Here is a 57,671-nt window from a genome sequence, read left to right on the forward strand (position 1 = left end):
CCTGTGGCATGCGGACGCCGCCGCCGATGGCAGTCGCCCCGAAGATTACGGAGCGGCATTTTCCGCCGCGTGGTTCATCAACAACCAATGGATGCCTTTCATACGTGCCGGCAAGGCCAAAGGCACCGCCGCTCTGTATGAAAAATCCGTGTCCGCCGGTATCGGGTATTTTGCACGCAACACGGATCTTGTTGGGCTGGGCCTGAACTGGGCCGAAGCCCGAGGCATTGCGGGTAGCCAGGCCACCGCCGAGTTGTTCTACCGGTTCTCGATCTCGCCGGGATTACAGATCACCCCATCTATCCAATTCATCAACAACCCCCTTATGAGCCCAGGTCAAAGCAGCATCACAATCGCAGGGCTCCGCGCCAGGATCGTGTTCTGAACTGACACCAATCAATTGACGAGTTCATTTTGACAAAACAGGCGAACCAACTCACCGCTCTGCGCACGCCCCACCAAAGACCACCAGGGGTTAAGGCCGGGCTGTGGGCCCCTCACACATGAACGATAGGAGCGGGCCGAATTGGAACTGCGCCGGTCGCGGTCTGGTCGCCTCCATGACGTGCCTGCTGATCATTGCGGACCAAAGCTGTGGGCAAGAGACGACGTTATGGCGTGCGCTTATGGTTTGCACACGTCTCTTACGTCCCATGAACTCTTTCGTTCCATGAAAATGAGCCGATCAGACTCAGCGAGGATAACCACTCAGGCACCTCTTCCATGTGGGCAATCGGTTGATGTGAACCTGGCGGCTCAAGTCTTAAAAATGATGGTATGACACTTTGGGCAGTGTATCGCGGGATCAGTCCCGCTTTGGCCACACGCCTGGTTGAGTGTGACAACATCCACTCCGTCCAAACCCAAGTCAGTGCGCAGCGGAGTACCCGAATGAAGCCCATAAACCTGAAAACGAGGAAATACCCAGACTCTTCTATGATTTATGACATTCAACGTCATCTAGGCCAATCAGAGAAGAAGTGGTGGGTGGCGGAGGGAACGGGACTGGCGTCGAACCTTCTCTGCTACGTAAGCCATTGAATTTATTATACCGACTTGTGGGTTAAAATCCCACTTGCTGCAAACGCGACTGAAATCCAACTCGTACATTCAGCCACCCCCTGGCCATCGTTATCCTTTGCCCACCAACGGTAGTCGCCTCGCCCCTGATCTTCACAAAACCTCGTCCCAGTGCCACTGCCAATTCGAGTATGCACGGATACGGCTGACCCGGCTTCGTCGGAATTCAGCGGCGAACATCGGGCCAAATCTGTTCCACCAGTACCGCTCCGTTTCGTGGCTGATTTCGAGACCGCGTTCGTTCAAAAGATATTCGATCTTCCGAAGCGAAAGAGGAAAGTGGACATACACCATTACCGCCAGGCGGATGATTTCCGGACTTGTCTTGAAATAGAGAAATGGACTGCATTTTGTCATCCGGCGAGGATACGAAACCGCCTGGCGCGGCCCAAGCCAATTTTGTCTGACAAGCCGCGGAAAGGGACCCAAAGGGGCGGCCCCCGCCGATCCGCAAGGCCGAGCTTATTGCTTCAGTGCAAAAAGCAACTGGCCAAACTTTTCGTCCTGTACCGCAAAGACGAGGAGCGTCCCGTCCTCAGCAATTGATGCCCCGCCTGCGGCAAAGAGCCATTGGATAAAGGTCTCCGATAACGACTCTGGCGGACATGCGGCAAGCGTTGTCGGCCCGGCCTCGATCGTCAATTTTTGGTTCTCCAGGCTCCAATCGCCCAAGACGCGGTTACAGTCAGCTTGGGCCGCGAAACTGCCGGCCGCATCGAATGCAATCGTGTAGTCTTCAGGATTGGCAGGTTGGAGAGGATCTCCGTCACCTGACTGGATAGAGACAAGCTGCCATTCCGAGCCTGTCATTTTGCCTATCAATTCCGCCTCCAGAGCGGCTGACGGGTCGGGAAGAACGCCCGTATTCATAAGAGCTTTGGATACAGCACTCACCCCGATCACCATGATATTGTTTGCGCTTGACGCCCACCCGACCATCGAAAGGCTGGGCTCTTCAAAGAATGCAATGTCGCTTTCAAAGCCAAGGGTCTGTCCGCCGTGACCCCACACTCCCTCTGCCTTTTGCGCAAGGCCGATGCCGTAGTTCGGAATTGTCCCGCTGCTGGTCGTTACCGTTTCCTGCATCTCAGCTAAGCTCGTCTCTAACGCGAAGAGATTACCGGCGAGCAAAGCTTCAATGAATACATGCATGTCATCGGCCGTCGAGACAACCGCACCCGCTGCGGCACCTTGGGACATGTTCCAATCTGTCGTTTCAATATCGAAGGGTGCACCGAAATAGGCGCGAGGAAGTCCAAGCTCTGGGCCGGGAACTCCGTCCACATAGCTGGTGTCCTTCAGCCCAAGCGGTTCGAAGATGCGCGCGTCAAAGCTCTGCCCTAGCGGACGTCCTTCAATCTTTTCAATAACGAGCCCAAGCAAGATGTACCCAGTGTTGCTATAGGCCCATTGCCCCTCAGCACCGGGAAAAAACGTCGGTTGGCCGTGTTCTGCTGCGAATGCGACGAGTTCCTCCATGGTATATCCGCGACGCAGCGCATCGGGATCTGCCAGATCACCCTCCATGATACCAGGAGTACCGTCGGGTGCATTGTCGGTATAGCTGAAGACGCCAGCCGTATGGTTTGCAAGTTGCCGAAGAGTAAGGAGATCACCGTTTGGGAGCGCTTCCGCGAACCCGGGTAAATGTCGAGATAACAGGTCATCGAGTGTGAGGACCCCCTCTTCCTTCAACTGCATCAGCACGGTAGCGGTAATCATTTTGGTATTGCTGCCGATCTGGAACGGCGTGTCGCAAGACATCGGTGAGACGTGGTCAGGATCAGCCGTCCCAGCGGAGCGGGCATAACGCCAATCCGCACTTCTGACGGACAGGACACCGCCCGGTGCGTATCCTACGATCGAAGCAAGCCCTGATGCGGGGTCCACCATTTTTGTGAGTACCGCATCGAGTTCAGCTCCAACGTTGCTCGGAACGTTGTGCTCCGCATCACACGAAACAATTACCTGAGCTCCAGCCTGCCCGGTAAACAAAACCAGACCGGCGATTATCAGACCAGACTTAAGCATTATCGTTATCCCACCTTGTCTTATTGAACTCTTAGTAGAGAATTGACCAGATTCACTTTAGGTATCTCGCATTAACCCAGCCGCGTTCGCGCATGTCAGTCATCATCTCAATCTCACACCAGCGAGAATTGCCTTGCATCTGGCATCTCAGTCGGCGCACCCGGTCGCCGTTGCCCAGTCTACCGACAACCCGGTAATTCGTGCTTGGCCCGCTGCGCACGTTCAGCAAATCGCCCGCAGACACGCCGTTAACGCGCATCACGTCGGCTCCGGAGTTACTTTGTCTGGTGTGGCCTGGCAGATAGGCGTTCTGTACGCGGCCTTCTACGAAAAATCTGATCATTCGGTTTCCGTCGGGCGCGTAAGAACAGGCAAAGCTTTCCATCCGGGTTTCAAGATAGATGTTGCCGTTGATCGCATAGGAGCCATCAACACGTCGGCCGTTATACTTCATCTCAGTCTGGGCCCCGTAGTTGCGGAAATAGCCCTGCGCAGCGTGTGCGCATTCACCAAGCATCAAACCTTGGGATTGCGCCTGTGCGGGGGATCCAGCGGCACCTGCAACCGCAAGGCAGGCCACAAGTATCACGTGGGAAATGTGACGAAAGGATAAGAAAGTTTGAAACATGATCAGTGTCTCCTGAATGTTAGTGCCACCGCGATGGTGAGGCGCGGCGCAATAGATTGGTGACGACACGCAAGAAAATCGCACCCAGTACGGCCACGATGAAGATGCCAACCGCACAGGGTCTCTGTTTTCTGTATAGTGTCACCCTCACCCACGAAAATCCATATGAGCGGATTTGCGGCGCGTATGAAGGGCGGAATTATGCGTTTTGAAGAAAAGGGAGTGTCAACGTAGACCCGTCGAGGTGACCCACTCTGAGTTTTGTCTATTTAGGGAATGATATCCGCATTAGCACCGCGCAGCAAAATAACTGGCTTTGTGTTTCAGACACCCGGACCTCGGCGCAACTCGCCCAAGAGGGTTGATATGAGCGTTAAGGACCCTCTGAAAAACCTCGGCATGTTGGCGTGATCTGATAGGCTCGGATTGAACGATCTAGGAGCCCCCGATGCCCAAGCAGATGACATTCGCTTCACTGGCCCATTCAACCAAGAAGTAAGGTGACGCGGCGGGAGAAGTTTCTGGCGGAGATGGAAGCCGTGGTGCCGTGGTCACGCTTGGTGGTGCTGATCGAACCTCACTATCCCAAGATGGGCAGCAAGGGCGGTCGACCGGCGATACCCTTGACGGTGATGCTGCGCATCTACTGCCTGCAACAGTGGTATGCGCTCAGCGATCCGATGGCCGAGGAAAGCCTCTATGACAGTGACGCGATGCGCCGTTTTGCAGGGCTGGAACTGGGTGATGACCGCATCCCCGACGAGACCACCATCCTGAACTTCCGCCACCTTCTGGAACGCCATGACCTGAGCGAGGCAATCTTTGCCGAGGTGAACGCGTATTTGGTCGAGAACGGCATGTTGCTGCGCTCGGGGACGCTGGTTGATGCAACGATCATCGACGCCCCGCCCTCGACCAAGAACAAGGCTGGCAAGCGCGACCCCGAGATGAGCAGCACCAAGAAAGGCAATGATTGGTATTTTGGCATGAAAGCGCATGTCGGCGTGGATGCCGAAAGTGGCATCGTGCACAGCCTTGAGACGAGTACGGCCAAGGTACACGACAGTCGGGTCTGGGAGGATTTGTTACACGGCGATGAGACATCGGTCTGGGCGGACAAGGCCTATGTAAGTGCAGAACGCGCAGACGCCTTTGCCGGGCCCGGAAAGTTCTGGGGCGTCATGCGCAAGGCCCCCAAAGGCGACGAATTGCATCCCGATGACGAATATATCAACCGCCTGATCGCCAAAGTCAGGGCACGGGTCGAGCATCCGTTCCGGGTGCTTAAACGTCAGTTCGGCTACATCAAGACTCGGTATCGTGGTCTGGCAAAGAACCGGGCACAATTGTTCAGCCTGTTCGCCCTCGGCAATCTGTATCTGGTCCGGCGGAAACTGATGGCGTGACGGATGGAGTCCGCCAAAAAACACCGCCGCGCCATCAAAAGAACCGTAAAACCGCCGAAACCGAAGGAAAGCCCTCCACTCAAGGTCAAAATCAAATCAAAACAGCTAAGCCGGGTCGTTGTTCAGACGTTCCTTAATAAGCGGCAGTGTGATACGAATTCCATTCTACTAAGGAAATGTCGGTGACAGAGAGCCATGTTATTGGAGATTTCCGCAAGGAAACCTTTTCATTGTGAGCCATGCCGACAGCCTAGTGAAGAAAACTCTAATACTCCTCATCACGGCGTAGTGCTGATAGCGGCGGGGGCCGGTATATTTAGCTTGGTTAAGGCTGAAGGACTGCCGCCATATCCACTGGCAGAACCAGACTACAGCAGCAAGCGGCAGCTAGATTTCAGCGCCTTTGAAGCCGCATTGTCTGGCCTTGATCCTAATCGAATTGCCGTGATGGATACTCTCGTGGCTGAAGTCACTTTGCTCGAATTGCAGGTTCTGATGAATAACGGCCAATTCAGTGCCGAAGAGTTGGTGACCTACTATGTGCAGCGAATCAGAGCTTATGACATGGACAAGCTTAACTCAGTTTTGGAACTCAATCCCGAAGCCCTGGCTTTTGCTCGCGATCTCGACGTCGAACGCGCAGCCGGCACTGTTCGAAGCCCCATGCACGGCATCCCTGTGCTTTTTAAGGATAACATCGCCACTGGCGAGGGCATGCATACAACTGCCGGAGCATGGGCTATGCGGGATTGGCAGCCCAGCCGCGACGCTTTCCTAGTCTCGCAATTGCGTGAGGCAGGGGCCATTGTCCTGGGTAAGACCAATCTCTCTGAGTGGGCCAACTATATGGATGTCGACATGCCCAACGGCTTCAGTGTGCTCGGTGGGCAGACACGCAACCCCTATGGCCCCTACGGTACCCTTGGATCCAGCAGTGGTTCGGCCGTGGCGGCTGCAGCCAATTTTGCAGCCGTGACCGTGGGAACTGAAACACAGGGGTCGATCATTCTGCCAGCAAAAATCAACGGCGTTGTCGGGCTTAAAACCAGCCGGGGCCTGGTCAGCCGGGATCATATCCTGCCGTTGGTCGATTGGATGGATGTGCCCGGCCCGATTGGGCGCACTGTCAGCGATGTGGCCGTGATGCTCAGCGCCATGACCGACGAGGATGAGAAAGATCTGGTAACATTCGACGCAGTCGAAGTCGCCGGTACGGACTACACCCAATTTCTGGTGGCTGAAAATGCAGTCGGCAAGAAGCTGGGCATTGTTGTCCAGGATAACGCCTTCATCGATCAGATGATTGCTGACTTTGAGCTGGGTGAAGACAGCGCCTCCCAATTCCGTCAGGCCATGATCCAGAGCAATGACAAAGTGCGCATGCAGGCAACACCATTTGTCGACATAGGCATTGAGTTGGTCGAGGTGTCGGCCGCTGCAATGCCAAGCACGCCTGACTTAAGCGCCTTCATAGACTACGGTTTCCGCTCCGCGCTGGACGCCTTCCTCACCGATTTATCTGATGAAGCGCCGGTTAGATCATTGGCAGAGATTGTCGACATCAACAGCGCAGACTCCGACAACCGTGCGCCCTACGGGCAGGGCTATCTTGAGAGCGCTATGAAAAGCCCGCTCACACCCGATGAGTACGCAGCCCAAGTGGCTGAGAGCATGTCAGTGGCCGACGACCTCGGCAGTCTCTTTGAGGCCTATGCGCTGGATGTATTGCTCAGCGATTCGCAAATCTATGCGGCGACCGGCTTCCCTGCGCTGACTGTGCCTGCCGGTTATGGTGAAGACGGTCAGCCGGAGGGTATTATTTTGATCGGTGACTTTCTGGGCGAGGACAACCTAATAATTATTGGCTATGCTTACGAGCAAGCAACACAAGCGCGCCAGATGCCTGATCTGGACAAGACCATAAGCGAGATCGATTCCATGGTGAACAGGTAGAGAGGTGACGTCAGACAGATACGAACCAGTCATTCAAAGGCTGTACGAAGATGTAAGAACCTGAGCGTGACGCGGAACAGGAGGACGATTTATTATGTTTACCGGTTCCGAAATCAGGGAAAATAGGTTGCTTTTTCTGGATGTCGCGCGAACAATCGCCCTGTTCGGGATGATTGTTTTTCATTTCTTCAGGGATTTGGAAGTCTTCGGGATGATCGCGCAGGGAACAACCCTGAACAGTGGATGGGCCATTTTCGCGCGCGCTGTTGCTGGAAGTTTTCTGTTTCTGTCCGGTGTGAGCCTTGTACTGGCCCATGCCCGCGGCTTTTGCGGCAAGGCCTGGTTGCGGCGGGTCGTCCTGATTTCTGGCGCCGCCTGCCTTGTCACCTTGGCCACTTACGCAGCCTTTCCATCGCAATACGTTTTTTTTGGCATCCTGCATGCACTCGCGGTCGCCAGCCTTTTGGGCGTGCCGTTTCTTTTCGCTCCAGGATGGGTATCGTTGAGCGGTGCTGCGTTGATCCTGATTGCCTTCGAAACGATAGGGCGCGCCGTGTTCGCGTCTCCGTGGATGGCCTGGACAGGGCTTGGGATGGAGGTGCGCGCGTCGTTGGATTTCATTCCTATTGTTCCTTGGATCGCACCGTTTCTTTTGGGAATCGCCGCAGCAAAGATTGCCGACCCCAAGGGGCTCGAGCCGAAGTGGCCGGGCCGTTTTCCAGCGCAGGCTTTGGCGTGGCCCGGCAGACACAGCTTGGCGGTGTATTTGCTTCATCAACCCATATTGCTAGCTATAATCGGAGCCGCCGCGAAGGCAGTGAAATGATCACCGGTCCGGCGAAATGCGTGCGCCGCAACAGGGTTCCGCGGGGTCGGTGCAGGTGTTCCGGTTTGACAAATTTCCCCGCCGGACGTGTAATGTTTACAAGAGACCTCATAATCAAGGACTTCAACAGCGTGGCAGAGAATTTTCGTACCTCGCAGGGCTGGCTGACCGTCCTGGCGATTGGCTGTTTCTGCATTGCGGTCGGTCCCGTCCACGCGCAGGTCATGGATGCAGCCGGATCCATTCTCCCTGAAATCGACGTCCGGGGTCGCGGATGGGATCAGATATTCTATCCCACTGAGCTATTGGATTTCGCGATCGCGCTGCTTGGAACAACAGTGATGATCGCTGCGATCGCCTATCATCCCGTCATGCTGGCGACTCGCCGCACACGTTCGGATTTCGATGCCCCAAAAGAACTGTTCGTCTATGCCCTGATCGGGATGGTTGTCGGGTTCCTGATCATGCATCACGGATATCTCATTGGCTTCGTGCTCTTTGGTCTCGGCGGTCTGTTGCGCTTCAAGTCCGACGATGGGTCAGCTGATACAATGCGCCTGATTCTGGCAACTCTGATCGGGCTATGCGCCGGTCTGGATTTACCGGTTGTGGCCCTGATCACCACGGCCAGTGCATGGGCTGTGATTTATGTATTTGGCGGACCCATAACTTTCGAACTGGAGGTCCGGTTTTCAGAAAAGGACACAAGCTCCGACGCAATGTTCGCCTTGCGTCACCAGTTAACCGAACGTGGATTCAAAACGGTGTCGATGAGCAAGACCAAGTTCAAACCTATCGTGAGTTACGTGGTATCGGGACCGCGCGGGTTTAGAAGATCTGCGCTTGAGCGCGAAATGATGCAGTTGGTTTCAGCCCCTGAAAGCGGGATTGACGACTGGCATGTTGACTGAGGCGTGAACAAGTTGGCCCCGCTGTCCAGGTCATGTCTCCACAAATTCGTTTTAGCGGCGTTGGCGATGCTTTTCCTGTCTGGGGGATATGGGTTTCCAGCCCCGGCCAAATCCGAGAAACTGGTTCTACGTTTTGTCAGTTCTGATAAGGTCGCGGATCGCAGCCAGGATTTTACCGAAGTTTCAGGGCTCAGCCTGTCAGAAAATGGCGGGTTCTGGGCCGTCAGCGATGATACCGCACGGCTTTTTCGCCTGGACGAAGCGGGAAAGGTTCAGAAGAAGGAAACTCTGCACGCTTTACCGGGCTTGGAAGGCGTTACCTTTGATCTGGCTGGAGGGCGCATACTCACCGTTCGTGAAGACACGTCCGAGATACTTGATGTGGCACCAGACGGACGCATAACGCGGCATCCGATACTGGCAATGGAGGGAGCAGGCAGCCTGGCGGCGCATTTTGCGGCAAGCGACTCCAATGATGGTCTGGAAGGGATCACCATCGACCCCGAAACCGGAACGGTGTTCGTGGTGAAAGAGCGCGGTCCAAGGCTGTTGATCGAAGTAGCACCAGACCTAAGCCAAGTGCGTAGGATCGTGCCTTTGACCGGTTCTGCCGGATTCGTGTCCGACCGGGCACAAGATGATCGTCTGGATGTTTCGGGCCTGGCCTGGGACGGGCAGCGGCAGGGTCTATGGATAACCAGCGACACAGGACAGGCGCTTTACTTTTTCTGCTTTGCCACAATGCAAGCGAGAGGCTGGGCATTGATGAGAGAAGCCGGGGGAAAGTCTCGTCGTGTTGAAAATGCAGAGGGCGTGGCTCTGAGTTTGGACGGACAGACCATCTTCATCGTTACCGACGACGGCAAAGATTCCCGGCTTCTTACCTATCGAATTGACTAGGTTTACAGGCACATGTTGTGCTTCCAGACACTGAGAATGGAGATCGACCAATGACTAAATCATTTAATCTTGCAGCCAGCCTCGCGGTGGGTGTCTCTCTCGCGGGGGTGGCTGGTCCAGCAGCGGCAGTGGATTTCACTTCCAGATCGGGCGGGGCGTCCCAAACCGAGATTCTGGCCCGATCCAACCCGTCACCGGCCGACGGCCTCGCTTTCGTACGTCCCGTTCTAACCGGGGTCATGTATCGTTCCGGGTTTAAAGGAGGCGACAAGTCGCGCACCGGGCTGTCCAAAGCACAGCGCGGTCAGCTTTGTGAGGCAGGGTTTTCGGGGGCATTTTACGCAGATTTTGGAAAGAATACCGACTATGGCCAGACGTCTTGCGGATCGGGCGCATTCAGCTATGAGTCGGCCCGCTCATCGCGCCCCGCTGCCGTGATGAAAGCAGTGCATGACAAAATCACGAGCAATGGCGGGCCGATTATGGTGCATTGCATGTGGGGCGTTCATGCTTCTGGCGCCCTCTCGGCAATGGCGCTTGTTCAATTCTGCGACTGGTCCGAGGCGCGAGCCAAAGCCTATTGGGACGAAGCGCGCAACGGGGCGCCCTGTTCCGGAGGTTGCGACGCCTGGATTGACGCAAAGTTCGATAAATTCAAGATCGACCCAACGCTGAAGATCTCGGCTGATCAACAAGCAGCGATTTGCCCGAAATGAACACCATGAAAAAGCCCCTTGTTCTGGCCCTGATCACCGCCGCGACGCCTGCATTTGCCTCTGATGCCGTGCAGGGCATTGAAACTTTTCACCAAAGCCCAAACGGGATTGTCGAACGCTGTGTGCGCATCGCGCAAGCACCCGGAGGGACCTACGGCAAGAACGACCTCGAACAGGAGGCCGCCTACTGCGCCATCGATCTCTATGCCCCAGATGTCGCCATGTGTCCCAAGACCTGGAGTACCAGTCCGGGAACAATGATCCATGACATAAGCCAAGGACCCTATGCCAGGGACAAAGTAGAATTTGAACGCAATGCCTGCAAGGAAGGAAAATCAGCGGGCGATCTGGCCAAGGACACGCTAGCCAAGTTCAAGCCGACCATGAACGCCAAGGGCACGAGCGGCACGTTTTCTCCTTCTCCGCTGCTCTACTATCACTTCTCGCGATATTTCGACATGTCAGTCAAGGTCCCGGTCACGGTCTGGCGGTCCATTGACGCGGGCGCGCATCTGGGCGAGGTCGCGCGTGCGGGGCTTTCGCTGTCGAGCGGCAGGCATGGCGGGCGGATGAACCATGCCGGTTGGGAGGCGTTGGTCAATGCCGAAAAAAACCCTGCTGGCTATCAGCCGACGGATGATCTGTTCACGGCCAATCGCAGCCAGATCTATGGCGCACTGACCAGCAGTCCTGGGCACCGCTATGGCTCGGAGATCAATGGCACGCGCGTCTCGGGCTGGGGCAAGGGTCAGAATCAGGATTTCCAGAAAACACCTGCTTTCCTGGCGCTGCGGTCAGACAAGCCGCTGATCCAAGCAATCGAATTCGGTCTGATCGAGGGCAGCAAGGACCGGCAGATCGCTAAGGACCTAGGGCAGTCCGTGACGCCGCAGCAGATGGTCTTCTGGATGACCGAACTGACCGAGATTGTGCTGCTGGACTTCATCTTCAGCCAGCAGGACAGGGTCGGAAATATCGATTTCACACCGTATTACTATTGGCTTGAAGATGGGAAGCTGACGCACAAACGGACAAAGCACCACGAAGCCGGTGACGGGTCGGTTCCGGCGGACGCTATTCTGTTGCGGCGAACCAACCTCAACGACAACGATGCTGGTGGCCGGGTGCAATATGCCAATTTCGCCAAAAGCACGCAAATGCTAGAAAAGTTCCGGCATATAAACGCAAACACCTACGTTAAACTTGTGGCGCTGAATGCGGATCTGCAAAGCAGCGGCCCGATATTTCAATGGCTTGAAACATCCTTCGGTCTAAGCGACCGCGAGGTGGCGCAGGTCGTGAAAAACACCACATTGGCCAGCGATATCCTGCGGCAAAGCTGTGAACAGGGCCAATTGATCTTCGATCTCGAACCTAAGAAATTTTTCGAAACCGGCAGTGTCGTTGCACAGGAGTTCCCCTGTGATGGTAGCTAGAGCAGTCCTAAGCACACTCTTTCTGCTAATATTTTGCGGCTCCACATTTGCTCAAAACTTGCGGGTTGCAGTCATTTCCGACCTTAACGGATCATACGGGTCGACGCGCTATAGCCCCCACGTAGCTGCGGCGGTCGATCGCATCATAGCGCTTGCCCCAGATCTGGTCATTTCCACGGGCGACATGGTAGCGGGGCAGCGCCGCCCGGTTCTGAGCGAACCAGAAGTGCGCGCGATGTGGGAGGCCTTCCATGCCGAGGTCACCGAACCGCTGAACCGCGCGGGCATTCCCTTGGTCGTTACTCCGGGAAACCACGATGCATCCGCCTATGGTGGGTTCGAAGCGGAACGCGCAATCTTCGCAGAGCAATGGCGGGCGATGAAGCCCATGCTCGACTACATCGACGACAGTGACTATCCATTTTTCTACGCCTTCGAAATGGGCGGCATACGTTTTGCTTCACTCGACGCAACCACGCTCGGCCCCCTTCGGGGCGATCAAATGAACCGTATGTCCAAGGCAATGAAGGGCTCAGGACCAGCTGTTACCTTCAGCCACCTGCCACTTTGGCCCTTCGCCCAGAGCCGTGAGCGTGAAATTATCGGCGATCCAGCACTAGAGGCACTCTATCACAAGCTGGATGTCGATCTGCATCTGTCGGGCCACCACCACGCCTTTTATCCTGGCTGGAAGGATGGCGTAGCCTATGTCTCGCAGGCATGTCTGGGGGGCGGCACGCGGGCTCTGATCGGGGACACAGTTCGAAGTGAGCGTAGCTTTACGATACTGGAGTTCGGCACCGAAGGTTTACGCTCAGTGCAAGCTTATAAAGGCCCTGACTTTCGAGAGCTGCTCGACCAAACCAGCTTGCCACCGCAAGTGATATCCCCCAAGGCCACGCTGCAACGGCTCGACCTTGTGAAGTAACCCGCTGTTCAAATACTGCTGACGCCACTCGGCGGGAGCATCGGCTCGATTGGTCTTGAAATTGTCTCTGCTGTAGAGTGCGCGCTCTTGGTTAACCCGCGCCGAGTTCACCGGAGGCTGAGGTTGTTTTCGCGACTCCAGCGTGGATCGAGAGTGAGCAGGTTTTCAATGTTCCCGCACCTTAGGCCGCGCCGAAAAGAACAATGGCACTGCCCTGTGCTTCGTTGATTGGCATGCCGACATCCAAGTCTTGATAGCACTCAGTCGGCGAGCGAATACCAAAGAAGATTTCACTTACGCCGCTTAACCAAAAGCGAAACAAGCATCAAAATTACGCCCAGTGCAGCCAGAATGAAAGTCAGTGGCAGGAAAAAGCTCTCCTGCAGAACACCGTTCGGATCTATGCCACCGTAAAAAGTTTTCTCAGCCAACCAAGACAGGCCAGCGAGAACCAAAGCAATAATACCTGCAATTCGAAGTCTAGAGTTGGTCATACTCTTTCCAATCTGTAGTAAATTTTGATATTAGACAGCTAACCTATAGGAATACCTCTGGGTCAGTTGGTGTTTCGAGTGAGTAGTAGTTTTAGTTCTTCGGCCTGTGCATCAGAAAGTGCCAAGATAAAGCTCGCGCCCTGAATCGCACCGGCGATTTGCACAGAGTTGACCAATTGGTCGCCAATACGAATATCTAGTTTTTGACCAATAGATTGCTCCGTGAAAGCAGCCAGAGGGCTTGCGATCTCAGGTGTCAACTCAAGGCGGATCTGCGGCTGCCCATTCTCCCCGCGTTGGAGATCTAGTTCAACAACATCATTTTGTGTGACCCTGATCGGTCCCAGCCAAAGCGCTGCGTTTTGATGCTCAACGACACAAATAGGGTATTGCCCCGGATTTCGTCCCCCGCCAAGATCAAGGCACACGTCATCATATTGCGCCTTCCGAAATTCTGACCCGGCCCAGAACGACATGGCTGCGGCCAATGTGACTGCCGCAATGACAGTCATGTTGTTTCTTGTCATTCGCAATCCTTCAAAGAGTGCTCAATTACAATATCACGGGGCCATTTAGCCACCGCAGCATCACTGTTCAATACTGCTCAGATGTAGGGCAAGGTCATTGACGTCGCACATTATAGTCACGCAGGCTTGTTTGTGGGCCGGAGGCCTCAATCGCATTTTCCGCGATCAGATGCTGAAGTCTTCCCGATAAGAATACATCACCCAACAGGTTGTGTTGGTCGCAACGACCCATAGCCGTACCGACCACGCGTGAAGCAGAAACCCAGTCTTTCTGGCAACACGCCAAAAGCAGACCATCATAGTAATCCTCGGAAACATCCACGATCTTGCCTGCTTCCCATTTACGCAGTGTAGCACCACTGTCTTGCAGGCGCAGAAAATCAGAAGAAAGCGCTGCTCTTGTGATCGGGTCTATGGCTTCTCGCTGATCAAAAAGGCTCGCCAGTAAAGCCGGAGTTTGCGGGCCTATATACGGCAGTGACTTTAAGCCAGTCGTTCCAACTCGGGTCACCGAACCTTCGAAAAGGCGTAGGCCATGACACGCCATCTCCAGAAACGTCCGTTCCGACGCATTCTCGCCAGCCCATATGCAGACTTCTGGCGTGATGTCCTGCGACAGATGGGCTGAGAGGCTATCGAAATCGGCCAACGAAGGGACCGGATCGTCAGGCAACTGACCATAGTTTTGGAACAATACCTCGAAATATGCGGCCCGCGCTTGTTTGTCGTTCAACGGACCGTGGCTCAGATCATCATCGAACACATGCACGCGGCCTGTCAGGCCGCAAGTCGCAACCGCCGCGCGCAAACACCCGCCGGCACTTCCTCCCAAAACCAGATGCAAGTATGCGGGCTGTGACATTGGTAACCTTTGGCTTAAGAGCGCGATTTGGGTTGTCAGGGGACACGCTGCTTGCAGTAAATCACTTTCCGCGCGGTTTCCCAGTCTGAATTTTCCCATTTGCATAAAATTCTTGCAACGCCTCTGTTTTTCGTAAACATTTCAGAGCGTAAAATATGACGGAGAGAGCAAAACGAGGGGTTTTACAATGGGTTTCACGCAATCGGTCAAGACCTGTCTGTCCAAGTACGTCGTGTTTTCGGGCCGCGCGCAGAGATCAGAGTATTGGTGGTTTGTTCTGTTCGTCGTCCTGGTCAGCGTCGGGTTGGCGGTACTCAGTTCGGTCCTTTTTGACACTGATCCGGAAACAGGACAGGGATCGAACTTGCTGAATTCGGTTTTCCAGTTGGCGATCTTGCTACCCTTGCTTGCTGCGGGATGGCGTCGTTTACATGATACAGGCCGTCCTGGATGGTATCTTCTCCTTCCAATGGCCTTCAGTATCGCAACGATGTTCATGCTGCTGACCGGGGTTGCAGTTTTTTCAGCGCTCGAAACTGGCGTTGAAGACCCTGAGACTTTGAGAGGACCAGCAGCCTTTCTTGGTGCAACCGGTTTGATGGTCATGTACGCGATTCAACTTGGCCTTTCGGTCTTGATGATTTGGTGGCTTTCTCGACCTTCGCAAGAGGGCACGAATGCTTATGGAGCACAGTCGTAAGCGGGTGATCAATCGCCTTTACCTCTACACCGCATGACGGTTATCACCCCAGAAATCGGGGATTTTTAGGAGTTAAGAATGAAGAACACTTTCCTTTCTGGGTGTCTACTGTTTTGCATATCCGCTGCACCTGCATTTGCTGAATGGGGATTTAGCGGTGGCCAGACCCCAAATGCGTTTATTCAGACCGGCGACATGACGCTGGAATTGCAATGTGACCGATTGCGCTTTGCACCTGCCGGGTATCCCGACAGCGAAGATATCGTCGGGAAGCAAAGCCTTTCAATTCGGTTTATGAAAAATGGCTCGACAGAAGTCGGATCTTTCCAAGCGGGTCAAGAGAACGCCACCCTGCGGATTGTCGATAACTATCCTGTTGAAGTTGTGTTCCAAGACTCAGCTGACTACCAGTTCATTCTGGATCAGATTGCAGCCAACGCCATCCTCAATCTATCCATGGCGGATCAAGATGTGAGCTATGGGCTTTTTGACCTTAAAGGGTCGGGCAAGGCCATTAGATCACTGCGATCCTCTTGCGGTTCTACACCGCAAGCAGGCAACAGCACCATGGAGGCCCCAGAGGGGGTGGTGTACTGCGGCGGTGGTCAGGTTAAACGTCAGATCGAATACCTGATCCTTGATAAAGCACAGGGCGAATGGGACGCTATCGTGACAGTCAACGGCGAGACCATGCGTGCAATGACTGCCTATAGCTACTTTGGTAATGCTCAGCCGCCACAAGGTTTTGTGGTCGCGTTGTTGGGAGAGGACCAGTCTGAATTTCTCGTCTTCAAAGATGGCAATAACAACTGGATCGAATACGGAGACTACCAATACAACCAATGCAATTGACTTAGATGTCTCGGCGGCGTGCTGTTTCAAATTTGGCAAGTCGCATCGCTTTCGTCGCCGATCTAACACGTTCTACCAAAATGACTTCGTAAAACACAGAAAAGGAATAAACATGAACACAACACTTAAACTGGCGTCTTGTGTGATCTTTGGCACTTGATTGTCAGCGTGCGTGGAAGATACTGGCTCCGCGTCCTCGTCTCCCAATCGTGCGAACCAGGATTGTCTAGCGGCGGTCGCCGAAACGACAGGCAATAGTCAAGTCAGGGTTCTGTCATCGGAGGCTCGCGAGGCCAATATTCTGGTAATTGTCGGCGTCGGGCCAGATGCAGCCCCTTGGCAATGCATCACCTACGGCGATGGAACGACCGAAGGGATCATGTCTTTAACAAACGAGGGCAGCGCTTAAGGAAAAGGGTCACGTCGGTGGGCCTGACCCGGACGGCCAGAGGAACCCAAGTTTCTACAAGTGACGGCCCAAGTTCGTCGGCATGGCGTAATTGCAAAGCTGATAGGTTTTTGACATTTTCACAATTTGAACTGGAAGAGAGAGCAGGATGGAAGAAGTAGTAAGCAACGGTCCAGGCCTGTTCGCGGGCTTTATTCTCATTGCAGTCGTGGGGGCGATCATTGGTTGGCTGGCAAGCGTCATTGTAAAGGGTTCACGCTTTGGCCTTTGGGGCAATATGCTAATTGGCTTTGGTGGTTCCGCAATCGGCAGCAACCTTCTTCCCGCTCTCGGTCTTTCTATGGGCGGCGGTATCTTCGGCGTCTTGGTGACATCTGTCATTGGGGCCGTAGTTTTGCTAGTGCTGTATCTCTGGCGCTGGAAGTGACTCCCAACTGTAATCGGCACCGAGATGCGTTACTTTAAGCATATCTACAAATTTTAGCAGTTGAGAGGAGTGCGAACGATGTTGCCAGCCGCTCAGAAAATCAAAGCCTCCAAGTCGGATAAAGGTAAGACCAGAAAAACCGGGAGGCTAAGACCTTCAGTTTTCACGATTTTGACGGTCGGCCTGCTTGTTGTGGGCTGCGCCGAAACAGGGCCAGCTCTGGCGGAAAGCGAACCTGATCCCGACCTTGTTTTCGTCCGCGGCTATCGTGGGCCAGCAGATGGCTGCAAGCTTGTCGGCGAAAGTGCATTCTCAGCGGACTTCCTAGATGATGCGGCCGATCTCGTGGCGTGCCCCACTGGCAGCGCCGCGATGGAAAGCCTCATGGCCGAAACGGGCGCACAGATGGTCACACAGACAAACAGCTTCACACTTTTCAGCCTTCCCTACCGCTAAGCCTCTGCAGTTCGCGATGCCGCCATTACGGAACAGTTGACAACGGTAGGATGGCGGGTCGCAACGGTTTGGGACTGTTCACTGCGCAAGACCGACCGATTGGCCGCAACGGTTGAACTTTTTGCGGAATGGCTGCTCTCAGACAGCAATCAGCTTGAAGTTGGCAAAAAGGATATCAAGCATTGTGAATGATCGATACTCTGCAGATTGCACTGAAGAACAAGTGAAACTTACTCTATCTGCAGAGTATGCGTCCGGTCTGACTGGTGTTGACTTATTCCGGCGTCCAGTTCCATGGCATGAGGTCGTCGAGTTGGGTCATTTTGTGGTCTGCGACACGGGCGAGGACCCAAGTTAGCCACGCTTCAGGATCGACCTTGTTCATGCGACAGGTTTCAATGAGCGTGTAGGCGATTGCTGCTGCTTCACCGCCGCCTTTTGAGCCCATGAACAGGTAGATGAGATGACCGTTCTCAGCGCGATCCCGCGAGTTCCGGGGCCGCTGATATGTTGGAGATGTTCAGGTTTCAGCAAAAGGAGAACGGATAATGTCAGACCCAGATGTTTATGTCGGAATGGACGTCCACAAGGCGTCGATCACAGTCGCATTCGCCGACGCGGGACGCAATGGGGAGATACGCCGGTTTGGCGAGATCGCCAACACGCCGGACGCCGTTGCAAAACTGATGAAGAAGATCAGCACGCGGCATCGAATTACGGAATATTGCTACGAAGCGGGACCCTGCGGTTGCGTACTATTCCGTCAACTGACCGCACTCGGAATGACCTGTCGTGTCGTGGCTCCTGGCCGGACGCCACAAGCACCTACCGATCGGATCAAGAACGATACGCGCGATGCCGAGAAACTGGCACGCTTGGCGCGCGCCGGCGAGCTGACATATGTGAACCAGACCGGGTTTACCGGAGACGTTAGAGTTCCTATTCTGCGGCTATCTTAACCGCGAAGTCTGTATTGTAGAAGTTCCTTTCCACTGTTGCTGGTGAGATGTAACCGAGTGGACCGTAGAGGCGCGTTTCGTTGTACCAATGCACCCAATTGAGGGTCGCCATTTCAACGGTTTTCTTTCCGCTCCATGGACCTTCATGTTCGATGACCTCAGGTTTGTAGAGACCGTTTATGGTCTCGGCCAGTGCATTGTCATACGAGTCTCCGATGCTTCCAACCGAGGCTCCAATTTTTGCCTCTTCAAGGCGTTCAGAATACTTGATCGATAGATATTGGACGCCCCTGTCGCTATGGTGGGTGAGACTGTCTCGGTCAGGATTTCGGGCGGCCAGCGCCTGATCCAGCGCATCGAGAACCAACTTGGTATTGGGCGACGACGACACCTGCCAGCCAACGATGTACCGGGCGAAGACGTCAATGATAAATGCCACATAGACAAAGCCAACGACCGTGCGCACATAGGTAAAATCTGCCACCCACAATATGTTCGGCGCGGGGGCCTTGAAGACCCGGTTCACCTTATCCTCAGGGCATGGAAGGGCGGGGTTACTCTGTGTCGTCTTCTTGCCCTTTCCACGCGTAACACCCTGAAGCCCCATCGCTTTCATCAGGCGAACGACCGTGCATCGGGAGACATCCTCACCTGCTGCAATGAGATCATACCAAACCTTCACCGCACCATAACGCTTACTGCTGGCCTCCCATCGCTCTGTAATCTTGGGACATAAAACAGCATCTCGCTGCGCCCGCAGAGAAGCTTTCTCTGGATCACGTTGAACGGCTTGATGATGGTAGTAAGTAGAAGGCGCGATCGGCAAAACTTTGCAAATCGCCTCGACGCCGTGCTCCTTGCGATGACCGGCAATGAACATGATCATCTCTTCCGTAGGCGGTCGAGGTCCGCCGCCGCGAAAAAAGCCGACGCCTTGCGCAGAATGTCGTTTGCTTGCTTCAGCTCTCGGTTCTCGCGTTGAAGTGCTTTCAATTCCTCGCGTTCTGACCGCGTAATGCCGTCTCGATCACCGCTTTCAACAGCCTGCTTCTTGACCCAGTCCCGCAACGTCTCGGGACTGCATCCTATCTTCCCCGAGATCGAAACAACCGCTTTCGATCGTGAGGGATAATCCGCTTCATTCTCTAGAACCAAACGCACCGCACGGGCGCGAACCTCTGTCGAAAACCGGTTTCCTGAATTGCCTTTGATCATACCATACCTTCCAAGCTTTATGCTCTCCGGTAAACCCGGTCTGGTTCAAACCGCTGTCAGCGTAGAGTTTCAGCAATGAAGCATACGGCTGACTTCGAAACACCTTCCAGTTCCACAAACAACGTCTCGCCAAGCTGCCGGGTCGAAGATCATGGTGGCAATTCCTCGGCACCTGCCACCCTGCCGCTTGGTCTGGCAAAATGTTGCGACACATCCGCCCCAGTTCGCGATACGAGCATTACAATCTGGCCGCAATCTAACCTGAATTGGTTGAAGGGTCGTCGTCTTCCGGCAATGGAACAAGCGGCTCATCCACCGGCAGGTCGACTTCTTCACGGCCGGTTGCGGTTTGCGAATTCCAATCCTCTGAATGCGTCGTATCATCCATCGTCGTTGGATCCACCATGGGATCATCGACCGGCACAACCGCATCTACTCCGAGTGCCACGGTGTATGGATTGGCCAGTTCGGCCCCCTCTTGCTCGACCAGAACGTCGGAATCTATGTTTGCCCCAACTGCGTTAAGATAAACGTTCATCGGATCGCTGTGATGGGGAGGAGCTACTTCTTGGCCAGAGTGCTCCTCGGAGGCCTCAAATCCTTTGCTGTGATGCACATCGAAATCGTCAGCGCTGCCTGCTCCTGCGGCGAAGGACGCATCAATGACGTCGGTTGATCCCGGCGCGTCGGCTGATAGGTCTTGAGGATCTGCGTCAAGCGTGATTTCGACAACTGGCCCCTCATCGCTCGGGGCATCGTGTCGCGGCGGCTGGACCGGAACGATATTGATCCCGAGCAGGGTGGTTGAATCCACGTGGTGACCACTGTTGCCATGAGTGCTTTGAACATCAATGTTGACCTCCACATCTGCATCCGAGGTATGCGTTCCATGCTGAAGGATATGGAAGGTATCTGTGTGATGACCGGATGTCGCTGCGCTGCCCCCTTGTTTGATGACACCGGATTGCGATCGGTAATGGTATTCGAAATGGCCGGTCGTTGGGTCGATAGTCAACGTGCCGTACTGACCTTGCAAGGACAGAACACCCTGACCGCCACCGTTGTCGATCGTCCAACCGCCCGCGCTTCCTGTCAGGATTCCGGACAGATGTGTCGTTCCCGCTCCATGAACCTGTGTTGCCGTCGGAGGGACAAACGCCAACGCAGTCACGTCAAGTGTCGCGGTCGCTGAACTGTTCGCATGTCCGTCAGTTACCGAAATGGTCACCGGAACGTCGGTATGTCCAGCGCCAGCCGCTGGCGTGAAAATCCAGTTACTGCCAGATTGATGGAAGCTCCCGTATTGGGGATCAACCTGCACGTTCGAGATCGAAAGTTGATCGCTCGTATCCACATCGGTTGCATGGACTGCCGCCAGCAAATCGCTGGCTGACAGCGACCTACCAGCCCCGGGCTGCGTTGCACCAAGGTCACCAGCATGCACGACGGGGCCATCATTGCTACCTGTGACCGTAATCACCAGGTTCTCGGTGTCCGTCGCCCCCGCGCTGTCCGTCACAGTGACAGGAACCGTCACCTGCTGCGTCGCTCCTGCCGCGAGATGCTGATAGGCCGCGTCGGTCGGATCAAAGGTCCAGCTGCCATCCGCGTTCAGAGCAAAGCCCGCAGGAGCGGCCTGACCCAGAGAGTACTGCTGGCTGTCGCCCGTATCCACATCGGTGGCCGACATCTTACCCGACACAGCCGAGCCGTCCTCCGTCGCAGACGCCGTCGCCGCACTCAGAACCGGCGCGTCGTTTGTCCCGTGAATGGTGATCTGGATCTGGTGCGTCGTGCCATCTTTGGTGGAAACAGTGACCGTATCAACCAGCGTGTCTCCATCTTTCAACGCTTGAATGCGCGGATTGTTGTTGTCGCCATCATAGAACCAGTGGCCCTGTGGGTCGATCGTCAGGAAAGAATTGCCTCCAAGGCTGGTCGGATAACTCCCACGCATTGGCGCGCCTACAAAAACAGCTTCGCCGGAGTCGGGGTCGGTGACAGTCAATTGCCCCTGCGTTTGCAACCATTGCATGCCGCTCTTGTGGTCCTCCGTCACAGACCCTGTGTCGACGCCACCAATCACAGCGGCGTCCCCAACAGCGGCCAGCGTGAGCGATGCAGTTTGTGCTACGCTACCGCCATGACCGTCTGTAACGGAGTAGCTGAGCTGTACCGGACCATTATAATTTGCATCCGGCGTAAAGGTGTATCCGGTCGTCGCATCGCCGGTGATCGTGCCGTGACTGGCCGATAGGCCTGTCACCGCAAGCTGATCCCCTGTGTCGATATCCGTGGCCTGTGCCAGAAGCTGTGCCGCTGTGATCTGAACCGAATGGTCCTCAGTACCGCCGGGAAGGCTGACCGGACCACTCACAACCGGACCATCATTGCTGCCGGTGACCGTAATCACCAGGTTCTCGGTGTCCGTCGCCCCCGCGCTGTCCGTCACAGTGACAGGAACCGTCACCTGTTGCGTCGCGCCCGCGGCGAGGTGCTGGTAGGCCGCATCCGTGGGATCGAAGCTCCAGGAGCCGTCGGTGCCCAGGGTGAAGCCGGGTACGGGGTTGGCCGGGGCAAAGCTGAGCGTATCGCCGGTATCCACATCCGTGGCCGACATCTGACCCGTCACGGACTGGCCGTCTTCCGTCGCCGAGGCCGTCGCTGCGCTCAGAACAGGCGCGTCATTCGTGCCATGAATCGTGATCTGGATCTGATGCGACGTCCCGTCGGCGGAGCGCACCGTAACCGTGTCGACCAGAGTTTGACCGGCACCAAGCGCCTGAACGCGCGGGTCGTCATTATCGCCATCGTAGATCCACCCTCCTTTTGGTCCGATCACCAGAGAGGCATTGCCCCCAAGACTGGTCGGGTAGCTCCCGCGCATGGGGAACATCACGAAGCGGGCCTCCCCCGTGTCCGGGTCGGCGATTGTCAGCTGGCCCCGGGTCTGTAACCACTGCATGCCCATAACATTGACATCCTCGGTGACATCGCCGGTATCGACTCCCCCGATCACCGCGGCATCGCCGGTTGCGGCAAGCGTCAAGGCGGCCGTTTGAGAGACTGTTCCGCCATGGCCGTCGGTGACCTGGTAGCTCAGGCTGACCGGGCCGTTGTAGTTCGGGTCCGGCGTGAAGGTGAAACCGTGTGCGGCGTCGCCGGATATGCTGCCATGGCTTGCGCTCAGGCCGGCCACCGAGAGCGTGTCGCCGGTGTCGATGTCGGTGGCATGTTCCAGGAGCTGCGCCGCGGTGATCTGCACCGAATGGTCCTCAGTACCGCCGGGAAGGCTGACCGGACCACTCACAACCGGACCATCATTGCTGCCGGTGACCGTAATCACCAGGTTCTCGGTGTCCGTCGCCCCCGCGCTGTCCGTCACAGTGACAGGAACCGTCACCTGTTGCGTCGCGCCCGCGGCGAGGTGCTGGTAGGCCGCATCCGTGGGATCGAAGCTCCAGGAGCCGTCGGTGCCCAGGGTGAAGCCGGGTACGGGGTTGGCCGGGGCAAAGCTGAGCGTATCGCCGGTATCCACATCCGTGGCCGACATCTGACCCGTCACGGACTGGCCGTCTTCCGTCGCCGAGGCCGTCGCTGCGCTCAGAACAGGCGCGTCATTCGTGCCATGAATCGTGATCTGGATCTGATGCGACGTCCCGTCGGCGGAGCGCACCGTAACCGTGTCGACCAGAGTTTGACCGGCACCAAGCGCCTGAACGCGCGGGTCGTCATTATCGCCATCGTAGATCCACCCTCCTTTTGGTCCGATCACCAGAGAGGCATTGCCCCCAAGACTGGTCGGGTAGCTCCCGCGCATGGGGAACATCACGAAGCGGGCCTCCCCCGTGTCCGGGTCGGCGATTGTCAGCTGGCCCCGGGTCTGTAACCACTGCATGCCCATAACATTGACATCCTCGGTGACATCGCCGGTATCGACTCCCCCGATCACCGCGGCATCGCCGGTTGCGGCAAGCGTCAAGGCGGCCGTTTGAGAGACTGTTCCGCCATGGCCGTCGGTGACCTGGTAGCTCAGGCTGACCGGGCCGTTGTAGTTCGGGTCCGGCGTGAAGGTGAAACCGTGTGCGGCGTCGCCGGATATGCTGCCATGGCTTGCGCTCAGGCCGGCCACCGAGAGCGTGTCGCCGGTGTCGATGTCGGTGGCATGTTCCAGGAGCTGCGCCGCGGTGATCTGCACCGAATGGTCCTCAGTACCGCCGGGAAGGCTGACCGGACCACTCACAACCGGACCATCATTGCTGCCGGTGACCGTAATCACCAGGTTCTCGGTGTCCGTCGCCCCCGCGCTGTCCGTCACAGTGACAGGAACCGTCACCTGTTGCGTCGCGCCCGCGGCGAGGTGCTGGTAGGCCGCATCCGTGGGATCGAAGCTCCAGGAGCCGTCGGTGCCCAGGGTGAAGCCGGGTACGGGGTTGGCCGGGGCAAAGCTGAGCGTATCGCCGGTATCCACATCCGTGGCCGACATCTGACCCGTCACGGACTGGCCGTCTTCCGTCGCCGAGGCCGTCGCTGCGCTCAGAACAGGCGCGTCATTCGTGCCATGAATCGTGATCTGGATCTGATGCGACGTCCCGTCGGCGGAGCGCACCGTAACCGTGTCGACCAGAGTTTGACCGGCACCAAGCGCCTGAACGCGCGGGTCGTCATTATCGCCATCGTAGATCCACCCTCCTTTTGGTCCGATCACCAGAGAGGCATTGCCCCCAAGACTGGTCGGGTAGCTCCCGCGCATGGGGAACATCACGAAGCGGGCCTCCCCCGTGTCCGGGTCGGCGATTGTCAGCTGGCCCCGGGTCTGTAACCACTGCATGCCCATAACATTGACATCCTCGGTGACATCGCCGGTATCGACTCCCCCGATCACCGCGGCATCGCCGGTTGCGGCAAGCGTCAAGGCGGCCGTTTGAGAGACTGTTCCGCCATGGCCGTCGGTGACCTGGTAGCTCAGGCTGACCGGGCCGTTGTAGTTCGGGTCCGGCGTGAAGGTGAAACCGTGTGCGGCGTCGCCGGATATGCTGCCATGGCTTGCGCTCAGGCCGGCCACCGAGAGCGTGTCGCCGGTGTCGATGTCGGTGGCATGTTCCAAGAGCTGCGCCGCGGTGATCTGCACCGCCTTGTCCTCGGTGCCGCCCGGAAGCGTGACCGGGCCGCTGACGGCCGGGCCGTCATTGGTGCCTGTCACCGTGATGACGAGGTTCTCGGTATCTGTGGCCCCGGTCTTGTCGGTGACTGTGACCGGGATGGTGAGCTGCTGCGTCGCGCCTGCCGCCAGATGTTGATAGGCCCCATCTGTCGGATCGAAGCTCCAGGAGCCGTCTGCGTTCAGCGTAAATCCGGCAGGGGCGGTCTGCCCGAGAGAATAGGCCAGCGTGTCACCCGTATCCACATCCGTGGCCGACATCTGGCCGGTGACCGAGGACCCGTCCTCGGTTGCTGAGGCCGTCGCAGTACTCAGAACCGGCGCGTCATTCGTCCCGTGGATCGTGATCTGGATCTGGTGCGTCGTGCCGTCTGCGGTGCTCACACGATACGTGGCATGCCCTTCTTCACCGGCGGCGAGACGTTGAACGGCAGCATGAGAGTTGTCCACCGCATAGTGCCAGTTTCCATAGCGGTCCATGTGAAGGCTTCCGCCAAAAGGATCAGAGACCGCATGTTCTCCCCAGATGGAGTAACTGAAGTGGTTCGATGCCGCTCCGTCAGGATCCGAAACGCTCAAGGTGCCACCAACGCTAATCGGATGTGCCGACGACGGTCCTACATTTTTGTCTTCGGTCAAGTCGCCGGTATCCGTGCCGGAAACAACCGCCGGGTCATCCCGGGCGGCCAGCGCGATTGTCGCCTTCTGCGCGACACTTCCACCGTGACCGTCGGTGACGGTGTAGCTCAGGCTGACAGGGCCGTTGTAGTTGGGGTCCGGTGTAAAGGTAAAGCCGTTGGCCGCGTCGCCACTGATCGTGCCGTGGCTGGCCGTCAGGCCGGTGACTGAGAGCTGATCGCCCGTGTCCACATCTGTCGCATGCTCGAGAAGTTGTGCCGCGGTGATCTGCACCGCCTTGTCCTCAGTGCCGCCTGGAAGCGTAACCGGGCCGCTGACGGCCGGGCCGTCGTTTGTTCCGCTCACCGTGACAACAACGGTCTTCTGGCTCTGGGCACCGTGCTCATCAATCACTGCGACGCGGAAGCTTTCGGTGGGTTGATCGGTAGCCGAAAGCTGCTGCGTGGCAGGCAGGCTGTTGTCGAGCGTGTAAGTCCACTGACCTGTGTGGGCATCGATGGCAAATGACCCGTAGTGTCCCTGGGTCGATCCCACCGCGGCCCAATGGAGCCGCGAGCCTGCATCGACATCACTCGCGGACATCGTTCCCGTCGCCCTCGTCGAACTGGCGTCCTCGGTGACGGTGCCCGTTGTCACGGAACTTCCGTCGATCGACGGCACATCATTGGTGCCTTCCACCTTGATCGTCAGATGGCCTGTCGATGTATGTCCATCCGGATCGGTCACCGAGAAGGGGATCGATACTGTGTGCTTCTGCCCCTCCGACAAATACTGATAGGCGCTGTTGGATGCGTCGAAAGTGTAGCTACCGTCCGGCTTCAGAGAAAATCCTGGCACCTGCGCTATGGGCTTGAACACCAGCTGTGCAGTGTCGCCTTTGTCTGCATCATCGGCGCTGATCCTGTCGGTCAGCGGTTTGCCAACCTGACCCGCCAGCGGATGATTGTCCTCGAACACATAGTGTCGGTTGGAATAGATGACGGGTGCATCGCTGGTACCGTGGATCGTGAACACAACCTCCTGGGTCGTGCCGTCGACGCTATCGACGGTGAAACGATCCTGTACCGACTCCCCGTCCTTGAGGTAATCGACGCTGATATTCGGAAGATGATAGTAGTACTTGCCATCTGCGTAGATCTGGAGCGTGCCGCCAAAAGACCCCTGCAACAGCCCGTTCACATCATGCGGCACGAACTGCGACTGCGCCGGGCCATCGGGATCCGTGACATGGAAATGCCCCGTTGCCCCTAGCTCCGCGCCGCTGCCGAAACCAGTTAGGTCCCTGTCCTCTTTGAGTTGAGGAACATTCGCCGTAATCACCGCCGCATCGCTGACGGAGCCGAGCGTCAGGTTGGCGGTTTGCGCGGTGTTTCCACCATGCCCGTCGGTGACGGTGTAGCTGAGGGCGACCGGCCCGTTGTAGTTGGGATCCGGCGTGAAGGTGAAGCCATTGGCCGCGTCGCCCGAGATCACTCCGTGGCTGGCTGTCAGGCCGGTGACCGAGAGCTGATCGCCCGTGTCCACATCTGTGGCATGTTCCAGCAGCTGCGTCGCCGTGATCTGAACCGCTTTGTCCTCCGTGCCGCCGGGCAGCGTGACCGGACCGCTGACGGCAGGCCCGTCATTGGTGCCTGTGACGGTAATCACGAGGTTCTGCGTGTCGGTGTCGGTGCCATCTGTGACGGTGACCGGGATGGTGACCTGTTCGGTCGCGCCTGCCGCGAGGTGCTGATAGGCCGCGTCGGTCGGGTCAAAGCTCCAGGAGCCATCTGCGTTCAGCGCAAATCCCGCAGGGGCCGCCTGGCCGAGTGAATAGGCCAGCGTGTCGCCCGTATCCACATCCGTCGCCGACATCTGTCCCGAGACCGCGCTGCCGTCCTCGGTCGCCGAGGCCGTTGCAGCACTCAGAACAGGCGCGTCATTCGTTCCGTGGATCGTAATCTGGATCTGTTTGGTGGTGCCGTCGACGGTTGAGACGGTGAGGGTGTCGGTGATCTGGTCGCCGGTCTTGAGCGCCTGAACCGCCGGCTGGCCATTGTCGAGCGCATAGCTCCAGGTGCCGTCGGGCTGAACGGTGAAGCTGCCATGGGCACCCGCCGCGCCACTCTGCGGCACGAAGCTCGCCTGGCCCGCATCCGGGTCGGTCACGTCCAGCTTGCCGCCGGTGCTCTGAACCTTGTCCTCGGTCACCGCGCCAACCGCGGTGCCGGAGATCGCCGCCTTGTCATCGGTGCCGTTGATGGTGACGGTGATCTGTTTCGTCGTGCCGTCGAGGCTGGAGACGGTCAGCGTGTCGGTCAGCTGCTCGCCGGATTTCAGCGCCTGAACCGCCGGCTGGCCATTGTCGAGCGCATAGCTCCAGGTGCCGTCGGGCTGAACGGTGAAGCTGCCATGGGCACCCGCCGCGCCACTCTGCGGCACGAAGCTCGCCTGGCCCGCATCCGGGTCGGTCACGTCCAGCTTGCCGCCGGTGCTCTGAACCTTGTCCTCGGTCACCGCGCCAACCGCGGTGCCGGAGATCGCCGCCTTGTCATCGGTGCCGTTGATGGTGACGGTGATCTGTTTCGTCGTGCCGTCGAGGCTGGAGACGGTCAGCGTGTCGGTCAGCTGCTCGCCGGATTTCAGCGCCTGAACCGCCGGCTGGCCATTGTCGAGCGCATAGCTCCAGGTGCCGTCGGGCTGAACGGTGAAGCTGCCATGGGCACCCGCCGCGCCACTCTGCGGCACGAAGCTCGCCTGGCCCGCATCCGGGTCGGTCACGTCCAGCTTGCCGCCGGTGCTCTGAACCTTGTCCTCGGTCACCGCGCCAACCGCGGTGCCGGAGATCGCCGCCTTGTCATCGGTGCCGTTGATGGTGACGGTGATCTGTTTCGTCGTGCCGTCGAGGCTGGAGACGGTCAGCGTGTCGGTCAGCTGCTCGCCGGATTTCAGCGCCTGAACCGCCGGCTGGCCATTGTCGAGCGCATAGCTCCAGGTGCCGTCGGGCTGAACGGTGAAGCTGCCATGGGCACCCGCCGCGCCACTCTGCGGCACGAAGCTCGCCTGGCCCGCATCCGGGTCGGTCACGTCCAGCTTGCCGCCGGTGCTCTGAACCTTGTCCTCGGTCACCGCGCCAACCGCGGTGCCGGAGATCGCCGCCTTGTCATCGGTGCCGTTGATGGTGACGGTGATCTGTTTCGTCGTGCCGTCGAGGCTGGAGACGGTCAGCGTGTCGGTCAGCTGCTCGCCGGATTTCAGCGCCTGAACCGCCGGCTGGCCATTGTCGAGCGCATAGCTCCAGGTGCCGTCGGGCTGAACGGTGAAGCTGCCATGGGCACCCGCCGCGCCACTCTGCGGCACGAAGCTCGCCTGGCCCGCATCCGGGTCGGTCACGTCCAGCTTGCCGCCGGTGCTCTGAACCTTGTCCTCGGTCACCGCGCCAACCGCGGTGCCGGAGATCGCCGCCTTGTCATCGGTGCCGTTGATGGTGACGGTGATCTGTTTCGTCGTGCCGTCGAGGCTGGAGACGGTCAGCGTGTCGGTCAGCTGCTCGCCGGATTTCAGCGCCTGAACCGCGGGCTGGCCATTGTCGAGCGCGTAGCTCCAGGTGCCATCGGGCTGGACAGTGAAGCTGCCATGGGCCCCCGCCGCGCCGGTCTGCGGCACGAACTGCGCCTGGCCCGCATCCGGGTCGGTCACATCCAGCTTGCCGCCGGTGCTCTGAACCTTGTCCTCGGTCACCGCGCCAACCGCGGTGCCGGAGATCGCCGCCTTGTCATCGGTGCCGTTGATGGTGACGGTGATCTGTTTCGTCGTGCCGTCGAGGCTGGAGACGGTCAGCGTGTCGGTCAGCTGCTCGCCGGATTTCAGCGCCTGAACCGCCGGCTGGCCATTGTCGAGCGCATAGCTCCAGGTGCCGTCGGGCTGAACGGTGAAGCTGCCATGGGCACCCGCCGCGCCACTCTGCGGCACGAAGCTCGCCTGGCCCGCATCCGGGTCGGTCACATCCAGCTTGCCGCCGGTGCTCTGAACCTTGTCCTCGGTCACCGCGCCAACCGCGGTGCCGGAGATCGCCGCCTTGTCATCGGTGCCGTTGATGGTGACGGTGATCTGTTTCGTCGTGCCGTCGAGGCTGGAGACGGTCAGCGTGTCGGTCAGCTGCTCGCCGGATTTCAGCGCCTGAACCGCCGGCTGGCCATTGTCGAGCGCATAGCTCCAGGTGCCGTCGGGCTGAACGGTGAAGCTGCCATGGGCACCCGCCGCGCCACTCTGCGGCACGAAGCTCGCCTGGCCCGCATCCGGGTCGGTCACGTCCAGCTTGCCGCCGGTGCTCTGAACCTTGTCCTCGGTCACCGCGCCAACCGCGGTGCCGGAGATCGCCGCCTTGTCATCGGTGCCGTTGATGGTGACGGTGATCTGTTTCGTCGTGCCGTCGAGGCTGGAGACGGTCAGCGTGTCGGTCAGCTGCTCGCCGGATTTCAGCGCCTGAACCGCCGGCTGGCCATTGTCGAGCGCATAGCTCCAGGTGCCGTCGGGCTGAACGGTGAAGCTGCCATGGGCACCCGCCGCGCCACTCTGCGGCACGAAGCTCGCCTGGCCCGCATCCGGGTCGGTCACGTCCAGCTTGCCGCCGGTGCTCTGAACCTTGTCCTCGGTCACCGCGCCAACCGCGGTGCCGGAGATCGCCGCCTTGTCATCGGTGCCGTTGATGGTGACGGTGATCTGTTTCGTCGTGCCGTCGAGGCTGGAGACGGTCAGCGTGTCGGTCAGCTGCTCGCCGGATTTCAGCGCCTGAACCGCCGGCTGGCCATTGTCGAGCGCATAGCTCCAGGTGCCGTCGGGCTGAACGGTGAAGCTGCCATGGGCACCCGCCGCGCCACTCTGCGGCACGAAGCTCGCCTGGCCCGCATCCGGGTCGGTCACGTCCAGCTTGCCGCCGGTGCTCTGAACCTTGTCCTCGGTCACCGCGCCAACCGCGGTGCCGGAGATCGCCGCCTTGTCATCGGTGCCGTTGATGGTGACGGTGATCTGTTTCGTCGTGCCGTCGAGGCTGGAGACGGTCAGCGTGTCGGTCAGCTGCTCGCCGGATTTCAGCGCCTGAACCGCCGGCTGGCCATTGTCGAGCGCATAGCTCCAGGTGCCGTCGGGCTGAACGGTGAAGCTGCCATGGGCACCCGCCGCGCCACTCTGCGGCACGAAGCTCGCCTGGCCCGCATCCGGGTCGGTCACGTCCAGCTTGCCGCCGGTGCTCTGAACCTTGTCCTCGGTCACCGCGCCAACCGCGGTGCCGGAGATCGCCGCCTTGTCATCGGTGCCGTTGATGGTGACGGTGATCTGTTTCGTCGTGCCGTCGAGGCTGGAGACGGTCAGCGTGTCGGTCAGCTGCTCGCCGGATTTCAGCGCCTGAACCGCCGGCTGGCCATTGTCGAGCGCATAGCTCCAGGTGCCGTCGGGCTGAACGGTGAAGCTGCCATGGGCACCCGCCGCGCCACTCTGCGGCACGAAGCTCGCCTGGCCCGCATCCGGGTCGGTCACGTCCAGCTTGCCGCCGGTGCTCTGAACCTTGTCCTCGGTCACCGCGCCAACCGCGGTGCCGGAGATCGCCGCCTTGTCATCGGTGCCGTTGATGGTGACGGTGATCTGTTTCGTCGTGCCGTCGAGGCTGGAGACGGTCAGCGTGTCGGTCAGCTGCTCGCCGGATTTCAGCGCCTGAACCGCCGGCTGGCCATTGTCGAGCGCATAGCTCCAGGTGCCGTCGGGCTGAACGGTGAAGCTGCCATGGGCACCCGCCGCGCCACTCTGCGGCACGAAGCTCGCCTGGCCCGCATCCGGGTCGGTCACGTCCAGCTTGCCGCCGGTGCTCTGAACCTTGTCCTCGGTCACCGCGCCAACCGCGGTGCCGGAGATCGCCGCCTTGTCATCGGTGCCGTTGATGGTGACGGTGATCTGTTTCGTCGTGCCGTCGAGGCTGGAGACGGTCAGCGTGTCGGTCAGCTGCTCGCCGGATTTCAGCGCCTGAACCGCGGGCTGGCCATTGTCGAGCGCATAGCTCCAGGTGCCATCGGGCTGAACGGTGAAGCTGCCATGGGCCCCCGCCGCGCCGGTCTGCGGCACGAACTGCGCCTGGCCCGCATCCGGGTCGGTCACATCCAGCTTGCCGCCGGTGCTCTGAACCTTGTCCTCGGTCACCGCGCCAACCGCGGTGCCGGAGATCGCCGCCTTGTCATCGGTGCCGTTGATGGTGACGGTGATCTGTTTCGTCGTGCCGTCGAGGCTGGAGACGGTCAGCGTGTCGGTCAGCTGCTCGCCGGATTTCAGCGCCTGAACCGCCGGCTGGCCATTGTCGAGCGCATAGCTCCAGGTGCCGTCGGGCTGAACGGTGAAGCTGCCATGGGCACCCGCCGCGCCACTCTGCGGCACGAAGCTCGCCTGGCCCGCATCCGGGTCGGTCACGTCCAGCTTGCCGCCGGTGCTCTGAACCTTGTCCTCGGTCACCGCGCCAACCGCGGTGCCGGAGATCGCCGCCTTGTCATCGGTGCCGTTGATGGTGACGGTGATCTGTTTCGTCGTGCCGTCGAGGCTGGAGACGGTCAGCGTGTCGGTCAGCTGCTCGCCGGATTTCAGCGCCTGAACCGCCGGCTGGCCATTGTCGAGCGCATAGCTCCAGGTGCCGTCGGGCTGAACGGTGAAGCTGCCATGGGCACCCGCCGCGCCACTCTGCGGCACGAAGCTCGCCTGGCCCGCATCCGGGTCGGTCACGTCCAGCTTGCCGCCGGTGCTCTGAACCTTGTCCTCGGTCACCGCGCCAACCGCGGTGCCGGAGATCGCCGCCTTGTCATCGGTGCCGTTGATGGTGACGGTGATCTGTTTCGTCGTGCCGTCGAGGCTGGAGACGGTCAGCGTGTCGGTCAGCTGCTCGCCGGATTTCAGCGCCTGAACCGCGGGCTGGCCATTGTCGAGCGCGTAGCTCCAGGTGCCATCGGGCTGGACAGTGAAGCTGCCATGGGCCCCCGCCGCGCCGGTCTGCGGCACGAACTGCGCCTGGCCCGCATCCGGGTCGGTCACATCCAGCTTGCCGCCGGTGCTCTGAACCTTGTCCTCGGTCACCGCGCCAACCGCGGTGCCGGAGATCGCCGCCTTGTCATCGGTGCCGTTGATGGTGACGGTGATCTGTTTCGTCGTGCCGTCGAGGCTGGAGACGGTCAGCGTGTCGGTCAGCTGCTCGCCGGATTTCAGCGCCTGAACCGCCGGCTGGCCATTGTCGAGCGCATAGCTCCAGGTGCCGTCGGGCTGAACGGTGAAGCTGCCATGGGCACCCGCCGCGCCACTCTGCGGCACGAAGCTCGCCTGGCCCGCATCCGGGTCGGTCACATCCAGCTTGCCGCCGGTGCTCTGAACCTTGTCCTCGGTCACCGCGCCAACCGCGGTGCCGGAGATCGCCGCCTTGTCATCGGTGCCGTTGATGGTGACGGTGATCTGTTTCGTCGTGCCGTCGAGGCTGGAGACGGTCAGCGTGTCGGTCAGCTGCTCGCCGGATTTCAGCGCCTGAACCGCCGGCTGGCCATTGTCGAGCGCATAGCTCCAGGTGCCGTCGGGCTGAACGGTGAAGCTGCCATGGGCACCCGCCGCGCCACTCTGCGGCACGAAGCTCGCCTGGCCCGCATCCGGGTCGGTCACGTCCAGCTTGCCGCCGGTGCTCTGAACCTTGTCCTCGGTCACCGCGCCAACCGCGGTGCCGGAGATCGCCGCCTTGTCATCGGTGCCGTTGATGGTGACGGTGATCTGTTTCGTCGTGCCGTCGAGGCTGGAGACGGTCAGCGTGTCGGTCAGCTGCTCGCCGGATTTCAGCGCCTGAACCGCCGGCTGGCCATTGTCGAGCGCATAGCTCCAGGTGCCGTCGGGCTGAACGGTGAAGCTGCCATGGGCACCCGCCGCGCCACTCTGCGGCACGAAGCTCGCCTGGCCCGCATCCGGGTCGGTCACGTCCAGCTTGCCGCCGGTGCTCTGAACCTTGTCCTCGGTCACCGCGCCAACCGCGGTGCCGGAGATCGCCGCCTTGTCATCGGTGCCGTTGATGGTGACGGTGATCTGTTTCGTCGTGCCGTCGAGGCTGGAGACGGTCAGCGTGTCGGTCAGCTGCTCGCCGGATTTCAGCGCCTGAACCGCCGGCTGGCCATTGTCGAGCGCATAGCTCCAGGTGCCGTCGGGCTGAACGGTGAAGCTGCCATGGGCACCCGCCGCGCCACTCTGCGGCACGAAGCTCGCCTGGCCCGCATCCGGGTCGGTCACGTCCAGCTTGCCGCCGGTGCTCTGAACCTTGTCCTCGGTCACCGCGCCAACCGCGGTGCCGGAGATCGCCGCCTTGTCATCGGTGCCGTTGATGGTGACGGTGATCTGTTTCGTCGTGCCGTCGAGGCTGGAGACGGTCAGCGTGTCGGTCAGCTGCTCGCCGGATTTCAGCGCCTGAACCGCCGGCTGGCCATTGTCGAGCGCATAGCTCCAGGTGCCGTCGGGCTGAACGGTGAAGCTGCCATGGGCACCCGCCGCGCCACTCTGCGGCACGAAGCTCGCCTGGCCCGCATCCGGGTCGGTCACGTCCAGCTTGCCGCCGGTGCTCTGAACCTTGTCCTCGGTCACCGCGCCAACCGCGGTGCCGGAGATCGCCGCCTTGTCATCGGTGCCGTTGATGGTGACGGTGATCTGTTTCGTCGTGCCGTCGAGGCTGGAGACGGTCAGCGTGTCGGTCAGCTGCTCGCCGGATTTCAGCGCCTGAACCGCCGGCTGGCCATTGTCGAGCGCATAGCTCCAGGTGCCGTCGGGCTGAACGGTGAAGCTGCCATGGGCACCCGCCGCGCCACTCTGCGGCACGAAGCTCGCCTGGCCCGCATCCGGGTCGGTCACGTCCAGCTTGCCGCCGGTGCTCTGAACCTTGTCCTCGGTCACCGCGCCAACCGCGGTGCCGGAGATCGCCGCCTTGTCATCGGTGCCGTTGATGGTGACGGTGATCTGTTTCGTCGTGCCGTCGAGGCTGGAGACGGTCAGCGTGTCGGTCAGCTGCTCGCCGGATTTCAGCGCCTGAACCGCCGGCTGGCCATTGTCGAGCGCATAGCTCCAGGTGCCGTCGGGCTGAACGGTGAAGCTGCCATGGGCACCCGCCGCGCCACTCTGCGGCACGAAGCTCGCCTGGCCCGCATCCGGGTCGGTCACGTCCAGCTTGCCGCCGGTGCTCTGAACCTTGTCCTCGGTCACCGCGCCAACCGCGGTGCCGGAGATCGCCGCCTTGTCATCGGTGCCGTTGATGGTGACGGTGATCTGTTTCGTCGTGCCGTCGAGGCTGGAGACGGTCAGCGTGTCGGTCAGCTGCTCGCCGGATTTCAGCGCCTGAACCGCGGGCTGGCCATTGTCGAGCGCGTAGCTCCAGGTGCCATCGGGCTGGACAGTGAAGCTGCCATGGGCCCCCGCCGCGCCGGTCTGCGGCACGAACTGCGCCTGGCCCGCATCCGGGTCGGTCACGTCCAGCTTGCCGCCGGTGCTCTGAACCTTGTCCTCGGTCACCGCGCCAACCGCGGTGCCGGAGATCGCCGCCTTGTCATCGGTGCCGTTGATGGTGACGGTGATCTGTTTCGTCGTGCCGTCGAGGCTGGAGACGGTCAGCGTGTCGGTCAGCTGCTCGCCGGATTTCAGCGCCTGAACCGCCGGCTGGCCATTGTCGAGCGCATAGCTCCAGGTGCCGTCGGGCTGAACGGTGAAGCTGCCATGGGCACCCGCCGCGCCACTCTGCGGCACGAAGCTCGCCTGGCCCGCATCCGGGTCGGTCACGTCCAGCTTGCCGCCGGTGCTCTGAACCTTGTCCTCGGTCACCGCGCCAACCGCGGTGCCGGAGATCGCCGCCTTGTCATCGGTGCCGTTGATGGTGACGGTGATCTGTTTCGTCGTGCCGTCGAGGCTGGAGACGGTCAGCGTGTCGGTCAGCTGCTCGCCGGATTTCAGCGCCTGAACCGCCGGCTGGCCATTGTCGAGCGCATAGCTCCAGGTGCCGTCGGGCTGAACGGTGAAGCTGCCATGGGCACCCGCCGCGCCACTCTGCGGCACGAAGCTCGCCTGGCCCGCATCCGGGTCGGTCACGTCCAGCTTGCCGCCGGTGCTCTGAACCTTGTCCTCGGTCACCGCGCCAACCGCGGTGCCGGAGATCGCCGCCTTGTCATCGGTGCCGTTGATGGTGACGGTGATCTGTTTCGTCGTGCCGTCGAGGCTGGAGACGGTCAGCGTGTCGGTCAGCTGCTCGCCGGATTTCAGCGCCTGAACCGCCGGCTGGCCATTGTCGAGCGCATAGCTCCAGGTGCCGTCGGGCTGAACGGTGAAGCTGCCATGGGCACCCGCCGCGCCACTCTGCGGCACGAAGCTCGCCTGGCCCGCATCCGGGTCGGTCACGTCCAGCTTGCCGCCGGTGCTCTGAACCTTGTCCTCGGTCACCGCGCCAACCGCGGTGCCGGAGATCGCCGCCTTGTCATCGGTGCCGTTGATGGTGACGGTGATCTGTTTCGTCGTGCCGTCGAGGCTGGAGACGGTCAGCGTGTCGGTCAGCTGCTCGCCGGATTTCAGCGCCTGAACCGCCGGCTGGCCATTGTCGAGCGCATAGCTCCAGGTGCCGTCGGGCTGAACGGTGAAGCTGCCATGGGCACCCGCCGCGCCACTCTGCGGCACGAAGCTCGCCTGGCCCGCATCCGGGTCGGTCACGTCCAGCTTGCCGCCGGTGCTCTGCAGCTTGTCCTCGGTCACAGTGCCCTGTGAAGCCCCGGCAATGGTCGCCCGGTCATCTGTTCCAAATATATTCACAACCAGTTGATGGGACGTTCCATCGACACTGTGCACGGTGAAGGTTTCCTTCGCCACTTGTCCCGAAACGAGCGCCTGAACTGACGGAGCGTTGTTGTCGAGACCGTATTTCCAGTGCCCGGATGCATCGATTTGCAGACGGCCGAAGTTTCCTGTGAGCGAGGTTGCCTGAAAATTTGCTTCACCGGGATCCGGGTCGGTGATCGTCAATGCCCCGGACACTGTCAGGATCCGGTCTTCTGTTGTCGTTCCGGTATCTGTTCCGGCAATCCTGGCGGCGTCGGGCTGCGGCAGCACGTTGAACGGAATCTGCGCTTGTGACGAATGCCCATCGGGTTGAACAACGGTCGCTGTCAGATGTCCCGACCCGAACCAATCGGTGGGTGGAGTCATAGTCAGGTTGATCAGATCGGTGCCGGGAGAGAGAACCCACGTTCCGCCGGGCCCTTGATGGCCGTGGTTCATGCTCGTTCCGGGCGGCAAGCCACCAATTGTCAACGACAGACCATCCGGCTTGTTATTGCCGTTCACCACCGAAATCATTACCGGTAACGGTTCGCCTTCCTTGCCGCCGGGAATGAGGCCTGCAATGGCAGGCCCATTAGGCTGACCGCCTGTAACGATGTGGTTTGGCGCATGTCCCGACGTCGGGCTACCTGTAACCGGTGTAACAGGCGGGATGACTGCATGGCCAACGTTGTGACCGCTGCCCGTGCTGGGCAGAGCATGCGTAAAGGCTGGTTGGCCAGAGCCCAATAGTCCAGAATTAACCGGGGATAAAGGCAACAACCCAGAAGATTGCAGCCAATCCGACCCGGCCTCAGCGCCCGGGCGACCTGGTTCGGAATGCAAATCGGAAACATCTGTGCCCATGTGACGCGCCAAAGCCGGCGCAGAAACCATCAACTGGCGATTGTTAGTGCTTCCGTCACCGTCCGGAACGTCGTCGGGGGAGGCATGAGAGCCTTCTGCAGGAACTTCCGGAAGCTCACTTGTATCCGTTACGACCCAGGCAAAGACCTCTTCGGACATCTCGTCTCGAGGGTCCGAGGTGGACCGGGACGATTGGAGTTTGCTCGGGTTTTGATCGGGCATCGTGTCGCTCCTCACCTTTCGGTTAACGCAAGATCTAGATTGGTGTAGATGGGCTTCCAGACATATTGAAACACGGTCTTGGCGCCCGTTTTGATGTCAGCCTCGCCTGTCATTCCAGCGATCAATGTGAGTCCGTCTTCCGCGTCACGAAAATGGTCGCTGTCCAATTGCACCAGGACTTCATAGAATGCTGTCCCGCGCTCATCGACTTCTGTCGTCGGGGACACTTCCTCCACCGTGCCGGGGAGCGCGCCAAAACGACTGTAGTCGAAGCTGTCAATCTTCAGCCGAACGGGCTGTCCGACGGTAACGAATCCAACATCGCGCGGTGACAGACGACCGATGAAGCGATAGCCGCCATCGGCAGGAACGATGGTGACGACCATTCCGCCGGGATCAATCACGTCACCGATGGTGTCGTCCGGAATGGATTGAATCACGCCGGAAATGGGCGAGCGGATTTCTGTCTCGGCAAGCCGGTTTTCCAATGCGGCGACTTCTGCTTGCAAAGCGTTCTTCTGGGAAGCCGCCTCAGAGATCCGGCTTCTGGCCTTGGCAAATTCATCCAGCTCTAGCTGTGTCAGGGTTGCCTGAAGTTCATCAACTTCAGCCTCTGCAATGGTGCGGCGTCCGGCGAGTTGGGCAAGGTCAAAACGGTACTGCGCTTCCAGCTCGCGAAGTTCTGCAAGCTTAGCCCGCGTGCTTAGGCCGCGATCCACCAGATCCTGTTGAACCCCGCGTTCTTCTTCCGCGACGGCAATCTGTTGGATGAGTTGAGGACGTTGTTCGTCGATGGCGACAATCTCGGCCTGTCTTTCCTGAATCTGCGTTCTTACCACTGAATTTTCGGCACGAATGAATGCCCGCGTTGCCGCAAGCGCGGCCCTCTCACGTTCCACAAGATCATTGAAATCCTTAACGTAGGGCGAAAAGTCGGGTTCGCGTCCTTCTGCGAGTGCAAGGAGCCGTTCAATTTCAAGTGACAACCCTGCGATGCGCGCCTCGACTACTTCAAGCGCAGATAGGGCCTCGGTCTGGTCCAGAAGCGCCACGATTTCACCCGCTTCAACTACCTGACCGCGCGAAACGCGCAGTTCTGCCAACTGTCCGCCGTGCCTGCTTTCGACACGTTTGACCTGTTCGATAGGTTCGATTTCTCCGCGGGCCTTGGAAATTTCATCCACCGGTGTATAGACCATCCAGAGCACTAGGGTGCCCATTCCGAGCAGGATGACAAATGCCGCCCGACGCATCCACACGAAAGTTGACGTGTCGGTTAGCTCGAGTGGTTGATCGCTACGAAGTTTACTCATCGCTTTTCTCCGTGGGGGAAGCTTTCGCCTCTGTCTTTTCAGTTTGAACCGGCCCGCAATACACGACATTGCCTGCGTCCAGTACGATGGCGATATCGGCACGAGCTGCGAGTTCCGTGTCGTGGGTTGCCAGGAAGACTGTCGCCTTGCCGCGCACATTGTCGATGAATTCCCCAACGTCTTCCGCGGCTCGAAAGCCCGTCGCTGCGAGTGGATCGTCAAGCACGAAGAAAGTGCTGTCACTTCCTGTCGCCGCAGCCCAAGCCGCGTTTTCCATGTCTATTTCCGGAGAAAAATCAGTGACGGGTTCGATGCCGCTTTGCTCGAGCCAAACGCTCTTGTCCCCGCCCAGAAAGGCACAGCGGGCGTCGATCTCGTCAGTATCGTACTGGGACATCAGGCACCCATTCAGCATCAGATGTCCGGATTGTGGTCTGAGATGTCCGGCAATCAGTTGCAGCAATGTGGACTTGCCGGACCCGTTTGGCCCCAACACCACGACAACGCTCCCGGCAGCGACATCGAAAGACACACCTGTAACGGCAGGAGGTTGTCCGGCCTCATGACGATAGAACAAGCCCTGAGCGGTCACAGTTGGCGCCTTTGCCTCAAGCGCAATCTGCAAATGAGACTCCTTACCGACAGTGGGCGCCTGAAGTTGCAGTTCGAGAGAACTCCAGCCGCTTCGTATCGCCTTGAGACGCGGAATTGCCAAGAAAAGGGACTGGGCCGGGCCGGTTATTCGCCAAGTCAACAACATGGTGCCAATCAGGGTTCCCGGCGACAAATGCCCCTTCAAGGCCAGATCGATCCCCACGATCAACGTAACAAGCGCAGTCCCGGATCCGAGCGTCGTTGCGACGGCAGATTGAGACCCGGTTTTCGTCATGAAACGGTGGGTGTCGCGCGCGCTTGACCGCAAGGTCGCATCAAACCGATGAAGCCATTTATCTGCCAGGCCGGACTGCTGTATGGCGCCATTGGCGTCGACAAGTTCCCCGATCATAAGGGTGCGTCGCTGGGATTGGCGAACGGCAAATGGATCCCTTTTCCCTGTTCCCGCGTTTAATAGGAGGCCGAATCCGACAAAAAGTACCAGATAAATTGCAGGAATGATTGCCATCCCGCCCCCGACGATCATCAGGGCGACGAATGTCAGAATGATGAACGGCGCATCGTAGATCGCGGCAATGTTTGGAGATGCGAACAGGTCAGCGGCGCGTTCGCCCTGACGGACTTTCGCGAGGATCGCACTGCCAGAACTGCGAGCTGAGTTCAATGTGGGCGATCTGAGTGCCTTTCCCACCAAGAGCGTCGAAATATGCCCCGACAGGGAAGCGTACTCAGACGCGGCAAGCCCAGACCTGACCTGCCTGAGAAGCAGCATGGTCACCAGAACGATCGCGGCACCGGACAACAATGCAGGCAGGGAATGTGCAGCACCACCGCCGAGCACTCGATCATAGACTGCCATGGTGAAGAAAGGCACTGCCAGCGCGCATAGATTGATCGCTAAGGACTGCCAAGCAACATGGACAAAAGCGGTTTGCGCCCGCGCTGCAATATTTGCGAAGGTAACCTTTGAAGCCTCCACTTCAGGGAGCATTCGCAGATACAGGAGCGGCCCAGTTGGTGGCCGACCCTGCGCAGGGCTTTTGCGTTCGGGCAGAGATACGATATCACCATCTTGTCTGATGGTTGCGATCCAACCTGCTCCGTCTCTTGCGATCAATGCGCCATCGTGACCGTCGCTCCAGGACGGTGGCACGCCCTTGTGAATCGACGCATGGACACCGATCAGGTTGCTTGCTCGGGCCATATCGGAGAGGGAAGTTGAATTTCCGCCAAATGCGGCGTGAACGACCTCGTCGGAATGGCGGCCATCGAGATATGTGAGAACGGATTGAAGGAAACCGGCGGCGTCAGACATCATTCGACCCCCTCGATCCAGTTTCTTGGATTTTCGAGACGAACGGCATCTTCCAAGCCTTTGCGCAGCTCGGCCGACGAGGTTTGTAACACGATTTTTACCTGCTCCGATCGGGAACACAGAAACACTGCAAGCCGCTTGATCGCATCGACATCCAGCGACGCTTCCGGCGCTTCGAGGACGACCATCAAGGGATTGCCCACAAACGCTTGAACGATCGCGGCACGTTTGGTGCCGCCGTCGGGAAGCGGTCTGCCGGAGGGCGAAACCTCAGTGTCATAACCGTGAGGCAGGCGCGCAACGAGACTGTCCAACCCCACCTCTTGAGACGCCGCTCGTGCTTCTGTTTCAAAGTCTCCATCCAGACGGGAGAGATTGTCTATCAGGCTCCCTCTCAGTAACAACGGCCGGGCTGGCACGACCCGGAGTTTCTCAACATCTGCTGAGACACGTTGCAGATTATTGACGATAGCTTTGACCTTGTCGGTGGCGGTCTGTCCCTCGGCATTCTCCAGCATCCAGATGCCTCCACCGGGAGATTTTAATATCTCTGTAACCTCACTTTTTAAGTGATGTTTAGCCTGTCGATGTCCTTCCAGAACGGCTTTCGATCGATCGGCAGCGACCGCTGCAGGTTGTCCGCGCAGCACGGTCGCGGCCACTCCGACAAGTTGGGATGCTGCCCGAGACCCCAAAAGTGTGCACGCAGCCAAGCCTCCCGTCGTCATTTGCCCTGCAAGCACTTCTCCGGCTCCCAGCCAGACCACCCCGACAGTCGATATCAACGCACCACTTTGGAGAAAATCCATCTGTAAGCTGCTGATACCTTGAGTTTCACGGATTGCCTGTGACTGAAGCCCACGAGCATAAACAAGCCGGGAAAATGCTTTTCCAAGGCTTGTAAGTGTAGTTGTGTTCGAGGGAGAATTCGCAAGCGCTGATACGCTCTCCTCATATCGGGCAACTGCACGCTGCTCCTGCTCCAAAGCCGAACGGTTCTTTTTGGCCACCATCAAAAACACCAACAAAGATACGCCTGCGACCAACAAAGGAGCGGCAACGACAATGCCTCCTAGGTACGCAATAAGTGCAAGAAAAACGATGGAGAACGGGGCATCGAAGCGTGCGAGCATCGTTTGGCCAACATTCACATCGCGAGCTTTTGCCGGGGCTGACGCCAAAAGTAACGCATCCTCCCTACTATGATGTCCCTGTACCAATTGTCGGGCTGTTTGCGACCAAAGCTTGTGTTCTTCTTCAGCCGACCATCGGGCGAAAATGCCCGATCTTACGTACCGAAGGATTCCCGATAGGCACAGCGCAACGACAACCGCCGAGAAAATGATGATCGCGGAACCGGCCGATTGATTAGGAAGAATCCGATCATAGACTTGAAGGAGAGCCAGAGGAAGTGCCAATGCCAATGCGTTGACACCTGTTGATAAGAGGCCGACAAAAATATGCGTCCCGACCCTAGTGCTGGAGTCGCGACGGGTGCCTTGCTCTGTTGCGTCAGTGCCCATTTCTATTCCTTGCCTTCATGTAGCTACCCAAAACTACTAAACATTTTTGAGTCTTCGTGTTTATTGACAGTATTGCCCAAAATTATCTATCCAGTCGAGTCTCGAAGCGCCTTCCTCGTCGGTCGAGGCTGGATAGGCATCGACATCATCAAGGAAGATATAGCGTGCCGGGGTGGACCGCAGCCCCACCGCAGAGTTCGCGCCGGTCATGATCAGGATGCCGCCTGCGAATTCCTTTGACAGCATCGTGTTGCCCGAATCCCGCGACCGCGCCAGTTTGACCCGCTCCCGCAGGTCCGGGCTTTCGTCGATCAGCGGGTCGATCCGCTGGCGCGAATTCCGTTTCGCGAGTTCCACCGTCGGCTGGACCGCCAACATCGGCCCCGGCGCGTGGTGGATCGTGAAGCCAATCCAGTTGTTTCCAGCCTCCGTCGCACCGACCTGTGCGGCCTTCATGAACACGATGCGCTGTGTTGGATCACTGGGCTCAGCCGATCCATGATCTCACGCATGTAAGGCGTACGCGCGGTGCGATAGCGCCTCGGCTCGGCCGAGGCGCGCCCCGACAACATTCGGTGCTGATCCGCCCATTCCGACACGGTCAGGTCCGCATCCGGCGTGAGGCCCGCGCCCCAGGCACGCAGGATCTCTGCCGCGCCGTCGAAATCCGGCATATCGTCGGCATCACCGGAGATCGGGTTTGACCTCGGCAAGATCGTCGAGTTGGGCACGGACATGTTTCTCCAGAACCTTCTGCATCGCTGCGGGCTCCACACCCAGATCGGCCGCCATCAGCGCCGCCGCTCTCGACGGCCAGTTGACCCAGACATCCCGCTCTTGCCGCGCCAGCCGGAACACCAGTGACAACGCGCGGGCCCGGTCGATCAACTCGCCTTTCAGCTTTTGTAACCGGAGTCGGCGCTCCTGAGCCTTCAGGACTTCGTTCGCCGTCTTGGCCTGCAGGAAGGTCGTGCCGCTGCCGATTTGCGGCGCCGCTAATCCCTGTTCACGGAGCGTCTCGCCGACTGCGGACACTGCGGCCTCCGGAACGGGCTTCAGTTTTGGCTGCGGCGCTTTTCGGGTTTTGGACGGGTCGGTTGCCTCGGCGCGCAGGGCATCGCTTGCGACTGCGTCGATGCTGCCATCGGCATGCAGAACCAGCCGCCCCGTCGCCTTGGCCTTCTGGATTGCACCACGTGAAAGGCCGACGCGGGCAGCGTATTGTCGCTCGCTCAGACCCTCCATTGCGCGCTCCGATTATCATTCAAAATCATGTGCTTATGTAGTTGATAAGCCTCCGTACCAGAGCGAACGTGGCTCCACGAAAACGATGCAACTCACAACGGAGCCGCCACGATGACTCGCCTGAACCCGATCACCACACCCCGCCATCAGCTGCGCGCCGAAAAGGCTGCGCGGAACAAGGAGGCGGCATTGAACGCCTTCATCGGCAAGAAAGCCGAGATCGACGAGGCGCTGGCGCGCTTGGCAAACCTCAGCGACGACCACTTCAACGCCCACCCCGACGAGATCAACTGGGGCCATGTCGGCACCCTTGAGCACTACGCCAGCCTCCTGAAGCGCATCACCGACAGCGCATTCAGCGAAGGCGAGCACGCGGAGTGAGCACCATGGAAACCAGCACCATCCGAATGCCGATCCGCAAGCTACCCGATCACTTCGACCGAAGCCGTATCACCACTGTCCTCGACGAAATCGAAAGCGCCCTGATGGACGACGGCGGCGTTTATGTCCGCGCCTACGCTGACAGCATGACCATCACCATCGAGGTGCCGACCAATCAGCTGATCGATGCGGCAACCTGCCTGAAGAACCTAGACTTGATCTGAACCGTGCAACCGCGCAGACCCGCCCCGCATGTGCGGGGCTCGTCCCGGTAGAAGGGTCGCATTCCGCGCCCCCGATGACCGGAGACAACCATGGCCAAGAATTCTGCCCCCACAACAAATGATGCAGCCCCGCGCCAGACCAAGCAGCAGATCATCATCGATCTCCTGCGTCGGCCCGAAGGCGCGGGCATCGAAGAGATCACCGCCGCAACCGGATGGCAGTCGCACACGGTGCGCGGCGCAATGTCCGGCGCGCTCAAGAAAAAGCTGGGGCTCGATATCACCTCGAAAAAGACAGAGGAACGCGGACGCGTCTATCGGATCGAGCGCTGATTTCGATCCGGCGCACCGCTGAAGTCACGACTATAAGGAAGCCGTCGCCGTGTAAGCAGCGGCTTCGTCGTTTTGACCCGGATTGCCTCGAATAGCCGTCTCAGCACATAGGACCGAACGATACTGACAACGGTAAACACCACGCCCATTTTCAGGTTCTGCGCCAGCGTCGTGTGCAGCCCGAAGATCGGGAAGATCAGGATTTGCGTAGCGACGGCGACGCCGTAGCCGACGATCACATTGGCGACGGACTCCACCAGCGACATGAGGCGCGACTGCTTCATGCCGCCACCTCATCCATCGGCCAGCAGTTCAGCTGCGAGAGTTCGCAGCGCATGCGCCGCAACCAGGGGGACCACGCCGTTGCCACAGAGGCGAAGCCTGTCCACCCGGTGGGCCAGCCCATCAGAGCCTCGACGAACAGCGGGTTCAAGGTCCGGCGCACATCGGAGGTATCGTTCCCAGCCATCGGCGTCACCAGGACCTGGCGGCCAAGCAGGCCGTTCACCGGCGTGTTCGCCAATGTCGTCGCGCCATCCTTGTGATCCCGTGTGCGATCTACACCCGCAAGTCGAGTGAGGAAGGGCTCGACATGGAATTCAACAGCCTTGATGCGCAGAGGGAGGCCTGCGAAGCCTATATCGCCAGCCAGCGATCCGAGGGCTGGGTTGCGACCCGCGAACGCTATGACGATGGCGGTTTTTCTGGTGGCACCCTCGAGCGGCCCGGTCTCAAGCAGCTTCTGGCCGACATCGACGATGGCTTGATCGACGTCGTCGTGGTTTACAAGATCGACCGTCTGTCGCGGTCGCTGATGGATTTCTCCAAGCTGGTCGAGATCTTCGACCGCAACGGCGTCACCTTCGTCTCGGTCACGCAGTCGTTCAATACCACCACGTCAATGGGGCGGCTGACGCTGAACATCCTGCTCAGCTTTGCCCAGTTCGAGCGTGAGGTCATCGGTGAGCGCATCCGCGACAAGGTGGCGGCATCGCGCAAGCGCAGAATCTGGATGGGCGGCTATGTTCCGCTGGGCTACGATGTGCAGGATCGCAAATTGATTGTGAACGACGCCGAGGCCGCATCGGTCCGTCGCATCTTCGAGCGGTTTGTCGAACTCGGGTCCGCCACGGTTTTGGCACGCGAACTTCGCCGCGACGGATTCCGCAACAAGCAGGGAACGCTGATCGACAAGGGTTATCTCTATCGGCTGCTGAACAACCGCGTCTATCGCGGCGAGGCCGTCCACAAGGGCAAGGCTTATCCCGGCGAGCACGACGCTATCATCGACGAGGACCTCTGGGATCGGGCGCACTCCATCCTGCAGGAAAGCCCGCGCAAACGTGCCAATAGCAGCCGGTCGCGGACCCCCGCTCTCCTGAAAGGGCTAATCTTCAGCGACACCGGCGCGGCCATGACGCCCACAAGCACGAAGAAGGGTGCGAAGCTTTACCGGTACTACGTTTCGATGGACGTCATCCGGAACCGCGAGACCGGTGAAGAGACAGCCCCGATGCGGCTGGCGGCTGGAATGGTTGAGGACGCGGTCGTGACCGAGGTCCGGCGCATTCTACAGACGCCGGAGGTGGTGACACAGGTGATTGCGGCCCTGAAAGAAGAACAGGGCGCAGTTTCGGAAGCTGACGTCATTGCAGCGCTGCATGAGTTCAGCGCGCTTTGGGCACGCCTGTTCCCAGCCGAACAAGCACGGATCATCCAGCTTCTCGTGCAGCGCGTCACCGTCACCGCCGCAGGGCTCGAGGTGGATATTCGGCGCGAAGGCATCGCGGGGGTCGTCCGCGAGATGGTTGCGCCTCGCGGGATGGAGGCGGCGGAATGACCAAGCCCGACGATACGATCCGCGTGCTGATCCCGTTGAAGGTGCGCAAGAAAAACGGTCGGCCCAAAATCCTGCCGCCCACCGACTATTTACCGAGCAAGGATCAGGCCCAAGATCCGCACATTCTGCGGGCCATTGGCCGGGCGTGGGGCTGGCGGCGGCGCATGGAAGCCGGTGAGTTTGTAACGATCCAGGAACTGGCCGAGGCCGTTGGACTTGCGGAACGGCATGTCAGCAGGCAGTTGCGGCTGGCTTATCTTGCGCCGGAGGTGCTGAAGCGCCTGACCTGCGGGCGAGAGGTGTCATCGGTCAGCCTGTACGATCTGTGCTTTCTCGCCGGGGTGACTTGGGGGGAACAGTTTGAGCGCGTGTTCGATTGATCGCTGATGCCTCGCCCTCAAAGAAGCATGACCCGCGCCTGTTTTTAGATGGAGCGGACGTTCGTGCAATCTGCAGCTAATGGCTCTTCAGAGCCCGAAGCGGTCGCGCAGGAATAGGTCCGTTTAGCACTTGCAGCACGACCTGGAAGTTCACGACCAGACCAGGCCTGCCGGTAAGTTGCATCCTACATTTTTCTGTGCTGTTTTCTCTTTGCGGACATTCATTTATCCCGTTTCTTTTCCCGCCATCAGGGGTCAGTCCAACTGGTTGGAACCACCTGGATCCATTCGTCGTCGACAGGTTGATCAGCCGTCAAACAGCCTGTTTGAACGCGCCAAATAAAAGCATGACATAAACCAAAAAAGCGTTACTGTCGGGCTTTTGGGATGTGTCGGTTTCTGACATCGGTATCCGTAGGGGGGTCAAGTTGCAGGACGTACAAAGCTGGCTCGCAGAACTTGGACTGGAGAAATATGCCCCAGCTTTTGCCGAAGCTGAGGTGGAAATCAGCGATCTGCACCGACTGAGCGAAGATGATTTAAAAGAACTGGGCCTGCCGCTAGGACCGCGTCGCCGGTTGAATGATGCGATTAAGCTCCTGGCAGGCGGCTCCGGTTCCATTGAGCCGAATGCGACACCGGTGGCGCCTGTTTTGGATGCTGTGGCCACCGATCCGCCAACTGACGCCGAACGCCGCCACCTCACGGTGATGTTCGTCGACCTAGTTGGCTCGACCGAGATGGCGACGCGGCTTGATGCGGAAGACATGCGGAATGTCATCACGTCCTATCAGAACACGGTTGCTGGCGTCGTCAGCCGCTACGAAGGCTTCGTCGCCAAGTTCATGGGCGACGGCGTGCTGTGCTATTTTGGCTGGCCCCGCGCCAATGAGGATGACGCCGAGCGCGCAGTCCGGGCGGGCTTGTCGATCATCGAAGCCGTCAGGAAAACCAAAGCGCCCAACGGCGCGCCCTTTGCCACGCGGATCGGCATTGCCACTGGCGTGGTGATCGTTGGTGACATGATTGGTAGTGGGGCGACACAAGAGGCCGCGGTGGTCGGCGAAACGCCCAACCTGGCCGCACGGCTGCAAGGGGTTGCGCAGCCCAACCAGCTTGTGCTGCCGCAGGAAACGCGACGACTGCTGGGAAACACATACAAACTGACGTCCATAGGAGCTCAGGACCTCAAAGGCGTAGGCGCACCAGTTGAGGCGTTTGTCGTTGACGGGGAGACTGCTCTCGAGAGCCGGTTCGCCGCCCGCCAGTCAGGCGCGATGACGCCTATCGTTGGACGCGAACGTGAGATCGAGTTGATGACCGAACGCTGGGCGCTGGCTCGGTCCGGCCAGGGTCAGTTGGTCATCGTCAGCGGCGAGGCGGGAATCGGCAAGTCCCGTATCACGCGGGCTGTCATCGACCAGATCACTATAGAAGAAGACAACATTCGGATGACCTACCAGTGCTCTCCGTATCACGCGGACAGCGCATTTTATCCCGTCATCCAGCAGATGTCCTTCGCGGCAGGGTTCGCCTCGTCGGACGACGCCGAAACGCGGCTGGACAAGCTGGAAACACTGCTTGGCGATGATCAGGACACTCTGCGGCTCGTCGCGCCTCTGCTGGGGCTGGATGGCGAGGCCCGCTATGGCGCGTTAGACCTGACGCCAGCACAGCAACGCGCACAGACAATGAAGGTGCTAGCGAGCCTGCTTGTGCAGCAGGCCGCTGAGAAACCTTTGCTATTGGTCTACGAAGACCTGCATTGGGTCGACCCAACCTCGCAGGAACTGCTGGACATCTTGCTGGATCAGATAGCAGACCAGCCCGTCATGATCCTCGCCACCGCCCGCCCGACATACGAATATGCTTTTGGTGGGCATCCCATCGTTACTAAGTTTGCGCTGAACCGTCTGGGCAAGGATCAGATCAGCGCTATCGTGGCAAAACTGACCGACGGCAAGGCGCTGCCGGATGAGATCATGACGATCATTGCGCAGCGCACCGACGGCGTGCCGCTGTTTGTCGAAGAGCTAACCAAGACAATCCTCGAATCCGGCGCGTTGAAAGAGGACGGCGAGCGATACGTGTTGAACGGCCCGCTCAGCGCTATCGCCATTCCCACCACGCTGCATGACAGCCTGATGGCCCGGCTGGACCGGTTGAACCCAATCAAGGAAGTCGCGCAGACCGCCGCCTGTATCGGGCGGGAGTTCAGCCATGGACTGCTGTCGCAAATCTCACCTCTGCCAGACGCGGAATTGTCCGAGGCCATGGACGGCTTGATCGCAGCTGAACTGATCTACCGTCGAGGCCTTCCACCCGAGGCGACATATCTGTTCAAGCATGCGCTGGTGCGCGACGCCGCTTATGAAAGCTTGCTAAAGGAAAATCGCCGCGCCGTTCATACTCGCATTCTCAGCGCGCTGGAGACCGACGCTGACATCGCCCCTGAAGTCCTCGCCACCCACGCGGAGGCTGCAAACCTAACCGAACGCGCCATCGATCTGTGGGCAGCCGCCGGCAAGGCCGCCATAGCACTGCCGGCTTTCGACGAAGCGATCTCACATTTTGGTCGGGCAATTGAATTGATCACCCCTCAACTGGAAAACAGCGAAGTCCCGCCGTTTGAACGCGCGCTTGGCTTGCAAGTGCCTCTCAGCATGACCCTTCTCGCCCGCAAGGGGTTCACGGCCGACGAAACACTGGAGTCGTTTGAAAAGGCGTTGGTTCTTGCGGACAAGGTCGGTGAGACCCCGATGCGGTATTCAATTCTGTACGGTTTGTGGATTGGCAAGGGAGCCAGAGGGCAGCACAGAGAGGCTTTGCGAAGCGCGGAAGCGCTTGTCGAGGAGACGGCCAATGCGCCGAACACTCCCCCAATGGTGGTCGCCAATAGAGTTGCAGGCGCTTCGCACTTTTTGATGGGTAACTTTGCAGAAGCGCAACGGTTTCTGGGTGTTGCCCTGGCCAACTATGACTCCATCGCACATGCGGGCCTCGCGAACCAGTTCGGGCAGGATATTGGTGTCACAATCCACGTTTTCCAGGCAATGAATTCGTTGATGCTGGGTCAGACAGAGCGAGCCACGACTCACCTGAACGAGGCTGAGAGCGTTGCCAAGTCGACCGATCATATCCAGACAATCTGCTATCTGCTGAATATGCGTTTCATATATGGCTTGGCGTCCGGTGACCGTCCTGACGTTGAGCGATGTCTTAACGAAGTATCGCCTATTGCTCAGGAACATAATCTGGCGCTCTGGTCGGCTATGATACCGATGTGTATCGAAAATTTGGCGGCATATAACGGCGACAAAACCAGTATGGAAAGATGGCAAAAGGCCGAAGCAGCAATTGACGCTATAAAGTTCAAATTGTTTATCGTGAGCTTTCGCGTTGACCTTGCCCGATCAGCACTGGCGATGGGCTTTCACGACGATGCGGCCGAACTGGCCATGAAAGCGCAAGAGTTGATCGACGAAACAGGCGAGACTTACACCCTGTCCGACCTCCACCGGGTGCAAGCTGAGATCGCCATGGCGGATGACGACGCCGAGACCGCAGAAAAATGCCTCGTTACGGCCCTCGTCGTCGCCCAGCGGCAAGGCGGAAAATTATGGGAACTGCGCGCGGCCATAGACCTTGCCCGTCTCTGGCGAGATCAGGGAAGGAACGCCGAGGCGCTCTCTCTCCTCCAACCCGTCTGTGACAGCATCGCTGAAGGAGATTGCCCCGAAGATCAGGCGATGGCCCGCGAACTGCTCGCTGAGTTAGAGGTATAACCGTCCTTTCGACGAATTTCAGTGGCTCCTCATTTTGGCGGGGTTGGCCAACCAAGACACAGTCAGAATGTCGGCTTTACCGATTTTAGCTTTTTCAATTCCCCTATCAGCCGAGGCCGATTTCACCCATTCTCGAACACACGTCGCACTTGCGAAATCCAAGATGATGCAGTTGCAGCGAACGGCAAGAAAGTCCGCGGTGCGGTCGCTACCCACAAGTGACAGTAATGTCCGCTTTGGGCTGCCTGCAGCCATCCGCACCTGGTGCAGCGAACGGCAGTAGGGAGCCCAATGCGGAAGTGCACGGGTTTTGACTTTCGCAGATACAGCGATGAAACAAGTATAGCCGTTGGCTACTAAGCAGCGCGAATAGCGGACGTTCATTCATTTGTCAGCATGATTTCATGCGCTGATGCCCGAGTTGCGGGCGAAATCGCCTGATGCGGTTTTACCGAACTCCGCTGTCGAACGCCCGATAAATTGCGGAACTAGTCGCGGCAGCGCAGCGCAAGGCGCTGCCAGACATATTTGGCCCCCCTTTTTGTACAGGATGGCTGTCCCCAACGCCGAATAACCAACTATCCGGATTTCTGGTGTTACTTCAGTCAAAGAAGATCAGAAATGTCACCGCTCGTTTTCTTGGCATGGATCGCTTGGCCCAAAATTGATCGACAAATACCGAGGTTGGATAACTCGGTTATTCTCAGCGTGTCCTCATCTATGGGCAACTTATCTGCAAAAACAATGCTCAAAGGCGGTCAATATTTGCGTATTCCAAGTGTTTCACTGGGCTTTTCTCCAAAGTAGTCGAAATACTTGCGGGAAAAGCTTCCTGGCCTTTTTACGCCGTGAGCCCGTAATACGTCTGTCACCAGAACATCATAAGGGCTACTGTATGCCAGACATTTTTTTACATGGTTTATTCTAGTCGCATTCAAAAATGCTATTGGCCCCATACCATAGTGCTCGTGAAAAGCGTGCCTAAGAAGACGATCACTGACATGAAATTTTTTGCACAGGTCCAAGGCGGTCAGAGGGGCAGAAATATTTGCATGCATGTATTCGATCACTGAGGCGACAAGTTTGTTTCGCTTCTCGTTTGCAATCGTGTGCTCGGATTTGAGCTGAGTTTTTTGCAGCGCTTCGACCAGACAGCGTAGGATTCTTGCCTCGGTGTCCGCTTGTGACAAATGCGATATTGCGCCATGGCATAGCATTTGTATTTGCCGCTGAATAAGCATCGCACCTTCAGGGTTGGTGTGAAGAACTGTCCAAGTCTCGAGATCGATGTCCAATTCACCATAAGACAGAATTTGCATCGCGTTCTGGAGAACCCGTTTGCCGACAATTAGGGCTTCAATTTGGGCACAGCTTTCCGTGCAGTTATGATATTCAATGCCAGTGCCTCTGATGAGAATGTCGCCAAGCTCTAGCTGTCTGCCTTGCCAACGCGTTGCCTGAGAGCATCTTGTGATAGGAATAATGGTGACGCTGTTTTCTTCAGCGGGCCCCTTTGTCAGGAGCGAACTGTTGGTCTCTGCAACAAACGCTCTCAAGTGAGGCATTTGCGCCACCTCGAGCTTACCCTCAAATGCACCCTTGGACAGCAATGTGAACTCTCCCCGCCAGCCTGGAATCGCATATCGGAAGTCCTCAAAGCGGCTGAGTCTCAGTGAAATGCGCTTCAGTTGGTTCAGATGATCGCCAGCTTCCATTTGTCCGATTTTCCCCACGACGACGGTCCCTATCTTGCCGGAATCGTACAATGAATTGCTCGTCTTGCCTAGCTATAGGCAGTCTTGACCTCCAGCAGCGAGGCAGACGATGAAGTTCACATCAATACCTGGAGAAATCTTCAACGAATTCATAGCGTCAGGTTTGATGCTCATAACACCCGAATATCGAGCGCTGAAAGCTGTTCAGAAAAGGTCCAGCGATAAAATGGACGCGTTGACCGATTACAAGATGAGCTTTCAGTTCATGACCATCAAGGGTCTTCGCCTCAGGTACTCGGTTGCCGGCAACGAAAGCGGTCCGGCAATACTCTTTCTGAGTCCGCTACCGCAGAGCATTCGTTGCTTCGAACAAATCTGGCCAAGTCTTGCCAAAAAGTTCCGGTTGATCGGGCTCGACCTTCCCGGCTTTGGCCGGAGCGAGGGCGGCCACGAGGTAATGAATACCGAAGCTCAAAGCGAAATCCTGGATCTGTTTGTTCGCGAGCTTGGTATCGCGGATTTCCATTTGGTTGGACCCGACGTTGGCATGCCGGTTGCGCTGCACTACGCTATTCATCGTGATCATCGTTTAAAGAGTCTCGTGTTGGGTGACGGACCCTGCGTCACCCCATCGCATAATGGTTCGATCATCGACCGGGCCGTCACTTCACCCTTGTGGCGCTTGATATTCAAGATTGGAGGGGCCGGGCCATTCGTGGTTGGCGCCAACAAGCTGGCCTATGTAAACTATTCTCCTAGTGATGACGAGGTAGAGGATTATTTTGCGTCATACCGCGGCAGGATACCTGCGATCATGCAATGGTTCAAAGCCTATCCAGAAATCATTGGCACAATTGAACCAAATCTTCCCGAAATTGATCTGCCGATCCAAATCTTTTGGGGGGAGGATGACAAACTCTTGCTCGTGGAAACGGCGCATAAATTTCAGGAGCGACTCAAAAACGCGAAACTTCGAGTTTTTGAGGAGTGCGGGCACTTCTCATATCAGGATAAGCGAGAAGATTTCGCTCAAATGATCAACGATTGGGTCGATGGTGGCCATGCTGAATAAGCGCCGCGCTGAAGTGGCGAAGGCAAATAATGGACTTGGAGTGTTATGACCAAATTCTCGATTAGAAGCGTAATAGTTGCAACTCTGATGACAGGGGTCATGGGAGCTGCATTTGCCGAAGAGCGGAAGCCTAACATTCTAATCATTACCAGTGATGATACGGGAATTTGGGATCTCAGCTTCAATCACAGAGGTTCAAGAGGTTACAATACACCGAACATTGATGGTTTGTTCGAAAACGGCATGGCCTTTACGGACTACTATGCCGAGCAATCATGTACCGCAGGGCGCTCCGCCTTGATCACTGGTCAGGCAACAATTCGAACTGGCCTCGCAAAGGTGGGCTTGCCCGGCGACAAGAATGGAATGAACGAACAGAATCCGACGATAGCCACGGCTTTGAAGGATCAGGGGTATATCACTGCGCAATTTGGCAAGAACCATCTGGGCGATCGCGATGAACACTTGCCAACAATGCATGGGTTCGATCGCTTCTTCGGAATATTGTACCATCTGAATGCGTACAACGAGTTAGAAAACGAAGATTATCCCGGAAATCCAATTTTCAGGGAAAATCTTGGTCCTCGAAATCCTGTCAGAAGTGTCGCAAACGATGATGGGACGCAGACGATTGAGGATATGGGCCCTCTGGATCGGGAACGCATGAAGACCTTTGATGACGAGGTGCTTTCCGAGGGTTTTGATTTTCTGGAACTGGCAAAAGCAAGCGACCAACCGTTTTTCCTTTGGATGAACTCTACCAGAATGCACTACCCCACCTACGTGCCTGATGAGTGGAAAGGAGTGTCTGGACAAGGCAAATATGCCGACGGTTTGTTGCAGCATGATGCATGGGTCGGCTCTCTTCTGGGAAAACTGGATGATCTTGGTTTCTCGGAGAATACCATAGTTATCTATCATGCCGACAATGGCCCTCAGACAAGCCTATGGCCTGATGGCGGGATTACTCCCTATCGGAGCGAGAAGTTCACCAACTGGGAAGGTGCATACCGTGTTCCCGGAGCGGTGCGATGGCTAGGCCGCATTCCGTCTGGAACGGTGTCCAACGAGATTATGTCCAATCTTGATTGGTTCCCAACACTGCTGGCAGCCGCAGGCGAAGCAGACATTGTTGAGAAGCTGAGGGAAGGCCATGAGCTAAATGGGAAACCATATCGTGTGCATCTGGATGGCTACAATCAATTGCCTCTGTTGACCGGCGAAACCGATGAAGGTGCTCGACAGGAGTTCTTCTATTTTACTGACAACGGAGGTGTGGCGGCCATGCGTTTCCGTGATTGGAAGCTGGTCTTTAGCGAGCAACGAGGCACTGCCTTGGGCGCTTGGCAAGAGCCTATGATCCCGCTCAGCTTCCCAAAGCTCTACAACCTCAGAACAGACCCCTTCGAAACAGCAGACTTCAACAGCAACAGCTATGACCAGTGGGCATTTGACAGAACGTTTGTCGGCGCGATCGCTCAAGCCACGGCCAGGGACTTTTTCAGGAGTCTTTTGGCGTTTCCGCCGCAACAGGCAGCGTCGTCGTTCAATCCAGAGGTCATCCTGCAGCGTATCCAGTCAAACAACAACTGACGCGAAAATCATGGGCGGGCTCAAATGGTTTGTAAATGCGCCTTATAGGCATCGCACTATCGCAGCAGATCCGAGACAGAGGAATAAAGTATGAGTACTCTTTCTGAGACACAAAGCATGCACCCATTGGCGACGGGCAATTTGCCGTCGTTTTTTCCTTCGAGCGACGGAAGCGACTTATTGTTCGTCCTGGTCGTGGTTGCAATTATTGGAATTTTCGTAGTCGCAGGCGCCGTGTACTTTACACTTCATTCCGTGCCGGAAAATATCGCACATGAAGCTGGCCATGCCCAGTTTCAAGTGGTGGGGATATTGGCACTGCTTGCATTGTTCACGCACAATAATCTGTTTTGGGTGATTGCCTTGGTCATTGCGGCTTTCAAGTTTCCCGACTTCTTGACCCCGATCAAATCCATAGCTCGATCTCTCAACCCGCTGAAATCGATTGCGTCATCTCTTGACGCAATTCGGCTTTCTGTTTCTACGCCCGGCGATGAGAAGACTGCCCTGCCCAAAATAGAAAGTGACGAAAATGCTTGAGTTCCTGCTTTGCTCTTTAGTCACAATTTTCCCTGATTACCTGTTTCGCCGTTACTGGCAAGGCAAGAAATGGGGGCAGGAGATAAACCTCTTCTCGGTATGGTACGAGCTGAGATATGGCTTGACGACATGTCTGCTTCTTACGCTGGCCTTGATCACCGTAGTTTTCTACTATCACCCATCTGCCACTAATGTCCGCTCGTTCTTTCGGACGGTCACAATTCTCCCGGAAACGGGGGGGCGGGTGTCTGAGGTATTGGTCGAAAACGGTCAATCTGTAAAAGGTGGCCAGCTTCTTTTCCGCCTAGACAGCGCGAGTCAAGAGGCGGCAGTTCTCGCGGCCAAAACAAGAATTCTGCAAACCGAAGCTTCGATCCCTGTAGCCGAGGCGAACTTGGCGGCTGCCAGTGCTACAGTAGAAATGGCGAAGGCTAATCTGGCGCAAGCAGAATATGACCTTGACCAGGAAAGAGAACTTGCTGACAAAAATTCCAGTGCAGCTCTCGAACAGCGACTGGTGAGAGCGTCGAATCTGGCTTTGGTGAGGCAGAACGAGTTGGAAGCTGCCAAGGCCAATCAGCTTGCCGCTCAAGAGCGTTTGAAGGAGCAAATACCTGCTGAATTGGAGACTGCAAAAGCGTCCCTGGAACAGGCGGAAGCAGAGCTCGCGAAAACTTACATCTACGCGGGTGTGGATGGTTCAGTCGAGCAGTTCACTTTGCAGGTGGGAGACTATGTCAATCCGATCTTGCGCCCTGCAGGGATTCTGATCCCTGAAAAGTTCTCCAGCAATAAGCGATTCCTAGCCAGTTTCGGCCAGATTTCTGCGCCTGTTATCAAGGTGGGAAGCTACGTCGAAATGTCCTGCCTTTCCAAACCTTTCACTGTAATTCCAATGGTGGTGGTCGATATTCAGGATGTTCTACCCTCGGGGCAGATCAGGCAGGAGGACCGTCTTCTTGATCCGCAGATTGGCCTGTTGCCGGGCAGCCTAACGGTTTTCCTGGAGCCTGTTTATCCTGGCAGTGTCGACGAAGTTTTAACCGGGTCCACGTGTCTGGCGAATGCATACAGCAATCATCATGACGTTCTACACGAAGGTGACGTTGGTTCTGTCGAGCGGGTCTATCTACATGCCGTGGATACGCTTGGATTGGTGCACGCGATTATTCTCAGAATTCAAGTATTTATGCTCCCAGTGTTTTCTTTGGTCTTGAGTGGCCACTGATCTGGAATTCATTAGGGAAATGATCGGAGACCATGGCGAGACATCCAGCGCTGGCGCAACGAACGGCCGCCTCTGGCTTCGGCCATTTTGACCGTTTTGAACGACCGCTAACGGGAAATCATGCTGCTCCACCACAACTGGCTCAGAAATTAGGCCGTCGTGCAGAAGTCAATTTCGCTGCATCAGCGACCGGCAGAAGAGTCCGCACCCCAGTCGTTCGTTCAGGCCGCAGCGAATGTCGGCTCCTCGATACTCAGGCGTCAATCCGCCAATCGCGCTTGGCATGGCGATCGGGTCCTGTTCCCATCAAGACTTCGCACCAACGCGCACAACCACGCCGCCTTCGGGTGTCTCTGTTCGCATTGATAGCGGTCGAGCCCGCTTCAACTGCGGCGCAACCTATTTTCGGCAAGCAACTGAAAAGACAAACATTTTTGAATGCGTCTCGATTTGGGTGAAGGGCGGGTGGAAAGAGACGCGGAGCGTTCAGAGACCGATTTCGGCGGAAACGCCAGTCTCCGAAAGTCGGATGGCCTCGCTAAACCCCTTTGAAACAAAAAGAAAAAAGGCCCCGTCAGGGACCTCATATCGGGTTCGCGAATGGTTTGTGGCGGACAGACAGGGATTCGAACCCTGGAGACGGTCTCCCGCCTACACACTTTCCAGGCGTGCGCCTTCGACCACTCGGCCACCTGTCCTTAGGGCGGTTATGTGCCCCAAGCGCCCGGGGTTTGCAAGAGCGAAAATGCCGGTTTAATCAGCTAAATGAAGGTAAACGCGACGGTTCTGTTTGCCTTTCTTTTCCACCTTTCCCAACCGGATTTGTCCGATCTCGCCTGTGCGGGCCACATGGGTCCCGCCGCAGGGTTGCAAATCGACCTGTTCATCGCCCTGCCCGATCTGAACCAACCGGATTCGCCCTGCGCCGCGCGGCGGCGAAACGGACATGGTTTTTACCAATTGCGGGTTCGCATCCAGTTCGTCTTCGGTGATCCAGCGCTCACTGACCGGCAGATCCCGGTCAATCAGTGCCTGGAGTTCAGCTTGCAACGCGTCCTTGTCTTGCGGTGCCTCTGGCATGTTGAAGTCCAGACGTCCTTTTTGGGGTCCGATGGCACCGCCAGAGACTTCGAGCGGGACCAC

The 57,671-nt window shown here is 58.1% G+C and carries 37 protein-coding genes, 1 tRNA gene, 4 pseudogenes and 1 other annotated feature (2 of these 43 running past the window's edge); of the genes and pseudogenes, 23 read left to right on the forward strand and 19 right to left on the reverse strand.

All coding sequences use genetic code 11. The features are described 5' to 3' along the window. Positions 1–385, forward strand: the 3' end of a protein-coding gene (locus QEZ52_RS11700; protein WP_406644531.1) for a carbohydrate porin. 839 nt of this gene lie to the left of the window's left edge; only the last 385 of its 1,224 coding nucleotides appear in the window; its start codon lies beyond the left edge, outside the window; it ends in the stop codon at positions 383–385. 736 nt (positions 386–1,121) lie between these two features. Here the strand turns inward: QEZ52_RS11700 and QEZ52_RS11705 are convergent. The 3 genes and pseudogenes from QEZ52_RS11705 to QEZ52_RS11715 all read right to left on the reverse strand — a co-directional run. After that, positions 1,122–1,437 (reverse strand): annotated as a pseudogene (locus tag QEZ52_RS11705) (IS6 family transposase); the annotation flags it as partial. Positions 1,438–1,542: 105 nt separating this feature from the next. Continuing rightward, positions 1,543–3,111: a serine hydrolase gene (locus QEZ52_RS11710; protein ID WP_406644532.1), complete on the reverse strand. Its 1,569-nt coding sequence runs from the start codon at positions 3,109–3,111 to the stop codon at positions 1,543–1,545. Between the two features lie 52 nt (positions 3,112–3,163). Then, positions 3,164–3,739 (reverse strand): SH3 domain-containing protein, encoded by a 576-nt coding sequence (locus QEZ52_RS11715; protein ID WP_406644533.1) that lies wholly within the window; start codon positions 3,737–3,739, stop codon positions 3,164–3,166. A 448-nt stretch (positions 3,740–4,187) separates the two neighbouring features. On the opposite strand from QEZ52_RS11715, the pseudogene QEZ52_RS11720 reads away from it, so the two are divergent. The 7 genes and pseudogenes from QEZ52_RS11720 to QEZ52_RS11750 all read left to right on the forward strand — a co-directional run bounded on the left by QEZ52_RS11720 (position 4,188) and on the right by QEZ52_RS11750 (position 12,815). Further along, positions 4,188–5,145 (forward strand): annotated as a pseudogene (locus QEZ52_RS11720) (IS5 family transposase). 195 nt (positions 5,146–5,340) lie between these two features. Then, on the forward strand, positions 5,341–7,098 hold the full coding sequence (locus tag QEZ52_RS11725) for an amidase family protein (RefSeq protein WP_406644534.1): 1,758 nt from the start codon (positions 5,341–5,343) through the stop codon (positions 7,096–7,098). 94 nt (positions 7,099–7,192) lie between these two features. After that, positions 7,193–7,924, forward strand: coding sequence for a heparan-alpha-glucosaminide N-acetyltransferase (locus tag QEZ52_RS11730; RefSeq protein ID WP_406644535.1), 732 nt, complete (start codon positions 7,193–7,195; stop codon positions 7,922–7,924). 977 nt (positions 7,925–8,901) lie between these two features. Then, a complete protein-coding gene (locus QEZ52_RS11735) occupies positions 8,902–9,735 on the forward strand; it encodes an SdiA-regulated domain-containing protein (RefSeq protein WP_406644536.1) in 834 nt (277 codons plus the stop codon). A 50-nt stretch (positions 9,736–9,785) separates the two neighbouring features. Continuing rightward, positions 9,786–10,451, forward strand: a complete 666-nt coding sequence (locus QEZ52_RS11740) for a hypothetical protein (RefSeq protein WP_406644537.1) — start codon at positions 9,786–9,788, stop codon at positions 10,449–10,451. A gap of 68 nt (positions 10,452–10,519) precedes the next feature. Beyond that, positions 10,520–11,887 carry a hypothetical protein gene (locus tag QEZ52_RS11745; RefSeq protein WP_406644538.1) on the forward strand — a complete coding sequence of 456 codons (1,368 nt, stop codon included), beginning with the start codon at positions 10,520–10,522 and terminating at the stop codon, positions 11,885–11,887. Then, on the forward strand, positions 11,877–12,815 hold the full coding sequence (locus QEZ52_RS11750) for a metallophosphoesterase family protein (protein WP_406650444.1): 939 nt from the start codon (positions 11,877–11,879) through the stop codon (positions 12,813–12,815). The genes QEZ52_RS11745 and QEZ52_RS11750 overlap by 11 nt, the downstream gene beginning before the upstream one ends. 290 nt (positions 12,816–13,105) lie before the next feature. On the opposite strand, the gene QEZ52_RS11755 is transcribed toward QEZ52_RS11750, so the two are convergent. The 3 genes from QEZ52_RS11755 to QEZ52_RS11765 form a co-directional block, all read right to left on the reverse strand. Further along, positions 13,106–13,309 (reverse strand): DUF3955 domain-containing protein, encoded by a 204-nt coding sequence (locus tag QEZ52_RS11755; protein WP_406644539.1) that lies wholly within the window; start codon positions 13,307–13,309, stop codon positions 13,106–13,108. Between the two features lie 62 nt (positions 13,310–13,371). Then, positions 13,372–13,821: a SecDF P1 head subdomain-containing protein gene (locus QEZ52_RS11760; RefSeq protein ID WP_406644540.1), complete on the reverse strand. Its 450-nt coding sequence runs from the start codon at positions 13,819–13,821 to the stop codon at positions 13,372–13,374. Between the two features lie 109 nt (positions 13,822–13,930). Beyond that, positions 13,931–14,698, reverse strand: a complete 768-nt coding sequence (locus QEZ52_RS11765) for a DUF1835 domain-containing protein (RefSeq protein WP_406644541.1) — start codon at positions 14,696–14,698, stop codon at positions 13,931–13,933. Between the two features lie 187 nt (positions 14,699–14,885). Between QEZ52_RS11765 and QEZ52_RS11770 the strand changes: the two genes are divergently transcribed. The 4 genes from QEZ52_RS11770 (at position 14,886) to QEZ52_RS11785 (ending at position 17,542) form a co-directional block, all read left to right on the forward strand. Further along, positions 14,886–15,398: a DUF805 domain-containing protein gene (locus tag QEZ52_RS11770; protein ID WP_406644542.1), complete on the forward strand. Its 513-nt coding sequence runs from the start codon at positions 14,886–14,888 to the stop codon at positions 15,396–15,398. A gap of 78 nt (positions 15,399–15,476) precedes the next feature. Next, on the forward strand, positions 15,477–16,250 hold the full coding sequence (locus tag QEZ52_RS11775; RefSeq protein WP_406644543.1) for a hypothetical protein: 774 nt from the start codon (positions 15,477–15,479) through the stop codon (positions 16,248–16,250). Between the two features lie 557 nt (positions 16,251–16,807). After that, positions 16,808–17,086, forward strand: a complete 279-nt coding sequence (locus QEZ52_RS11780; RefSeq protein WP_406644544.1) for a GlsB/YeaQ/YmgE family stress response membrane protein — start codon at positions 16,808–16,810, stop codon at positions 17,084–17,086. A 78-nt stretch (positions 17,087–17,164) separates the two neighbouring features. Continuing rightward, positions 17,165–17,542 carry a hypothetical protein gene (locus tag QEZ52_RS11785; RefSeq protein ID WP_406644545.1) on the forward strand — a complete coding sequence of 126 codons (378 nt, stop codon included), beginning with the start codon at positions 17,165–17,167 and terminating at the stop codon, positions 17,540–17,542. A 274-nt stretch (positions 17,543–17,816) separates the two neighbouring features. Here the strand turns inward: QEZ52_RS11785 and QEZ52_RS11790 are convergent. After that, positions 17,817–18,011, reverse strand: a pseudogene (locus QEZ52_RS11790) (transposase domain-containing protein); the annotation flags it as partial. Between the two features lie 79 nt (positions 18,012–18,090). Here QEZ52_RS11790 and QEZ52_RS11795 point away from each other — a divergent pair. After that, the gene (locus QEZ52_RS11795) at positions 18,091–18,501 is read left to right on the forward strand and encodes a transposase (protein ID WP_406644546.1); all 411 of its coding nucleotides are present in this window, start codon (positions 18,091–18,093) and stop codon (positions 18,499–18,501) included. Here QEZ52_RS11795 and QEZ52_RS11800 read toward each other — a convergent pair. From QEZ52_RS11800 to QEZ52_RS11830, 7 genes and pseudogenes are all read right to left on the reverse strand, one after another. Beyond that, a protein-coding gene (locus QEZ52_RS11800) for an IS3 family transposase (protein WP_406644548.1) occupies positions 18,482–19,716 on the reverse strand; the annotation gives its coding sequence in 2 pieces (ribosomal slippage) (positions 18,482–19,416 and positions 19,416–19,716; 1,236 coding nt in all). The genes QEZ52_RS11795 and QEZ52_RS11800 overlap by 20 nt on opposite strands. Next, positions 19,313–19,429, reverse strand: a sequence feature (AL1L pseudoknot). It overlaps the preceding gene by 117 nt. 256 nt (positions 19,717–19,972) lie before the next feature. Next, the gene (locus QEZ52_RS11805) at positions 19,973–37,426 is read right to left on the reverse strand and encodes a VCBS domain-containing protein (RefSeq protein ID WP_406644549.1); all 17,454 of its coding nucleotides are present in this window, start codon (positions 37,424–37,426) and stop codon (positions 19,973–19,975) included. Positions 37,427–37,437: 11 nt separating this feature from the next. Beyond that, positions 37,438–38,739, reverse strand: coding sequence for an HlyD family type I secretion periplasmic adaptor subunit (locus QEZ52_RS11810; protein WP_406644550.1), 1,302 nt, complete (start codon positions 38,737–38,739; stop codon positions 37,438–37,440). Beyond that, positions 38,732–40,672: an ATP-binding cassette domain-containing protein gene (locus QEZ52_RS11815; RefSeq protein WP_406644551.1), complete on the reverse strand. Its 1,941-nt coding sequence runs from the start codon at positions 40,670–40,672 to the stop codon at positions 38,732–38,734. The genes QEZ52_RS11810 and QEZ52_RS11815 overlap by 8 nt, the downstream gene beginning before the upstream one ends. Next, complete coding sequence (locus QEZ52_RS11820) at positions 40,669–42,192, reverse strand: hypothetical protein (RefSeq protein WP_406644552.1); 1,524 nt, start codon at positions 42,190–42,192, stop codon at positions 40,669–40,671. The genes QEZ52_RS11815 and QEZ52_RS11820 overlap by 4 nt, the downstream gene beginning before the upstream one ends. A 108-nt stretch (positions 42,193–42,300) precedes the next feature. Then, positions 42,301–42,929: pseudogene (locus QEZ52_RS11825) on the reverse strand (phage terminase large subunit family protein); the annotation flags it as partial. Continuing rightward, positions 42,877–43,437 (reverse strand): hypothetical protein, encoded by a 561-nt coding sequence (locus QEZ52_RS11830; protein ID WP_406644553.1) that lies wholly within the window; start codon positions 43,435–43,437, stop codon positions 42,877–42,879. The pseudogene QEZ52_RS11825 and the gene QEZ52_RS11830, both read right to left, overlap by 53 nt. 111 nt (positions 43,438–43,548) lie before the next feature. On the opposite strand from QEZ52_RS11830, the gene QEZ52_RS11835 reads away from it, so the two are divergent. From QEZ52_RS11835 to QEZ52_RS11845, 3 genes are all read left to right on the forward strand, one after another. Continuing rightward, positions 43,549–43,818, forward strand: coding sequence for a hypothetical protein (locus QEZ52_RS11835; protein WP_406644554.1), 270 nt, complete (start codon positions 43,549–43,551; stop codon positions 43,816–43,818). A 5-nt stretch (positions 43,819–43,823) separates the two neighbouring features. After that, a complete protein-coding gene (locus QEZ52_RS11840; RefSeq protein ID WP_406644555.1) occupies positions 43,824–44,042 on the forward strand; it encodes a hypothetical protein in 219 nt (72 codons plus the stop codon). 90 nt (positions 44,043–44,132) lie between these two features. Next, complete coding sequence (locus tag QEZ52_RS11845; RefSeq protein WP_406644556.1) at positions 44,133–44,375, forward strand: DUF3489 domain-containing protein; 243 nt, start codon at positions 44,133–44,135, stop codon at positions 44,373–44,375. Here the strand turns inward: QEZ52_RS11845 and QEZ52_RS11850 are convergent. Then, positions 44,357–44,659: a hypothetical protein gene (locus QEZ52_RS11850; RefSeq protein ID WP_406644557.1), complete on the reverse strand. Its 303-nt coding sequence runs from the start codon at positions 44,657–44,659 to the stop codon at positions 44,357–44,359. The two genes, QEZ52_RS11845 and QEZ52_RS11850, sit on opposite strands and share 19 nt — an antisense overlap. Continuing rightward, positions 44,656–44,844 carry a hypothetical protein gene (locus tag QEZ52_RS11855; protein ID WP_406644558.1) on the reverse strand — a complete coding sequence of 63 codons (189 nt, stop codon included), beginning with the start codon at positions 44,842–44,844 and terminating at the stop codon, positions 44,656–44,658. The genes QEZ52_RS11850 and QEZ52_RS11855 overlap by 4 nt, the downstream gene beginning before the upstream one ends. A gap of 66 nt (positions 44,845–44,910) precedes the next feature. On the opposite strand from QEZ52_RS11855, the gene QEZ52_RS11860 reads away from it, so the two are divergent. The 3 genes from QEZ52_RS11860 (at position 44,911) to QEZ52_RS11870 (ending at position 50,380) form a co-directional block, all read left to right on the forward strand. Beyond that, positions 44,911–46,215 (forward strand): recombinase family protein, encoded by a 1,305-nt coding sequence (locus tag QEZ52_RS11860; RefSeq protein ID WP_406650446.1) that lies wholly within the window; start codon positions 44,911–44,913, stop codon positions 46,213–46,215. Beyond that, positions 46,212–46,595 (forward strand): hypothetical protein, encoded by a 384-nt coding sequence (locus tag QEZ52_RS11865; RefSeq protein WP_406644559.1) that lies wholly within the window; start codon positions 46,212–46,214, stop codon positions 46,593–46,595. Before QEZ52_RS11860 ends, QEZ52_RS11865 begins: the two co-directional genes overlap by 4 nt. A gap of 428 nt (positions 46,596–47,023) precedes the next feature. Further along, positions 47,024–50,380 carry an adenylate/guanylate cyclase domain-containing protein gene (locus tag QEZ52_RS11870; protein ID WP_406644560.1) on the forward strand — a complete coding sequence of 1,119 codons (3,357 nt, stop codon included), beginning with the start codon at positions 47,024–47,026 and terminating at the stop codon, positions 50,378–50,380. Between the two features lie 758 nt (positions 50,381–51,138). Here the strand turns inward: QEZ52_RS11870 and QEZ52_RS11875 are convergent. After that, positions 51,139–52,095 carry a helix-turn-helix domain-containing protein gene (locus QEZ52_RS11875; RefSeq protein ID WP_406644561.1) on the reverse strand — a complete coding sequence of 319 codons (957 nt, stop codon included), beginning with the start codon at positions 52,093–52,095 and terminating at the stop codon, positions 51,139–51,141. A gap of 109 nt (positions 52,096–52,204) precedes the next feature. Between QEZ52_RS11875 and QEZ52_RS11880 the strand changes: the two genes are divergently transcribed. From QEZ52_RS11880 to QEZ52_RS11895, 4 genes are all read left to right on the forward strand, one after another. Then, entirely contained in the window at positions 52,205–53,167 is a 963-nt protein-coding gene (locus QEZ52_RS11880; protein ID WP_406644562.1) for an alpha/beta fold hydrolase, read from the forward strand. Positions 53,168–53,266: 99 nt separating this feature from the next. Then, positions 53,267–54,760, forward strand: coding sequence for an arylsulfatase (locus tag QEZ52_RS11885; RefSeq protein WP_406644563.1), 1,494 nt, complete (start codon positions 53,267–53,269; stop codon positions 54,758–54,760). Positions 54,761–54,850: 90 nt separating this feature from the next. After that, on the forward strand, positions 54,851–55,300 hold the full coding sequence (locus QEZ52_RS11890; protein WP_406644565.1) for a hypothetical protein: 450 nt from the start codon (positions 54,851–54,853) through the stop codon (positions 55,298–55,300). Continuing rightward, complete coding sequence (locus QEZ52_RS11895; protein ID WP_406644566.1) at positions 55,293–56,528, forward strand: HlyD family secretion protein; 1,236 nt, start codon at positions 55,293–55,295, stop codon at positions 56,526–56,528. The genes QEZ52_RS11890 and QEZ52_RS11895 overlap by 8 nt, the downstream gene beginning before the upstream one ends. 608 nt (positions 56,529–57,136) lie before the next feature. On the opposite strand, the gene QEZ52_RS11900 is transcribed toward QEZ52_RS11895, so the two are convergent. Continuing rightward, positions 57,137–57,226 (reverse strand) — tRNA-Ser (locus QEZ52_RS11900). A 55-nt stretch (positions 57,227–57,281) separates the two neighbouring features. After that, on the reverse strand, positions 57,282–57,671 hold the 3' portion of the coding sequence (locus tag QEZ52_RS11905) for an alanyl-tRNA editing protein (RefSeq protein ID WP_406644568.1). The gene runs 330 nt beyond the window's last position; 390 of the gene's 720 nt are visible here — the last part of the coding sequence; its start codon lies beyond the right edge, outside the window; it ends in the stop codon at positions 57,282–57,284.

The organism is Aliisedimentitalea scapharcae, from assembly GCF_045277565.1.
GTDB lineage: Bacteria > Pseudomonadota > Alphaproteobacteria > Rhodobacterales > Rhodobacteraceae > Aliisedimentitalea > Aliisedimentitalea scapharcae.

Excerpts from the sequence above, each read along its gene's own strand:
- QEZ52_RS11710 (WP_406644532.1), bottom strand. The coding sequence starts at position 3,111 with ATGCTTAAGTCTGGTCTGATAATCGCCGGTCTGGTTTTGTTTACCGGG.
- QEZ52_RS11715 (WP_406644533.1), bottom strand. The coding sequence starts at position 3,739 with ATGTTTCAAACTTTCTTATCCTTTCGTCACATTTCCCACGTGATACTT.
- QEZ52_RS11725 (WP_406644534.1), top strand. The coding sequence starts at position 5,341 with ATGTTATTGGAGATTTCCGCAAGGAAACCTTTTCATTGTGAGCCATGC.
- QEZ52_RS11730 (WP_406644535.1), top strand. The coding sequence starts at position 7,193 with ATGTTTACCGGTTCCGAAATCAGGGAAAATAGGTTGCTTTTTCTGGAT.
- QEZ52_RS11735 (WP_406644536.1), top strand. The coding sequence starts at position 8,902 with ATGCTTTTCCTGTCTGGGGGATATGGGTTTCCAGCCCCGGCCAAATCC.
- QEZ52_RS11740 (WP_406644537.1), top strand. The coding sequence starts at position 9,786 with ATGACTAAATCATTTAATCTTGCAGCCAGCCTCGCGGTGGGTGTCTCT.
- QEZ52_RS11750 (WP_406650444.1), top strand. The coding sequence starts at position 11,877 with ATGGTAGCTAGAGCAGTCCTAAGCACACTCTTTCTGCTAATATTTTGC.
- QEZ52_RS11755 (WP_406644539.1), bottom strand. The coding sequence starts at position 13,309 with ATGACCAACTCTAGACTTCGAATTGCAGGTATTATTGCTTTGGTTCTC.
- QEZ52_RS11760 (WP_406644540.1), bottom strand. The coding sequence starts at position 13,821 with ATGACTGTCATTGCGGCAGTCACATTGGCCGCAGCCATGTCGTTCTGG.
- QEZ52_RS11765 (WP_406644541.1), bottom strand. The coding sequence starts at position 14,698 with ATGTCACAGCCCGCATACTTGCATCTGGTTTTGGGAGGAAGTGCCGGC.
- QEZ52_RS11770 (WP_406644542.1), top strand. The coding sequence starts at position 14,886 with ATGGGTTTCACGCAATCGGTCAAGACCTGTCTGTCCAAGTACGTCGTG.
- QEZ52_RS11775 (WP_406644543.1), top strand. The coding sequence starts at position 15,477 with ATGAAGAACACTTTCCTTTCTGGGTGTCTACTGTTTTGCATATCCGCT.
- QEZ52_RS11780 (WP_406644544.1), top strand. The coding sequence starts at position 16,808 with ATGGAAGAAGTAGTAAGCAACGGTCCAGGCCTGTTCGCGGGCTTTATT.
- QEZ52_RS11785 (WP_406644545.1), top strand. The coding sequence starts at position 17,165 with ATGTTGCCAGCCGCTCAGAAAATCAAAGCCTCCAAGTCGGATAAAGGT.
- QEZ52_RS11795 (WP_406644546.1), top strand. The coding sequence starts at position 18,091 with ATGTCAGACCCAGATGTTTATGTCGGAATGGACGTCCACAAGGCGTCG.
- QEZ52_RS11805 (WP_406644549.1), bottom strand. The coding sequence starts at position 37,426 with ATGCCCGATCAAAACCCGAGCAAACTCCAATCGTCCCGGTCCACCTCG.
- QEZ52_RS11810 (WP_406644550.1), bottom strand. The coding sequence starts at position 38,739 with ATGAGTAAACTTCGTAGCGATCAACCACTCGAGCTAACCGACACGTCA.
- QEZ52_RS11815 (WP_406644551.1), bottom strand. The coding sequence starts at position 40,672 with ATGATGTCTGACGCCGCCGGTTTCCTTCAATCCGTTCTCACATATCTC.
- QEZ52_RS11820 (WP_406644552.1), bottom strand. The coding sequence starts at position 42,192 with ATGGGCACTGACGCAACAGAGCAAGGCACCCGTCGCGACTCCAGCACT.
- QEZ52_RS11830 (WP_406644553.1), bottom strand. The coding sequence starts at position 43,437 with ATGGAGGGTCTGAGCGAGCGACAATACGCTGCCCGCGTCGGCCTTTCA.
- QEZ52_RS11835 (WP_406644554.1), top strand. The coding sequence starts at position 43,549 with ATGACTCGCCTGAACCCGATCACCACACCCCGCCATCAGCTGCGCGCC.
- QEZ52_RS11840 (WP_406644555.1), top strand. The coding sequence starts at position 43,824 with ATGGAAACCAGCACCATCCGAATGCCGATCCGCAAGCTACCCGATCAC.
- QEZ52_RS11845 (WP_406644556.1), top strand. The coding sequence starts at position 44,133 with ATGGCCAAGAATTCTGCCCCCACAACAAATGATGCAGCCCCGCGCCAG.
- QEZ52_RS11850 (WP_406644557.1), bottom strand. The coding sequence starts at position 44,659 with ATGAAGCAGTCGCGCCTCATGTCGCTGGTGGAGTCCGTCGCCAATGTG.
- QEZ52_RS11855 (WP_406644558.1), bottom strand. The coding sequence starts at position 44,844 with ATGGCTGGGAACGATACCTCCGATGTGCGCCGGACCTTGAACCCGCTG.
- QEZ52_RS11865 (WP_406644559.1), top strand. The coding sequence starts at position 46,212 with ATGACCAAGCCCGACGATACGATCCGCGTGCTGATCCCGTTGAAGGTG.
- QEZ52_RS11875 (WP_406644561.1), bottom strand. The coding sequence starts at position 52,095 with ATGGAAGCTGGCGATCATCTGAACCAACTGAAGCGCATTTCACTGAGA.
- QEZ52_RS11880 (WP_406644562.1), top strand. The coding sequence starts at position 52,205 with ATGAAGTTCACATCAATACCTGGAGAAATCTTCAACGAATTCATAGCG.
- QEZ52_RS11885 (WP_406644563.1), top strand. The coding sequence starts at position 53,267 with ATGGGAGCTGCATTTGCCGAAGAGCGGAAGCCTAACATTCTAATCATT.
- QEZ52_RS11890 (WP_406644565.1), top strand. The coding sequence starts at position 54,851 with ATGAGTACTCTTTCTGAGACACAAAGCATGCACCCATTGGCGACGGGC.
- QEZ52_RS11895 (WP_406644566.1), top strand. The coding sequence starts at position 55,293 with ATGCTTGAGTTCCTGCTTTGCTCTTTAGTCACAATTTTCCCTGATTAC.